The following is a 57,671-nucleotide window of genomic DNA, read 5'->3' as shown; positions in this document are numbered from 1 at the left end:
AGAATTCGCTGTGGCTCATTACCTGACTAACATGCAGGTAGCCGGCTTGCTCGAGATTGCGTCTGAACTGATCTCTATCTAAGGTGTCGCCCTTGTTTAGCATAAGCAAATACTTTGCTAAATAATCGGTAGGGGCTAAACGCTGCATTAACGTGTTAACAGGCACTATGAATATGCCTTCGCCTTGCTGTGTAAAGCGGAATAGGGTTTCTAATCGCTGAGAAACAATGTCTTGATGGGGCGAAAACGAATCGTAGGGCAGTGTTTCCCAATCTGGAAACAGAGTAATAGGTGTATGCTTTGTATTATCGCTTAAGAAGAAGGCTATTTCTTTTTCGAGCTTCATTGCCGAGGGTGTATCGGCGGTAATCAGTACAATAGGGCCTTTGTATTGGCTGAGTGCTTGGCTGATACATAGTGCGGCACTGCTGCCTTGAAGTTGGCCCCAGTGTTTGTGATCTTGTGATGAGGCTTCTTTTTTAGGCGCAGGTAATGGAAGCGATAATAAAGTGGCTGTCATGACGTCCTGTTTTTTAAGTGCAAGATGAGTTTTACGGCTTATATACTGATGTTAGGGTCTATTCAGATCCCGCTTTTTTTTCTTTTGCCCGCTTTCTTAGCTGTTGCGTTTGAATATGCAAGCTAGCGCGAACTAAAAGCTCCTGGTCTTGCTCTCGAATGGTGTTAAAAATAAAGGCGATATGGTAACGGTCTTCTACTTGCTCGCAAGTAATTACTTCGCCAAAACAAAATATTGCTGCTGCTTCGGCATCCAAGAAAAGTTTAAGTTCCGCTTTGGCGCCCACATTCAATGCTTCTTTTGACTCGATGACCACACCGCCACCACCGAGCTTTACGGTTTTGAAGCGAAACTCTGGCTCGTCTTGCTGGTGCAAAACGAACGACATCATCAAGTCAATTTTTCGAGATTGATGGTTTAAGTAGTCAGCCAGCGACTCAGCATGATCACTTAGGTTGCGAAGCGGACGAATTGCCTGTGCTTCAATAGCGGCCATTTCGCTGGCAATGCGAAATGCATACGGCATCGACTCCTCTAAGTTCTCTTCATCAGGCACTACTTCGTCTTCACCTAACGGGCGCATATTGGCGTTTATGCGATGTGCGATAGAAAAATATTCATCGAATTGGGCTTTTTTTTGTTCTAGGCTAAGTTCGCTCACATCATTCCTCTGCCACTAATTCTTGTGCAGTTAGTAACTTATAAGTAGTATACCGATCACACGTAGTATACTCACTTTACTATTTTGGGGTTAACCCGTCATCTCGTCTTTGGGCTACTTATCTGAATTTCTCATTCATTAAGCATAGCTAAACATAAGGCAGATTACCGTATTACTGAAAAGCAAGGCGCTATGTTTTATCCTCTTTCTGCATTCATTGCTTATCGTTATGCCAAGTCTAACAAAGCAAGCCAAACCAGTTTTGTTTCATTTATTAATCGATTTTCAGTGGCCGGTATTGCACTGGGATTGATGGCGCTCATTATCGTTGTGTCTGTTATGAACGGCCTAGAAGGTCAACTAAAACAGCGCATCTTAGGCATTGTCCCCCATATTGAAATTACAAAGACACCCATCATAAGCGAGAACCCTAGCAGGACATCCAACGAAAACGCAATTACAGAGACACCCACGCAAACTGCAGAAAAAACGCAGACAGTGACTTTAAAAGAAATTAGCGAGACACCCATCGAAAACGCAATTACAGAGACACCCACGCAAACTGCAGAAAAAACGCAGACAGTGACTTTAAAAGAAATTAGCGAGACACCCATCGAAGGCGTTGTTGCCACTATGGCTTACAGGGAAGCTGAAGCAGTAGTGCAGTCTCGCTCGGACTTGCGTGGTGTCCAGGTTCACGGTGTTCAACCTGAAGTAATGATTGAGCACACTTTGGTTGCAAACCATATGGAGCAGGGGCGATTTAGCGATCTAACTGAGGGGAGTTTTGCTGCCATTATTGGGCGCTCACTTGCCATTAAACTTGAAGCACGAGTAGGAGATAGATTGCGTGTCATGGTGGCTGGTGCAAGTGTGTATACACCGTTTGGAAGAATGCCAAGTCAACGGCTTGTAACCGTGGTGGGTGTATTCGATATGGGTTCACAGATGGACGACAAGGTGATGTATATGAACCTTGAAGACGTTAACCGCTTAATGCGAGATCCTAAAGGCAGCGAACAATCCCTCCGGCTATTTTTAAATGACGCTTTTAACTATCAAGCAGTTGTTAGCGCGCTCACCGATAGGGTGGGTGTCTCTGTAAATAATATGAAGACTTGGCGTGAGCGTCAGGGGCCGCTATTTGATGCCGTCAAGATGGAGAAGAACATGATGACACTCATGTTGCTGCTTATTATCGCGGTAGCGGCATTTAATATCGTTTCGGCACTGGTTATGGTGGTAACGGAAAAACAAGGCGATATCGCAGTACTCCAAACTCAAGGTATGTTACCCAGTTCAGTAATGTGGATTTTTGTGTTAAACGGTATGTTTAACGGCATTAAAGGCGCTGGCATTGGTCTAGTATTAGGCGTAGTGATTACGCTCCAATTAAATAACATTTTGGACCTTATCGGGTCGCCGTTAGCCTTAGCGGCAGACGGTAGAGGGCTGCCAATTGAAATGGACGTTGTACAAATTGCAGGCATTGCTTTGCTGTCTTTGCTACTGTGTGTTTTAGCCAGCGTTTATCCAGCGCGCAAAGCGATGAAAATTGCACCATCGCAAGCGCTCCAAAACGAATAAATCGCTGAATTTACCGTGCAAGTTAGTGCAAAATTCACTATACTCGCGGTCTTTTAAATTTTGCCCAGTGAGACGTCATGAACAAGAATTTTATCACCTCGCAATCGCTTCTACAGGATTCCTTTCGCCTAGCGGCAAAGGTGTATGAAGACGGCTTTCGCCCTGACTTTATTATTGGTATCTGGCGTGGTGGTGCTCCCATTGGTATCGCGGTTCAAGAATTCTTTGAATTTAAGAATACGTCAACCGACCATATCGCAGTACGTACATCGTCTTACTACGGAATAAACAAACAATCGAAAGAGATCCGTGTACACGGATTACACTACTTGGTAGAAAATGCGAATGCTGATGACAAGTTGTTGATTGTTGATGATGTTTTCGATTCAGGCCGCAGCGTAGATGCACTTATTAAGCAAATTAATAAACTAATGCGTTTGAACATGCCTAAAGATATTCGCATTGCATGTCCGTGGTACAAGCCGCAAAACAACACAACAGACATCGTGCCAGATTATTATGTTAACGAAAGTGATGAATGGCTAGTTTTCCCTCATGAAATTGCGGGTTTGTCGGAAGAAGAAATTCGTGAAGGCAAAGGCGAGCTGGCTGACGTTATGGACATTTTGTTCAAAAAGTAGTGAGTAATTGCTTGATATAAGCGACTAGGAGTTGCTGTCAAACGTATCTAAACCGCACGCTTGTGCGGTTTTTTTATCTTCCAACTTCGTTGGAAAAGATAGGGTAAATGTGGTGCCCACGTTTACTTCACTTTCTACGCTAATGGTTCCCCCCATCGCTTCAACGATGGAGAACGAGATATAAAGTCCTAATCCAGTGCCTTATAGCAAAGCATCGCTTTCCTTTTTATGTGCCTCAGCCTGCTGTTTAAGACGGTAAATAAGCGATAGATCTTCTAAAACATTTTCATAATCTTTATTCATTGAGAGAACACTACCGCTGATATCATAAGATTGCCGTGTCTGTTCTTGCTATCTAAAAAGCGCCCTTGCTCGCCAAAAGTAAACGGGCCGCAAATAGGTAATGCTGGAAATTTTTTTGCAGCGAATCCAGCATGAAATTAATTTCGTCTCCAACCATCAAGCGACATCCTGCGCAGTAAATCATTAATACGCCAATAGGCGTTCTGTTTTCGGGCAGCAACACAACTGCATTGTTTATCACCCGCTCTGCACGAGAGGTAACGCTTGAAATGCTACCTTCCATCAACACCAACTCTTCACCTTCTTCTACTGGTGGCAACGCACACCAAATTTATGCTGGGCTTTAAATAACCTATCTATTTCGGACGCCATACTAGATGCGTCGTTACACTCCAACGAAAATGTTTGTATATAGATTCGGCTTTTACCACTCAACCATACTCTTTAATAATAGATTGAAATTAGAAAAAGCTTATTAAACATTAGTTGATGAGTTACAGTAACTGTGTTGAAGAGAACTTAATTATCGAGGTAAAACTTGTCGTGAAAGGTATAAACCCACGTTGGCTGGTAGATCACTAAAAGCGTTATCGCCATACCGTTTAACAGAGCTTCAGGAAAGACCAAAAGTGGTATAAGCAAAACGTAGTTGTCAAAAATGATGTCCCAAGTATATGTACCTTCAATGTAATAAAATGCGCCGAGCGTTAGCGTCTTTAATGCAATAGAAAGAGCGGCAGGGAAAAAGGCACAAACAAAAATGTACACGAAAAGTTGTCGAGGGATACGGTGAAAAGAAAGCATATAAAATAGATAGGTTATGCCAATAGGTACAACGGTGCCGAGTAGCCCGTTAACGCCAAAGTTTTCCCAACTTCCGTAGCCGACTGCGTTTGCGCCTAATAGCGCGATAAACGATGCAATAATAGCGTTTCTAAAGCCGAGCATTAATGTCAAAACTGAAAGGCCTAGAAAATGAACATCTAGGCCCTCGAAGATGCCTGCTTTAAACAACCAGAGAACGAAAAGCGAAGCAGCAGTACCAAAAATAAGGTGTTGCTGCTGCTTGTTACTCGCAAAATGAGTAAAGTCTACATGCCTGACCGCACCGAGTAATAATACACCGTAAATCAGCAATGCTAGCAGTTGTAGTGAACTCAAATTTACTCCTTAGTTAATGGCGGGGAGCAGTATTTAGTACTGTTTACCCTTTATACTCAGCCCAAATAGGCGCATGATCAGACGGCTTTTCGATGCCTCTCAGCTCATAATCAATACCGGCGTCATGTAGTTTTGCATGAAGCGGTTTTGTTGCCAAAATCAAATCTATGCGAAGGCCACGATTATCGTTGAATCCTTTTGAGCGGTAATCGAACCATGAAAACTTGTCGTTTGTCTCTGGGTTGAGTGTTCGAAAACTATCTTCAAAGCCCCAGTCAATTACCGTGTTCAACCACTCACGCTCTTCCGGCAAGAAGCTGCATTTTCCAGTTTTCAGCCAACGTATGCGGTTGTCTTCACCAATGCCAATGTCCAAGTCTGTATGAGAGATGTTGACATCGCCCATAACAATTACGTTGTCATCTGGTGTGTGGTTATCATCTAAATAAGTCATTAAGTCTCTGTAGAACTTACGCTTAGCTGGGTACTTGGTTTCATGCTTTTCGTTTTCGCCTTGAGGGAAGTAACCATTTAGAACGGTAACGGGCTCGCCAGCATCATCGGTGGTTTTTAAAATAATCATGCGACGTTGGGCGTCTTCGTCATCTGTTGGGAAACCCATCGACACAGAAAGCGGCTCTTTCTTCGCCAAAAAAGCAACGCCGTAATGGCTCTTTTGTCCGTGGAAATAAACGTGATAGCCCATGGCCTCAACGGCTTCTACCGGAAACTGTTCGTTGTGAACTTTAATTTCCTGTAAGCCAATAATATCGGGTTGGTGTGCGTCGATAACCGCCTGAAGTTGATGTAGACGAGCGCGAATACCGTTTATATTAAATGAGATTACTTTCATGCTTTTTAGTGTTTGCTTCGAATTTGGCTAGAGTTTACCAGAAAGTGCACGACCGCTTAACGACGTTTTGCCACTATATTAATGCATTCAGTCGATTGGCTAGATTAAGTTTATTTATAGCTAATGGTGAAATCGCTGTGTATTAAAATCTCGTCATTAGCATAAATTTAGTTATCCCTTAATCACACGTTTGCCTCATGGTAGGGAGTGGCATTTGGTGCCGTGCGCTTGCCCAGTGAAATCAAAAACTCAAACCAAGCATTTGCGTCTTGCACCGCGTTCTTAACAAAGCTTTCATTATCTAGGCCGAGCTCGGGTAAGAGTGTTTCTACTTCTTGTTTGAAAGACACCCAGGCTTTGGCACATCCTGCCATCGCTTGATAATACTCGGTAGGAATATCTAACGTCATGGCTTCTAACCGCCTAACAATAATGTTGGCGCCCATTGATGAGCCCAACCATACATAGATAGCTGCGATGGCATGGCTGGTGGTTGAATTGGAGCAAGGAGTAAACTGTGCGATAGCCTGGGCGTTTAAGACTGGCTCATCTTTGTTTTTTATTCTTGTAGTAGGTTCGAGCTTGGCATGGGGGTCATTGTAACGTTGTTGAGCAGACAGTGTTGCGGACGACAACGCGTGGGTGTCATTGTTAAGCGCTAGTAGAACAACTTCGCTATTGAGCATTGAGGCGATGCGGCTAAGGGAAGGGGTCTGGAGTGCAGCCTGTTTTACGGTTTCTGCTGTTGTTTGGTGAAACACCCTCATGATGTTAAGGATGGCAAGATAGGCCTCATGGTTAAACTCACTATCTTTGTGGTACATCGAGAAGGGAAAGGTATTTTCCAAGATAGCGTGGTTGGCATGGGTGTCTTGCTTAAGAGCAGTAAATAGATTGCGCATGAGGTAAAGGTCTTTGCGTTTAAGCTTTCACAGCGTTGGATGATTTGCTCTAACTTTATCATGGGTGTCTTCGTAACGGGCGAAAAATGTCAATGTTAATAATGTAATGGCTGATCGAGTTACAACCGGGAGTGATTCCCGTAATTTCAGGGGTAAACTTGGGTGTCTTCTTAATAATGTTTTTGATGATGAAGAAGAGCTATGGATGGGTGTCTTTGTAAGTGTGTTAGCCGAGGGGGCTTTTTTAACGCTTATTGCATTGCGCCTATTACTGGGGCAGGTATACTTGCCGCAAAATTTGAGATAGGTGAAATAACGTGTTTCCAGAAACAGTTGCAGACAAATTGAGTGATGCGGTTATCGAGCAAGCGATGAAGCTAAGTGCAGAAGACCGACAAGAGCTTGTAGTGAGCTATATTGCAAAAGCAAATGAAATTTGGATGGTGCAAGGTAGTGAAGGTTTTGTGATGTTTGAAGGTGGTGAAAGCGTTCAGCTACCAGTATTCCCGCATCACGATTTAGCTCAAAAGTTTGTAGATATAAACGAAATTGAGGGCCAATGCGTGAATATTACACTCGATGAGTTTACACAAACTTGGTTGCCAGGCCTTGATAAGAATGGCGTTGAGCTAGTAATGTTCCCCACCACGAGTGATGTTGAAAACCTAGTTATGACTGCAGATGATTTGGCCTCAGAGCTTAGCGGAAATTAAGCAAGGTATAGAGATCATGAGTTCTCTCGAAACTTTGCTTCCTCTGGCTTCATCTTTGGCTAACGCGAAAGGATGGGACGATTTTACTCGTACACTGATGCTTGCGGGTAAATCGCTTGTCCCGCTTCCAGCGGAAAAACGTTCGGCTGAAACAGAAGTAGAAGGGTGTGAAAGCCCGGTATGGCTCGCCACTTCTGACGAACAAGGCAGTTTGATGGCTTACTCGCCTAGCAAAGTGATCCGCGGCGTGCTTGCAGTATTGTTAGAAAAAGCAAACGAGTTAACCCCGCAGCAGCGCAGTGAATTCGACTTTGAGAGATATTTGTCTCGCTGTCAGCTGGAACGCTACTTAAGTCAGTCCCGTGGAAACGGGATTAAATCTGTAATAGCTAAATTAAAGGGCATCTAGCCGCTAAACTAGTGGCTGCCGTTATTTACTTTTTGCTTCAATCCACTGGCTCATGTACTTGCTCGCTGTCAGTGTTTGATGCCACAACAAGCTTTGCATAAATAAACCGTTTCTATGCGTGTTAAGCGACTGTTTTAAACCAATGACTTTTTCAATTAACGGCACTTCTGGCTGTTGGCTTTCAAATGAGCTAAGCACTGACGCCGTTAAGTTACTAGCGCTATCCCACGTAGACTTTTCATTGTGAAGTGCCACAGCTTGTTCTACGTAGTCTTGAATAACCGCTGCGTCAGTTGTATTCGCGCTACAAAGCGCACCAGGCCATTGCGCTAGCTGCTTTGGCTCATCGATTTCCTGTACATTGCTATTAGCAGTGATTGAATCGGTTGAGGTGATACCTTCTGCGCCTATCCACGTGGTGATACTAGGAGTAGCGCAGCGCATCGCATCAATTAGTTTGCCTTTAATGCCTGCGCCAAATCGTAAAGGAGCAATCAGCACCTTTGCGCTCAACATTATAGATTCCACATTTTCGGCCCAACCTTTTACCAAAAAGCCTTGTTTTTCGTTGTGCAGTTGGGTGGCCTTTTTAGGCGGGTAAGCGCCGTATATGTGCAATTCTGCTTTAGGTAGCGCTTTTCTTATCTCAGGCCATATGCTTTGCTTTAGTTGCAGGACCGCGTCCCAATTAGGCGCATGGCGAAAGTTTCCAATATGAACAAAGTGCGCTCTTTCCTCAAAAGTAAGCGTGACGAGGGGCGTTTTTCCTACAACAAGAGGGTGGTATTGGAGCTGCGCTCTAGGTACACCGTAATGTTCCGTCAAAAGCGCCATTTCTCGTTTTGAAATTACTAATGTAAGGTCGCTTCTTAGTATTGCTGCAACTTCTCTTTGCGCCAATTCGCTATTTAACTGAGCAAGGCGAGCATCATTGTCCTGTTTTACCGCTTCGTGCCTAGCCTGACGCAGGCTGTGTAAATCTTCAGTGTTTAAAACTCGAAGTGCATCTGGGCACGCTTCTTTTACTCGCCAGGAAAATTGCTCTTCTGTCATGTAGCGGTCGAATATAACAACGTCAGGCTTTATATGCGCTATTTGGCTATTAAAAGAACTACAATTCAATGCCACAGAATGCACATCAACGCCTAATGCTGTAAGGTCTTCTTTATGGTCGCTATCGGTGGCAGCGGTCAGAAATGTCACATTGAAATCGGCAGATAAGCAACGCTTAATAATAGCTAACATATTTTGGCCCGCGGCCGAAGAATTTGGCTCAGGCCACACATAACCGATAACAGCGACATTTAACATGGATGGATTACAACTTTTGCTTTAAGAATTTTGCCATCAAGGGCATAGTGAATAGTATGCAAATACTACCATAAATTTGAATTGGTCATTACAAAAGCAAGTGTTCCTTAGAAAATCTAATTCTTATAGGTAATTACCCTAAGTTTTTCTGTGTATTAGAATTATTTGTATGTAAAAAGGGGCAAAAAGCTATAATACAGGCCTTCCAGGGATGCGCTGAATACACGAGTGTAGTGCGTATCAGCGGCGTTGCGTGGATTGTTGATGTTCAGCGTAAAGCAAGATTTTCAAATTGAAAATGAGCCCCGCGGTATCAAGGCTTATGAAGGATTCAGGTTAACTTAATGATTAGTAAAGAAATCATACTTTTTTACTAGTTGATACTTATTGACCAACTACATTTTTGTGCCTATACCTTAATGGACACAAGGCGAATGGAGGTGCCTTCAACGCTATATTGACAAAGGCGGCATGAAAGAGAGTGCACGAATGAATTTAGATGAATTAGTTTCGAAAGCGGAAAACCTCTTTGTTTTACCTGATTCGGTAACTCGACTTAAAGCTTGTATGGATGATGAAGCTTCAAGCATTGACGACATCGGCGATATTATTGCTTTCGATCCGTCATTGGCAACGCAATTGCTAAGAGTAGCAAACTCAGCGCTCTATCGTTTTCCTAATAAAATAGACACCGTCACAAGAGCCATCCAGGTAGTGGGGACCCGCTCCACTTACGACTTGGCACTGGCTTATGGCGTAAGCCAAGCATTCAGTGATGTAGACGGTCAACGTATCGATCTCGACAAGTTTTGGGAGCAAAGTGTATCGTGCGGTCTCTTGGCAAAATACTTTGCCGATATGCGCAATATTCGTGAGCCTGAGCGACTCTTTGTTTCGGGGCTGCTTCACAACATAGGCGAGCTGGTAACCGTTTCGGTTTTGCCTGAGTCGGCAACCCGTTGTCAGGCATTTAACACCAGAGTAAGTCCTGCTGAACTTCAATTTGGAGTGCTAGGGTTCACGTATGCGGAATTATCGGCAAGATTAATTGAAAAGTGGGATATTCCAAGCTCTATTTATACGCCAATTGCCAGTATCCACAAAGAAGAGGAGGAGTCTGCTTCTACAGATGAGAAGATTCTACAACTCTCCTATGTGTTGGCACTCGATAACGTTAACCCTGAGATCTACCCGAGTTATCACAACTTAAAGCCAGAATTGCATGAGGCATTGTCGCTTAATCGCGAAGATTTAGAAGACGCGCTAGATATAACCAACCTGCAGTGTATTTCGGTAATTTCCCTGTTTAACCCTAACGCGTTTATGCTGTATTAACGTAACGTTTTTAACGTGCTTTTCGAAATGCCGTAGCGATCAGTCGAAAATCGCTACGGTTTGCCTACTGATGGCAATCACTTCATTATCCTTATCCCAAATCGTCGCTTCAGTATGGCCATAACCATCTGCAGCTTGTCTTGTGTGAGCTTTATAAGCAAACCAGTCTGTCGGGCTTACCGGCTTGTGAGGATGGATAAATTCCAAGTTCCAACTTACTGTACTGGCTGGTGCCGGAAGCTTCATCATTTGTAAAAGTGTAGGTGGCCATGCGTCGATCATAGTAATGATATGTGCATCAGTGATGGCTTCGGGGGGCTGCTTGAAGCGCATAAAGCCGTGATAATGGCTGGTTTTTCTGCGCGTAAATGGAATGCCGCCATCTTCAATTGCCAAATCAAAATAGCGTAAGAATTTAGGCGTAACTTTAGGTATTTGCGGGATGAACTTTGCTTTATTCGGCTGAGGCATGTCGTGTGTATCTGTATTCTCAACTTGAATACCTGACTGACGCGCAACACCAAAACAGGCTTGCGAAAAAACACAGCTTTTGCCGTCTTGAATAGCATGAGCGGTGAACTGAGAGACATTTTTCCCTGTTCTAAGTAGCGTTACTTCGATAGAAAAAGGCGCTTCAAGAGATAGGGGACCGACAAAGTTGGTGGTAAAAGAGCGCAGCACACGGTTATCAGTGACTTGCTGCTTTACTGCGGTGTAAAGCATACCGGCAGAAATTCCTCCAAACGCAGTTCGTCCCTGTCCCCACGTCTTAGGGATAACTAGTCCATCAACTTTCCATGTGTTTTCCGAAGTTTGAGATAATTGAGGAATATTGAGCAATTCATCTACTGTCATATTTGCTTGTCTGGTCTGATGAGTTAAGTGTTTGTCATCGTACCTTAAGCGCTATAGAACGAAAAGCCTCAGTTAGAAATTTTCGTTATGTTAACAAATAAGTAACAATTAGTTGTTTATTTTTTTGCCTAATGCATAGACTGAGCTATTGTCACTCAAAAGGACTGTTATGGCCCATACTCACGTTGAAGGTATTCCCGCTGCAGAAGCAGGAGCATCTAGAAGTTACCGGAATTACGTTCTATTCATATTAACCTTGGTGTATGCCTTTAACTTTATAGACAGGCAAATCATTGGGATTCTATCTCCTTTTATCAAAGCCGATTTGGGGTTAGATGACGCCCAACTTGGGTGGCTTAAAGGCATCTACTTTGCGCTACTTTATACCGTGATGGGGATCCCAATTGCATGGCTTGCCGACAGGTACAGCCGCGTTAATATCATTGCGATCTCTCTAACGCTTTGGAGTGGATTTACCGCTGCATCTGGGTTAGCTGCCAATTACATGCAGCTTGCCATAGCACGTATTGGTGTCGGCATCGGTGAAGCGGGTGGTAGTCCACCGTCCCACAGTATTATTTCTGACTTATTCCCTAAAGAAAAACGCGCGGGCGCGCTCGCAATATACTCTTTAGGTATTCCTTTTGGCGTTATGCTTGCGTTTTTTGCATCAGCGTTCTTTTTACAGGGCGGTTCTGCCGACTGGCGAACGGTAATGTACAGCGTGGGTATTCCAGGGGTGTTACTGGCTATTTTGCTTAAGCTCACGGTCAAGGAACCTGCCAGAACGGTCTCTTTACCAAGCGCAGATGATGCGAACAAGCCGAGTGTAAAGTCGTCTCTCAAGATGCTACTGAAAATTCCGACGTGGTGGGGAATGGCACTGGGTATTTCCTTTGGATCATTCGGTAACTATGCCATATCGACATGGGTAATTGATTACTACGTTCGCGCCTTTGCGGGTTTAGATATTACACAGTTGCTAATCGTTTTTGGCATTATCAATGGCACCGCCTATGCGCTCGGTGTATGGCTAGGAGGCTATATTGCTGATAGATGGGGTAAGCACAATAAAAAAGCTTATGCGTTATTGCCCGCTATCGCACTTATTATTGGTGTGCCGGCATTTTATGCATCGTTACAAGTGCAAGATTTGTGGTTATCAGTAGGGCTCATGGCGCTGTTGTTATTCACCAGTGGTTCATACCTAGGCCCAAGTTTTGCGATGGCACAGACACTAGCTCCAATAAACGTAAGAGCTATGTCGACAGCGTTGTTCTTCTTTGTATTGAACATCATTGCGCTGGGCGGTGGCCCAACGCTGACTGGTATTATTAGCCAAGCATTGGTGCCATCTTTAGGCGAGACGGAGGCATTGAGACAGGCTCTCATCTACCTAGTAGTTCCTTACGCGCTTTCTATTGCCGTGTTCTTATGGACGAGCACGAAGATTGTAAAAGATTGGGAAATGGCAGAAGCCAGAGGCTTATAGTATTATCGAACTTTCATGCTAAGGGGCTGATTTAAAGCCCCTTTGTTGTTTAAGTATAAAGGAGTGTATTGGTGACGTCGTCAGAGTTGAGTTTTCATTTTGCCCATGCAAATGGATTTCCGGCAGGTAGTTATAATGCGATGTTTTCAGCGTTACCTGATCACTTTCACCGTCTTCATGTTGAGCGCTTCGGACACGATCCTCAGCTTCCTGTGAATGGTAACTGGCGCAATCAAGTTCAAGAACTTATCAAGCATATAAAAAAAGAGAACAAGGATCCGCGAGGCGTGTATGGTATTGGGCATTCATTTGGTGCTGTAATTACCTACATGGCGGCTTGCGAAGCGCCAGAGCTGTTCAGAGGCATCATTTTATTCGATCCGCCACTTGTTGTCGGCCCGTTAAGTTACTTTTTTAAATTCGCGAAACACACGCCGTTAATTAACAAGCTTACGCCAGCGAAACTCGCGCAAACACGCAATACCAGTTGGCCAAGCAATACTGATATGGTGGCGTACTTTCACAGCAAAGCATTGTTTAGGGATATGGATAAACGATGCGTGCGCGATTATGTAAAATCTGTAACCGCCTTGAAGGGGGACAATATTTCGCTCACATTTCGTGCAGAAGTAGAAGCAGATTTGTTTCGCAATGTTCCGCACAATTTGGGTAAATATAAAGGAAAGCTTAAGTGTCCGGCCGTATTGGCGACAGGAAGCAAAAGTAACGTGTGTAAGCCAGAAATGTACTCGAGGCTTCTGAAGCATAATGCTATTGAGCATAGCGTGCTCGATGGTGGCCATATGTTTCCACTAGAACACCCTGAGCAGGTAGCGAGCTTTATTGAGCGTACATTAACGCAGTGGAGTAATGAGGCGAATTAAATATTACAGAGATTGATTTAAGCGCTTTAACGCCAAAATCAATCTCGCCATAACATTAGGATAAATGAGTTAGTCGTGCTTTCTAGGCTTGCTTAGTCCACCCACGGGCTGACCTAACATTTCTCGCGTCACCAGTACCACGCCTTTTTCAGATACGCGGAACCCACGTGCCTTGTCTTGCTCGTGATCGTAACCAATTGTAGTTCCTTCAGGAATGACACAACCTCGATCGATAATCACCTTTTTCAGCTTGCAATGGCGTTTGATTTCCACATCAGGAAGAATTACGGCGTCTTCAATAAGGCCATAGGAATGTACGCGTACATTGGAAAAGCAAATAGATGAACGAAGTGTAGAGCCTGAAATTATACAACCCCCAGAAACTACGGAGTTAATCGCTTCACCACGTCTGTCGTGGTCTTCCCAAACAAATTTTGCTGGTGGCAGTTGCTCTTGGTATGTCCATATGGGCCATTTTCTATCGTAGAGGTTCAATTGAGGTACAGGAGCAACCATTTCCATATTGGCTTCCCAAAATGAATCGATAGTACCTACATCGCGCCAATAGGCGTTGTCTCCGCCACTTTTCTCAAAAGGATAGGCGTATACTGGGTGGTCGGCGATGATTGATGGAATGATGTCTTTACCAAAGTCTCGCTGAGAGCCCATATTTTCAGCATCAACACGTAATTGCTCGAATAGAAACTCTGTATCAAACACGTAATTGCCCATAGATGCTAAGCAGCGCGTTGGGTCATTAGGAAGTGGGGTCGGGTTAGCTGGCTTCTCTTCAAATCCGTTAATACGGTAGTTTTCATCAACCGACATAACGCCAAACGCACCTGCGGCTTCTTCCAAGGGCACTGACATACATGAAACCGTCATTTTGGCACCAGACTCTTTGTGCTTGGCCAACATATCACCGTAGTCCATACGGTAGATGTGATCGCCTGAAAGGATCATGACATATTTTGGAAGCTCATCACGAATGATATCTATATTTTGGAAGACCGCGTCTGCGGTTCCTTCATACCAACTGTCGGAGAAACGTTGAGAAGCGGGTAGGATTTCTACAGATTCGCCAAGTTCTTTTTTGAAATGACCCCAACCGCGAACCAAGTGACGAATAAGAGAATGCGACTTGTATTGGGTAACCACGCCTATTCGACGGATACCTGAATTAACACAATTTGATAGCGGGAAATCGATAATTCTAAATTTACCGCCGAAATAAAGTGCCGGTTTGGCTCGCCAATTAGTGAGCTCGTGTAGTCTAGAACCTTTACCACCCGCGAGGATGAGCGCATATGTATCGCGAGTAAGGTTACTGATGTAACGAGAACTTTGATCTGCCATTTCCTATAAACTCCTGTAATAAAGCGACAACTGTGTATCGATAGAAATATAAAAAGAAAACGAAGTGTTGCGATTGACTGCGCTATGCATGATAGGCCTGATTGAACAGGCTTTCTTGATAACCTAAATCCATATTACACAAGATAATTTAGAATGACAGCGCGATTTTCATGCTTTGTGATGAAATGGTAAATGTTTTTAAAAAATTGTAGGTTGGGGGGCTCTCGCCCTTACAGAGACACCCATCTTAATTCCCTTAATCTCATCCAATGGCATTCAACTGTTGCTCTTACAAAGACACCCACCCCTATCTCTTATTCTTAAACTGGAATAGGCTTCTTGAATTAAAATTTTAGCATGATACCCATCGCTACTATGAGTTAGTTACTTAGTAAATTTGACGATAAAAAAGTTAGCGAGACACGCAACTCAATTTCATCATGGCATCCAGAAGAGACCCTCGATCAAAGCAAATCACTGTGTAGACACCCATTTTTAAACTGTAGAAAGTTAGTCTACACTTTGCTCGATAAACGAAGTGGTTACTTCATGCATCATAAGGTTTTATTGCTGAGTGTCCTTTCTCGGTAACGCGAAAGAGAAGGCTCATAATAGTTATTTTGAGTATAAATTTGCTTTCAACTGCGTTAAACATGAGGGGATGGGTGTCTATCTAACAGTAAAATGAGCAAGAAAGATCTTTAAGTGACAAATGTTAATTAAATGTTATATTTGAAGGGGCAATTCTTTTATGGAGTCTCAGATGGGAGCGTTAAAAAAACTCTTAATGGTCGTAGGTGTTGTTATCGTATTATTTGTCGCAACAAGCTTTTTTATTCCTAAAGATTACAGCGTTGAAAGAACAATTAATATTGATGCTCAGCCATCAGAAATATATCCCTATGTCGTTGATTTGAAAGAGTGGAAGAAATGGGGCGTATGGTTCAAGCGTGATCCTGATATGAAACTTGATTATTCAGGGCCTGATAGGGCTATTGGGATGCGTTCCGAGTGGTTAAGTGAAACCGAGGGAAATGGAGAAATGGAGATTACGCAACTAGAGCATAACAGACGTGTGATGTACCGATTATATTTTCCCGATTTTGACATGGGTTCATCGGGCGTCGTAGAAATTGAGCCCACAGAAAATGGTTCTCTTGTAACCTGGAGAGATGAAGGCTCGGTAGACAATAACCCTATAAACAAATATTTTGCTTTGATGATGGACAGCATGATTGGTCCGGATTTCGAAATGGGCCTAGAAAATCTTAAAATACTCGCTGAAAACGCTGGGTAGGGCATATAACTTTCTGATCTGACTGGATAAGTGCACCGTATATGTTCAATCGAATTGCGGTGCATGCTTACCTTCCATGAAACAAAAAAAATTACTTATTACAGGCCTTTCGCTTAATAAACTAGCCGACCTACTGATCTCTGCTAAAACAACCTTGACCGCACTTCTTATTAGCATTGGCGCACCAGTTTGGATGATAGGCTGGCTGGTTCCAATTAGAGAGTCGGGCGCGCTTCTGCCTCAAGTACTTATTAGCATTTATCTTCGAAAACATACTCAGCGGCACTTGGTTTGGCGTGTCGGTATGCTCACACAAACGCTTTCAGTTTTCTGTATGCTGATCGCGGCCATTTCATTTTCGGGGGGCTTGGCGGGTACCTTGATACTTATTTCGCTTGTCTTCCTGAGCCTGGGTCGCTCTGCCTGTTCTCTTACCGTGAAAGATATGGAGGCTGATGTAGCTACGAAAGGTGAGCGGGGTAACCTAATCGGAATTGCATCTACCGTTTCAGGCATGGTCACCCTTGTTATCGCTATACCTTTGACAATTTACGACGGCTCTCTTTCTTCGAACGTGCTGCTGATAGTCTTGTTCGGGAGTCTTTTATCATTTGTTTTGACCCTTATATGTGTATGGCCTGTTAAAACGACGGTAGATGTGGGTGATAAAGAGGAGAAAGCGTTTAGTATTGACTTCGACGCCACGGTTTACAAATTCATTTTGGTAAGAGGGCTTTTCGTTCACTCAGCCTTGGTTGCGCCTTATTTTATGATAGAAAAAAATGGAGATGTAAAAGAGCTGCTTCCTATTTATATAGGAGCCGAAGCAACTGCTGCTCTTTTATCATCAATAATTTGGGGAAAGATTGCAGACAAAAGCGCAAAGTTAACACTCCAAATTTCAGGGGTACTCGCAATAATTTCATGCATTGGTTTGCTTACATTGCAAACGACGCCGATTGTAACCTCTGCACTGTTGTTTTTCTTGTTATCGGTATCCCATGCTGGCGTAAGAACCGGACGGAAAACATATAGTTTAGATGTTAAAGAAGGCCATGAAAGAACAGAGCTGGTTGGCTTCTCAAACACGGCTATAGGTATGATTTTATTAGCATTCGGTGCACTTTACGCTGCATTAACCCCTGTTTTAACCTTTTCAGTGGTTTATATTATGGCTGGTATGCTGTTACTGGCAATTATCACTACTGTTATCTTACCTGACGAGAAGTAGAATGGTTTAGTCAAAGCATATCGCTGCCGAAGATATTTTGGCCATTCGTTTTCTTTTAGTATTTGCTTGGAACTTCCGCATAGATGAACCGTCTCCTGCCGCGACTGAAAACACGTTTTCGAAATCACTGATAATGTGATGCCAATGATGTTGGCATACACCAAGAGGTTTTACATGTTGAATGGGTCTCGTTTGAGCGGCTATCGAATCGGTGTTGCGCAACAGTTGGATTGACTGGTTAAGAAGATCGCAATAGTCATTCAATGTGAAATCTAAGCCGCGAGTGTTTCTACATCGTTGGTGGCTCTTTAATGGCATTAACCCTTTTATTGTCTTGTTTTGTGAAATACTCGTGTTCAATCTTTTATTAATGCTTGTGTGATATGAGTCTTGTAAGCCCGTTGCGACCTTTGCGCGTATAGGGTTTAAGTCAACATATGCCATACATGAAAGTAGAGCTTTTTCTGTTAGCAATGCTTGTGAACGGAAGCGACCTTCCCAAAATCTGCCAGTACAATCGTCCTCTTCGTTTGCTTTTCTCGCAATATACTCGTTTAAATTTCTCATGAACCAGCTTATGTCGTAGAGCCTTTTTCTATACACATCAGCAGTACTTTTAACTGTCTCATACTCACTTTCGCTCAAGATCTCGCCCTTCATAAACTTTTGAGTAAGTACGGTTCCTTTGTGCATTTTATGCCATTGATGTAACACAGTTTGTAATGACCATGAGAGCGCTGCCTCTTTATTCACGCATAAAACGATATGGACATGGTTACTCATAACAGCGTAAGCACAAATATCTATCGCGAATACCCGGCTCAAAAATAACAGCCGTTGTTCTACCCACGATTTTCGATGCTCGTAACTAACTCTATTGTTTCGGTCGTACCCGCAGAGGTAGCTACGGCGCACGCAGCGAGATATACAATGATAGTAGGGTGTATCTTTTAAACTAATGAGGGATTTTCTGCTTTGAGCCATGTTAGATAAATGCAAGGTAATTAGTCATTGTGTGACCTTAGCATTGTGAATATTCAGTTGTGACCTGACCGATGGACTTGTTTTGTTCTAGAAGAGACACCCAACGTAAGACTTTTCGCTGAAAAGTAATGAATATTTGAAGAGACATCCATTGCAAAGCGAACTAGCTGAGCGTGAAAGAATGTATTTTTGAGTTTGTGCCTATAAACTTATAAAGACACCCATTACATAAACGGTGATTTAAAGTGAGACTTCACAATTAGGGTGGGTGTCTTTCTTAGAGGGGGCGCATTGCCGCATCCCCCATCAGTTTTTTATTTTGCTAGAAGCGCATTAGCTGCTTTCGACACGGGAGAGCGGCCTAAAAGTTCTGAAATGTAAGAAGACGCTTTTAACAATTTCGCCATGTCTATACCTGTTGATATACCCATACCGTTCAACATATATAGGACGTCTTCAGTTGCAACATTCCCACTTGCGCCTTTGGCATACGGGCAGCCTCCAAGTCCTGCAACAGCTGAATCAATGGAAGAGATGCCATATCCAAGGGCAGTGTATAAATTCACTAGCGCTTGTCCATAAGTATCATGGAAATGGGCGGCAACTTTGCTGACATCAACCTCATTTAAGACGTCATCTAATAGCAGTTTTGTAGACATTGGTGTACCTACGCCGATAGTATCGCCAAGGGATACTTCGTAACACCCCATGTCAATAAGTTCCTTACTCACCTGTGTAACGGCACTAGGTGAAATTTTACCTTCATAAGGACACCCCATTACGCACGAAACGTAGCCCCTCACTTTGATTTTGTTTTCGCTTGCCAGGTCAAACACAGCCTCGAAACGCTTTAAGCTCTCGCTTATAGAGCAGTTAATGTTCTTTTGTGAAAAGGATTCAGAGGCAGCACCGAATACTGCAACCTCTTTCGCACCCGCTTCAATGGCTGCTTCCAAGCCCTTAAGGTTGGGTGTCAATGCAGAATAATGAATCTTGTCTTCGGGGCTAAGCGCCTTAAAAACCGCATCCGAGTTTGCCATTTGGGGCACCCATTTGGGTGATACAAAGCTTCCTGCTTCGATACGGTTAAGGCCAGTTTTAGAAAGAAGTTGAATAAGTTCAATCTTTTGTTCGGCGCTTAAGGCCAGCTTTTCATTCTGAAGGCCATCTCGAGGACCTACTTCAACAATACTCACTTCTTTAGGAAACATCACATCAAACCTCGGCAGCTTCTTTAGTGGAGAACGCCAACAGTGTTGCGCCACCGTCAACTAGTTCACCGGGATTGAAAAAGAACTCTTCCACTGCACCATCGTGCGGGGCAATGATGCTGTGCTCCATTTTCATCGCTTCCATAACTAGTATAGGCTCGCCTTTTTTGACCAACACACCCTTTTCGACCAAATGCGCCACTATGGTTCCGTTCATCGGGGCACTGAAATTAGCGTCGCCATTATCATCGTTATCATCACCAAGAGATGCTGAGATTAGGCTGAACTTAGCATGGGTGTCTTTGTTGAAGAGTGTAAACACGCCATCATTATCTGAATACGTAAATGTTGATTTGTACCCATTAATTGTTGCATGCAAAGCACTATCTACCAGCTTGCCTTTCACGTTATAGGAATTGTCTCCAACAGATAGCTCCCAAGCATCTTCAGTCCCGTGACGCTGGTGTTTGACCCCAACATGCACTTCTTCTTGGTTGCAAAGCAATGCAAGAGTTTCTGTGTGATTTGCGTTAGCGCGCCACGCACCGGCGGTTGACCAAACAGATGGGGTTTTATCGCTTCTAGAAACTTTTCTATTTAAAAGTGAAAGCAATGCCATCACAGGAATATTTACTTGGGTGTCATCGCTAGCTGCATCCTCACTTGTCGCGCTAAACAACGAATCATGGTGTTTCTCCACAAACGTAGTTGTAAGCTCAGCGGCAACGAACGCAGGGTGTGTTGCGACACGCTTTAAGAAGTCGATGTTTGTGCTTACACCGTCAATATAGTAGTCACCCAATGCACTAATTAAGCGTTTGAGCGCTATCTCACGGTTCTCTCCCCAAACCACAAGCTTGGCAATCATTGGGTCGTAAAAAACGCTTACCTCATCACCTTCAACGACACCTGTGTCAACGCGAACTACGTCATTTTCTTTTGGTGTGCGTAACAGGCGCAGCGTGCCGGTAGAAGGTAGAAACTCGTTGTTTGGATCTTCAGCATAAATGCGCGCTTCGAATGCGTGTCCTGTTAAGGTGAGTTCATTTTGTTGTTTAGGAAGGGGCTTTCCTTCGGCAATAGTTAATTGCCAGTGAACCAAATCCTCACGGGTGATCATTTCTGTCACAGGATGCTCTACTTGCAAGCGTGTATTCATTTCCATGAAGTAAAATGAATCGTCTTCATCAAGTAAAAACTCAACCGTTCCCGCACCTACGTAGTTAATGGCTTTCGCCGCGAGTATCGCCGCTTCACCCATTTTTTCTCTCACTGACTGAGACATATTGGGGGCAGGGGCTTCTTCAATAATCTTTTGGTGTCGGCGTTGAACCGAACAATCACGTTCAAAAAGGTATACGCCGTTACCATGGGTGTCACAGAAAACTTGAATTTCAACATGACGAGGGCGCGTCAGGTACTTTTCAACCAGCATATGGTCGTCACCAAAGCTCGCCATAGATTCACGTTTGGCTGCATTTAATGCTTGAGAAAACTCTTTTTCACTCCACACTTGGCGCATGCCCTTACCGCCACCGCCAGCAGCGGCTTTTAATAGAACTGGGTATCCCATTTCATCGGCAGCGCCTTTTAATACCGCTTCACTTTGATCGTCGCCGTGATAGCCTGGAACCAAAGGAACACCAGCTTTTTCCATAATGTGTTTGGCGGCAGACTTAGAACCCATCGCTTCAATTGCAGATGCTGGTGGGCCTACAAAGATAATATTGTTTTTGGCGCATAGATTCGCAAACTCAGCATTTTCTGAGAGAAAGCCGTAGCCTGGGTGGATAGCGTCTACACCAAGCTCCTTTGCTTTTTCAATGATCAACTCGCCTCGTAAATAACTTTTCTTCGACGGAGATGGCCCTAGATAAACAGCTTCATCAGCCATTTGTACATGAAGGGCATTTTTGTCGGCGTCAGAGTAAACGGCGACTGTCTTTATACCTTGAGCGTTGGCTGTCTTTATAACGCGGCAAGCAATTTCACCACGGTTTGCAATTAGTAATTTATTTATCATTCTTAACCTCCACCCATGAAGCACTGCGCTTTTCTAAAAAGGCTGACAGACCTTCTTGACCTTCTTCAGATGTCCTAACTTGTGCGATAAGTTTGCTCGTCTTTGTGAGAAGCGCATCGTTAATCTCTTGCGTAGACACCCATTGCACTAAGTCTTTTGCTTTCGCCACTGCTTGGGGGCCGTTTTTCAGTATGTTTGATAAAATATTGTCGATAGTGCTATCGAGTTCGTCTTCTGTTACTGATTCGCTCAAAAGTCCGAGTCGTCTTGCTCTGCGCGCAGAAAATACTTCAGCGGTCTGGAAGTAGCGTCGGCATACTCGTGCGCCCATAGCTTCAACCACGTAAGGGCTGATGGTTGCTGGAATAAGGCCAATTTTAACTTCACTTAAGCAAAATTTACTGAGCTTGCTTCCAATAGCAATATCGCAACATGCAATTAAACCAACAGCACCGCCAAAAGCTGCACCTTGTACTCTTGCTATCGTGGGCTTCGGCATTTTATAAAGCGTCTGCAGCATGGTTGCTAATGCAAGTGCGTCGCTTTCATTTTGCGCTTCGGTATAACTGGCCATTTTTTTCATCCAGTTAAGATCTGCCCCGGCACTGAAACTTTTACCTTCCGCTCGTAAAATAAGCGCGCGAATGTTTGCGTCTTCACCCGCTTTTTTAAAAACGCGAGTAAGCTCGTTTATCATTTCGTCGTTAAAGGCATTATGTTTTTCAGCTCTGTTTAAAGTAACAGTGGCAATGTTTCTTTCATCTACGCTGTAAATCACTGATTGTTCCATTACCTGCACTCCTACATTCTAAATATGCCAAATTGGGTGTCTTCGATAGGCTTATTAAGTGTCGCTGAAAGCGATAGACCAAGCACTAATCGAGTGTCCGCAGGGTCGATAACACCATCATCCCAAAGCCTTGCAGACGCATAGTATGGATGCCCTTGTTTTTCGTAAGTGTCGATGACAGGTTGTTTAAATGCCTTTTCCTCTTCTTGGGACCATGACTCGCCTGAGCGCTCTTTTTGGTCGCGCTTAACCTGGGCGAGAACGCCTGCAGCTTGTTCACCACCCATTACAGAGATTCGAGCGTTTGGCCACATGAAAAGGAAGCGTGGGTCATAGGCTCTGCCGCACATGCCATAGTTGCCTGCACCGAAACTGCCGCCGATAAGGACAGTAAGCTTTGGTACATTCGCACATGCTACAGCGGTTACCATTTTTGCACCGTGTTTTGCGATACCGCCGTGCTCGTATTGCTTACCGACCATAAAGCCTGTGATGTTTTGCAAAAATACGAGAGGGATTTTTCGCATGGCGCATAGTTCGACAAAATGCGCACCTTTGAGCGCGCTTTCACCGAAAAGTATGCCGTTGTTAGCCACAATGCCTACAGGGAAACCGAAAATGCGTGCAAAACCACAAACTAAGGTTGTGCCGTAAAGCGGTTTGAATTCATCAAAATCTGAATCATCCACAATACGCGCAATGATTTCTCTTACATCGTATGTCTGACGACTATCAGCAGGCACAATGCCGTATATTTCTTTGATGTCGTAGCGTGGAGGTTTTACCTCGGCCACGTCCAGGCATTCTGGCTTCTTTCTGTTTAGTCTAGAGACAGCATTACGCGCTAATGAAAGTGCGTGGTGGTCGTTGTTAGCGAGATGGTCGGCAACACCCGAAATTCGAGTATGAACGTCACCACCGCCAAGCTCTTCTGCGGTAACTACTTCACCTGTTGCAGCTTTAACAAGCGGTGGGCCGCCTAGAAAAATAGTCGCTTGTTCTTTAACGATAATGCTTTCATCAGCCATGGCGGGAACATAAGCACCACCGGCTGTACAGGAACCCATTACTACCGCAATTTGAGGAATATTCTTAGCAGACATATTCGCTTGATTAAAAAAGATGCGTCCAAAGTGCTCTCTGTCTGGGAATACATCATCTTGACGGGGCAAGTTAGCGCCACCTGAATCTACTAAGTAAATACAAGGTAGGTTATTTTGCTCTGCGATAGTCTGAGCGCGAAGGTGCTTTTTCACGGTAAGGGGGTAGTACGTCCCGCCTTTTACAGTGGCATCGTTAGCTACAATCATACACTCGATACCTGCAACAATACCGATACCGGCAACGACTCCGGCACAAGGTACATAGTCTTCGTAGACTTCCCATGCTGCCAGTTGGCCTATTTCCAGAAAGGGCGTGTCTGGGTCAATCAGTGCGTTGATTCGGTCGCGAGGTAGAAGTTTCCCTCGAGACACGTGGCGCTCCGCCGCTTTTTCACCGCCACCTTGGCAAATTTGTTCGATTTTTTCGAGGAGATCATTTACCTGAGCCTGCATGTGTTCAGCATTTGCGATAAATGTTTCAGATTTCGTATTTATACTTGAGCGAAGAACGGGCATAACCCCTCCTTGTGTTGGGCCTAGGCGACGGCTGTCGCGTTAGCCACTAGTTAGCAAGATGATTAGCAAGACACCCATGCTAAGCGCTTTCGCTGCGGTGGGTGTCTTTGCAATTCATTAGCCTATTAATAAAGTTCAGCTTTTCTAAATCTAATTAAAATGGAGTAGGGTGGGTGTCTTTCTAACTTCTGGGACACAGGGAATGCCTATGCTTTCCTTGTTTCAAACGAAGTTTGTTTCCACCCAGAACTCCGTGTTATTTCGATTCGTTAAATAGCTCGCGGCCTATAAGCATTCGGCGAATTTCAGACGTTCCTGCGCCAATTTCATAAAGCTTGGCATCACGTAATAAGCGACCTGTCGGATATTCGTTGATGTAGCCATTACCACCAAGTAGTTGAATGGCATCTAATGCCATTTTGGTTGCTAGTTCCGCTGAATAAAGGATAGCGCCTGCAGCATCTTTTCGCGTTGTTTCACCGCGATCGCATGACTGTGCAACGGTGTAGACATACGCGCGTGCGGCATTCATTTGCGTGTACATGTCAGCTACTTTGCCTTGTACTAGCTGGAATTGACCAATTGATTGACCAAACTGCTGACGGTCGTGAATGTAAGGTACTACGATATCCATGCACGACTGCATAATGCCTAGCGGGCCACCTGATAAAACAAGGCGCTCGTAATCTAGGCCACTCATAAGTACGCGAACACCTTCGCCTTCTTTGCCAAGAATGTTCTCAGCTGGTACTTCGCAATCTTCGAAAACTAATTCACAGGTATTAGAAGAGCGCATACCTAGTTTGTCGAGTTTCTGTGCGCGGCTAAAGCCAGGGAAATCGCGCTCTACGATAAACGCTGTGATCCCTCTTGGCCCTGCGTTAGGGTCGGTCTTAGCGTAGATAACAAATGTATGTGCATCAGGACCGTTCGTGATCCACATCTTGTTGCCGTTTAGAATGTATTTGTTGCCGCGTTTTTCAGCTTTTAACTTCATACTAACAACGTCTGAACCTGCATTGGGTTCACTCATTGCCAGTGCACCAATATGCTCACCGCTTACTAACTTAGGTAGGTACTTTTCACGCTGGGCATCATTACCGTTTTTAAAGATCTGGTTAACACAAAGGTTCGAATGCGCGCCATAGCTCAAACCGATACCACCTGACGCGCGGCTAACTTCTTCCATTGCGATAGTATGCGCAAGGTAGCCCATATCAGAGCCACCATATTGCTCTGAAACAGTAACGCCCAATAGGCCCATATCACCAAGTTTTGTCCACAATTGGTTTGGGAATTGGTTGTCTGCGTCTGCTTGTTCAGCAAGAGGAGCAATCTCATTTTGTGCAAATTGATAGACCTGATCACGTAACATCTCGATGTCTTCGCCAAGTCCAAAATTTAAAGTAGGGTAGGAGGTGTTCATGCGATATTTCCTCGTTTGAGTTCTGCGAGTTCTTCACGGCAACGTGCTTCAACATCATCCAGTTCAGTCATTAACATCTGGATGTCTTCTAGCTGCTGTTTAAGCACCGCTCTTTTCTGTTCAGTCATTTCGAGCATGGCTTCTAACTGAATAGCCGAATTGGGGTTGGTGTCGTACATGTCGAACAGTGTTTTGACTTCAGCAAGGGAAAATCCTAGTCGTTTTCCTCGCAAGATCAGCTTTAAGCGCACTCTATCTTTGTTCAGATAAACGCGATTTTGTCCCGTTCTTGACGGTGACATTAGGCCTTGTTCTTCGTAAAAACGAATTGAACGAGGAGTAATGTCAAACTCTCGAGCGAGTTCGCCTATTGCATATGTTGTTTCGTCGTCGTACTTGCTCATTACACGTACCTTGTATTTCAGCGCTGTTTAACACCCTTGTTTTAACGTGGGTGTCTTTGTAATTAAATTCTCTGTAGTAGGTTGGGTGTCATTGCAATAGCACTATCGTTTTAAGGTAGATGGTTTTATATACCGCTATATTAAAACGTAGTGTTTGGTTGACACATACTTAGTACAGGTTTACGTTAACGTTAATTACATTTTACGTTAAGGTAAAGTAACATTTTGCTAACGTCAATTTTTCATGGTGAAGGCAAGACGTTGTAGCTGTTAGGGGTGTTTACTTTTGTATACATCTACGTAGCTTTCTTCACTTAACTCTATAATTTATATGAATTTTAAGGGCACGGTTATGAGTAACGAATCAGTAGTTATTGTCGCGGCTAAGCGCACACCAATGGGTGGTTTCAACGGTAATTTGTCTTCGCTTGCTGCGACCAAACTTGGAGAAGTTGCGATTAAAGCAGCCTGTGAAGAGATGGATGTCTCTGTAATTGATGAAGTCATCATGGGGTGTGTATTACCTGCTGGTCTTGGTCAATCTCCAGCGCGACAAGCGTCACTGGGGGCGGGGCTTCCGCTAAGTGCAGGTGTGACAACTATCAACAAAGTATGCGGGTCGGGCTTAAAAGCGGTAATGATGGCCCACGACTTAATTAAAGCAGGCAGTGCGACAGCAGTCGTGGCAGGCGGAATGGAAAGCATGAGTAATGCGCCATATATGTTGCCTAAAGCTAGAACTGGATATCGTATGGGTCATGGTCAAGTGCTTGACCATATGATGTTAGACGGTCTGGAAAATGCCTATGACGGCAAAGCAATGGGCTGCTTCGCACAGGATACTGCTGATGAAGAAAATATTTCTCGCGGTGAAATGGATGAGTTTGCTCTAAGCTCGCTTTCCAAGGCACATGAAGCAATAAACAGCGGAACTTTCGTCGATGAAATAGTACCCGTGACAGTCTCTTCTCGTAAGGGCGATACCGTTGTTGATACCGATGAAGGCCCAGGTTCCGCTCGCCTAGAAAAAATTCCAACACTAAGACCGGCTTTCAAAAAAGACGGTACAGTCACGGCTGCTAACTCAAGCTCAATCTCTGATGGTGCAGCGGCACTGGTTGTAATGAGCGAAAGCAAAGCAAATGAACTTGGTCTAGCACCGCTTGCGCGCGTGGTTGCTCACGCTACAAATTCTATTGAACCTGAAAACTTCACCGTTGCGCCTGTTGGCGCTATGGAAAAAGTGCTGGATAAAGCAGGTTGGACGAAAGAAGAAGTCGATCTTTTCGAAATTAACGAAGCATTTGCCATGGTAACCATGTTGGCTGTCAAGAAGCTTGGACTAGATGAAAGTAAAGTAAACGTAAAAGGCGGCGCTTGTGCGTTGGGTCACCCAATTGGAGCCTCTGGTGCACGCATTTTGGTAACACTACTTCACGCGCTTAAGCAACGCGGTGGTCGCAAAGGTATCGCATCTTTATGTATTGGTGGTGGTGAGGGTGTAGCGCTTGCCGTTGAAATGCTCTAAGCCACTATAGATAGCTAATATGTAAAATATTTAATCACGGAGCCTAATCACATTGATTTCGCTCTGTGGTTCAATATAAAGAAAGATACAAAAGCATGAAGACAGTGACTTACGTTATCAATTCTATAACCCTTGCGGTTGCGCTATCCACTTTAACGCTTGTTGCGAAAGTCCAAGCTGACTCATCGTTTTCAGTAAACTCGACTTACGCAGACACCCACGGTAACAATGGCACTCACTACGAGGAATCACGTTCTTTATCGAGTAATGAAGACACCCACGATGACTTAACTCTGTCTGCGCTTCACGAAATTCAATCAACCGTTGATGGTTCTGACGACGCTGTTTCGGAAGACACCCACACTAACGAAGAAAAAAAGACTTCGGATAACACCCATGCCAACAGTGCCCATGCCAACAGTGAATCGTCAGCTATCTACCCCAAGAAAATAAGCCAGGTACCTTATTCAGCGTTGGGTGTCTTGCCAACAAGCGAAGCTGATGAACAATTCAGCTACGGCGATGACCTACTACAAACTATTTATACTTGGCATGGACGTTCGTCTACGAACGAAATGTACGCTGATAAAGCGTTAATATTTATTCACGGTGGGTGTTGGCTTAATGCCTACGGTTACGAACACGCGAAAGGGATGTACCATGCTTTAGCAGAGCTTGGGATGGGTGTCTACGTAACAGAGTATCGGCGCGTAGGTGATGAAGGTGGTGGCTGGCCCGGTAGTTTAGACGACGTGACACAAGCAATAAGTACAGCCTTAAAACGAATAGAGAACGAAGGGCGCTACACCAACATTTACATTGCGGGGCATTCTGCTGGTGGGCACTTAGCTTTGCTTGCTGCGCAACGCCTATCTTCGTCATCCTTGAACTTATCGCGCGCAAACATAAAACGGATTATCGGGTTAGCGGCAATTACGGACATCCAGTCCTATGCCATGGGCCATAACAGCTGCCAGTCGGCTACAGCGAAATTCATGAATGGAACGCCTGAAGATGTTCCAACCGCATATCAAAGGGCGACACCACGCCCAACCCATGGCAGTTTGCCAATTACACTACTCCAAGGCGATGCTGATAGTATTGTGCCAGCACGCCACGCTGTATTATCTGGAACCAACCAAAAAATAATTAAAAATGGTGGCCATTTCGATTGGCTTCACCCTGAATCAACATCCTTTGATGCTTTACTTGAGGTTATTAGTGAACATGATGAATAAGGTTTTTTCAGCTGAACAACTTGATATTAAAGATCCACTCCGTGACAAGGCGCAGGCATTTTCGCTTCCCGCTAATACGGTCTATTTAGACGGCAATTCGCTAGGGCCTCTGCCTAAGGCAGCGAAACAGCGAGCTGACGACGTTGTCAATGAACAGTGGGGAAAGGGGCTCATTTCAAGCTGGAACAAGCATCAGTGGATCCATCTACCTCAAATAGTGGGTGATAAGATTGGCGGCCTGATTGGCGCTAAAAGTGGCCAAGTTGTTTGTTGTGACTCCATTTCTATTAATCTGTTTAAAGTATTAAGTGCGGCGTTGAAAATGCACCCAAGTCGCAAGGTAATAGCGACTACCCGCGATAATTTTCCTACCGACATATACATGGTGCAAGGCCTGCTTGACTTACTCGGCAGCGATTACAGTATTCGCTATGTTGACGAAGCATGTATTGGATCACAGCTAACTGATGATATTGCCGTACTGATGCTGACACAGGTAAATTTCAGAAGTGGCAACAAACTCGATATGCAAATCATTACCGAGCAAGCCCACCAAAAGGGCATTTTAACTTTGTGGGATTTAGCGCACAGTGCTGGAGCATTTCCTGTCAGCCTAGACGAATGTAATGTGGACTTTGCAGTCGGCTGTACCTACAAATATCTAAATGGCGGCCCTGGCGCGCCAGCGTTTATCTATGTCGCTAAACGACATCAAGCACAGTATCAACAACCTTTGTCTGGTTGGATGGGGCACAGCTCGCCTTTCTCATTTTCTCCTGATTACGCTGGCGACAATTCCGTGAAGCAAAACTTGTGCGGTACGCCAGGAATTATTGGAATGAGCATTTTAGATGCGGCATTAGACGTATTTGAAGATGTATCACTTAAAGCTATTGATGAAAAATCCAAAAAGCTACAGGCATTTTTCATCGCTGAAGCCAAGCGCGCAGGCCTTCTGGACAAGTTTTCCATTGTAAGCCCCAGCATTGATAACCGAGGTAGTCAGCTTGCTTTCGCGCACGACCACGCTTACGCCATTTGCCAAGCGTGGATCGCTGAGGGGGTGATTGCAGATTTCCGTGCACCAAATATTCTGCGAATAGGTTTTGCTCCATTGTATTTAAGTTTCATCGGTATTGAAAAAGCGGTGGCAAGCTTGACCAAAATTATGAATGAAAAGCGTTATGAAAACGATGAGTTTCAGCAAAGACAGAGCGTTACCTAGCTGAAAAGCGAGATTATCAGCTAAATAATTGCATTTTTTGAATTTACGCTTAATACTTCGCGGTTGTCATCGATATCTTCACATGTTTTGGGTGTGCAGTTGAAAAAAATAAGAAAATATCTGCTTTGTACCATGTTGTTTGTAGGAGCGAGTTGTTTTAGCGCGCTCCTACAAGCAGAAGCTGGTCAAAAGGCGGCATCTGAACAATCTAATAATGTAACGTACTGTATAGATCCTAACTGGGCGCCTTACGAAGCAATCAGAAACGGTATCCATGTGGGGATTTCTGCCCAATATATGCAGCTTATTGCTGAAATATCTGAGTTAACGTTTACCCTAGTGCCCACTGAGAGCTGGCAACAGAGCCTAGAGTACGTTCAGCAGGGAAAGTGCCAAGTTATCCCCATGCTAAATACTTCCGACTATCGAAAGCAGTTCCTCGACTTTAGTGTGCCGTATTTTGAAGCGCCCAATGTGCTGGTGGCTAAGTCTGGAATGCCAATGATACAAGGCTATGCTGGAGTGGGAAATCGAGTAGTAGGGATTGTTCAGGGTTATCGCCAAGTTGAATATATTTCACGTCACTATCCGGGGTTACGTTTAAAGCTTATTCCGTCTGAAGAAGAAGGGCTAAAGCAGCTGGCGAATGATGAGTTTGATGTAATGGTGGGCTCATTAATGAGCGTGAATATGCACATCAATAATTTGAAGCTGAAAGACCTCAATATTGTTGGTTACGCCGAGCCCTTCGACTCATTAGCTTTTGGTGTGAACAAAACCTATGGCCACCTGGTGGACAAGCTTAACTTTGCCATTGAGCGTATTCCAGAAACACGAAAGGTAGAAATTTATAAGCAGTGGAACAATGTCCAAGTTCGCTATAGTCGTAACTATGTCATTATGGTTTTGAGCACCGCAATTGTCATTTTAGTTTTCTTGCTTTTTACTTTTAGAAATAGAAACATTAGCGGCTACAAGCGTATTATTAACCAGAAAAACGAGGAAATAGGTGCGTTACAAGCAACCTTGTTAGAAAAGAACAAGACCCTTGCTTTCTTGTCTGCTCACGACACGGTAACGGGGCTATATAACCGCAATCATATGATCCAGCGTGCGGAAGAAGAAATCTCACGTTTCCATCGATTTCACACTACGGCTTCGTTAATTGTTATCGAACTAACCCCTGTAAGCGATGACAGAGATTCAATTGAGCCCTCGGCTAAAGAAGAGGCGCTAAAAGCCGTGGCAACGAATTGTCTAAATACCGTTCGAGAAGTCGATGTTGTTTCGCGTTTTAGCGGTGAACAGTTCATTATCTTGTGCCCTCAAACCGAGTTAAACGCAGCTAAAAACCTTGCAGACAGATTGTTAGACTGCATTTCTACCCATCACTCGCTTGTCGAGAGCTTTAAAACGGCCATGGGTTTATCTGAGCTCAGGGAGTCTGAGGAATTCACAGAGTGGTTTGAACGCACCATGAAGGCACTGTACCAGTCAAAGCGCCAAGGGTATGGCAACGTAACTGTGGCACAGTAACTTCAGTGAACTAGTTAGGTCAAATTAAAGGGTCGTAGTGCCATTGGTGCGAATCGTAACGAATTTGCGCCCTGTCGTATTCTCGCTCAGAACGCCAGTTACGGTTATTAAGCTTCGCCGATACTCCGGGATAAAGACGTTTGTTTGCGATAAGTTTTATATCTGACTGGTAGTTTTCTTTTGCTGCTTTGACGTCGTTGGCTTTGTTTTCAAGCCACTCCAGCAATGCGCTCTCATTGTTAAAAAGCTCTAACGCTTCAGCTACTTTACGTTGAAGCTCTTTAGGTACTTTCTTACCTTGAATAAGGTTAATTTTTTCTTTGTGTTTAAGATTGTTTTCGCGAATTTGCTTCAACAATTCATCTAAAGAGTCTTTGCGCTCTAACAGTAGGTTAAAGCCCGGGCTAAAATCAACTTTCAACGTACTGCCAGATACAGCGCCTAAAGTGCCAGCTTCAACGCGATCTTGGCTGATAATGTCACAAGCAAATAGATTTCCCATGGGCTTATCAATTTGTCCAACTATGACTGCGCCGCCGCAACGCAGGCGGCTATACGCCAACTGACGACCAACGGTAATATTACCGCTACATTGAATATCAATGCCTTGACCGTGTTGAACGTGGATACTGCCGGCTGCGACTAGTTGGCATTGGAATTCACCTTGGGTATCGTTAACTTTACCCATCGCGCCTTCGGTAATGATGATGTCGCCGCCAGACTCGATATACGCCGACTCCACAAAGCCGTTAATGGTTACATCACCAGCGGCCTTGATTTGCATTTTCTCTGTAACATCGCCGTTTACCAATACTGCACCTTCGTAATTCACGTGCCCAGAGCCAACGTTCACGCCGCTACAAATGAAGGTGTCGTCGATGTTCATTATCTGGTCTCGGTATTTTGGCATACCAGAAATTGCAGACATTAATAAATTGGCGTCGCTGTCGGACACCACGGTGCCGCTGCCCATTTTAAAGTTAACCCATTCGCCCGCAACGGCTGGAATTTTATTCCCTTTGATATCGAAGCCAGAACGGCCCTGAGTTGGCTCGGTTCTTCTCAGCACTGGCGTGTTCACTTTAACGCAAATTACTTCGCCTAAATTACGCATGTCCACGCGCTCGCCATCACCCGTCTGGGGTTTTAACACCCTTTCAAGTGCGTTTGGTACCAGGGGAATAAATTTTGAGTTTTTGCCATTTCTAGCTGGTAGGCCCTTCGCGACAATTTGCTCTAGTACTGTGCCTGGAGGAGACTGCCTTGCTTGGGTAAGCATAGATTCAATGGTTTTGGTGCTTAAGCCACGAATGATTCTGTTTTTTACTGCTAGAGATTTAACGGTACTTAATGAGGGAAGTTTACCGCCATAGGGTGTGGTCAGCACAAGGTTCGCCTGCATCCCATCCTCGGGAATGCGAAATTCAATTTCAGCATTTTTGCGCTCGCCAATGCGTTCCTGAATGACAGTGCTATCACCCGTCTTAAAATAATGATTAGCTGTATCACAGGCCGACTTTAACGCTTTTTCAGAAACATACAGCCGCTTAGTTTCACCGCTCTCTAGTTGCTTTCTTATTTCCCTACTATCAACTTCTGACGTGAAATCAGACGGATTTAACTGTAAGTTAATGTAGGTTCTTGATTTATCGAAGCTTATTGTTACGCCATTCATAACTTCTTTATTCCCTTGCGCACGTGTATTCTTTTTATCGGCGGCATCTATCGATTACTTGACGTTGACTTGTTCTCGGCCTATCTATTTTTTTCCATCTACTAATTTAAGGCGTTCTAAAACGCCCGTCAAAGGTTTTCGGCATATTGGTAAAGTGCGCGTAATATGGCCTGCTTCTCAGGATTGTCGCTGTGTTCATGCGCCAATGATTCCAACCGCATCATATAGTTTTCTAATGTGATTGAGCCGTGAAAAGCTGAATCAGTCAAGCGAGCTTGGCGATGATGCTGCCACCTGGTCATTTCATCTGCGGTCAGTGTATTAGGATAATTTCTAGCGCGGTATCGAAATAGCTGCTTTCTGAGCCCTTCGTGCTGTGTTTTTTCACTCAGAGTGGCTAAATCATCGGGCTGTGCTTCAATTACACGCTCACACCACCTTCTGTCTTCGTCATTAAGAAACCCACCACTATATAGCGCGTGATCTATATCCAGTTCACCACTTTGAATGTCGTCATTATAGACATCTACGATTTTAGTGGCGAGTTCGGGCATACTGGCAAGTACTTTGTAATTGTCTAAGCAGCGCTCGCGATCCAGTCCTAGTCGTGCGGCATTGTCTTCTGTCATTGCTTTAGCTGTGGTAATAAACGGCGAGCGGTTGACGTGAATGAGCTTAAGCCCTGGTCTTTCTAACGCATCGTCAAATGTATCTGCCGGGGCATAAAGCGCCTGTCTAATCTCTTCTGGTGTGTCATTCACTAAACTGTCAATGTCATGCGATAAATCAATAGCGATAAATGCATTGTTGTTGGTTGGGTGCTTTGCCACAGGCATAACCCAAGTGCAACAGCCTTGAGAGGCTGGGAGTTTAGACGAGATATGAAGCAATACCGATGGTTTAGTGAGATCAATTTGCTGCATAACCGTGTGTTTACTGCGTAACGACAGCGTATAATCGAAAAGGCGAGGCTGCTTTTCTTTTATCAGTTTAGCAAGGGCTATTGTGGCGTAGACGTCACTCAAAGCATCGTGAGCGTTTTCGTGGCCAATATTATTAGCTGCAGTTAACGCCTCAAGTTTAAAGCTTGGTGCACCATCTTCTCGGCGTGGCCAATTAATACCATCGGGTCTCAGCGCATAGCACGCTCGCGCTAAATCGATTATATCCCAACGGCTATTTCCATTTCGCCATTCACGTGAATATGGGTCGTAAAAGTTTCTATAAAACAGGTAGCGGGAAACTTCATCGTCGAATCGGATACTATTAAAGCCCACACTACAGGTATTTGGCGTCGACATTTCCTGATAAATTCGCGCGGCGAAGTCAGCTTCGTTAGAACCGTCGCGAATGGTTTGCTGCGGTGTTATGCCGGTCACCAAACACGCTTCTGGATGTGGTAAATAATCATTCGCAATGGCGCTCATGATATTTATGGGTTTACCAATCACATTTAAATCCATATCAGTTCTTACTGCAGCGAATTGGCAGGGGAGATCTTTTTGTGGGCTGGTGCCAAAGGTTTCAAAATCGTGCCACAAAAATGTAGGTGCGTGCATAACCACTATTGCGATGTTAGAGAAATATTGATGGCAGTGTACACCGCGAGAAATTGAATACCAAATGCTGGCGTTAATATGAACAGTGATTTATTTGTTAGCCATCGGCATGACTTAAAAAAACGCGTTAATCATTGTCTTTTTTTGAGTATTTTGCGTTTTGATGTATCGCGCGAAACTTGCGCATTAACAAAATGATGACTAGCTTTAAGTTATCAAAATTTATACGGATATTGCCTGTTTGTCGTTCCTTAAATCCAGTTCATCCATCAGTGAAGCTAAGAGTACTTTAGGCTTAGCGTTAGTACTTGCAACAGTGCTTGTTGTACTTGTTGTTGGTTTGTTCGAGAGTAATATCAAAGCGACGGCTGAATCTCAAACTTTCACGGCATTAGAAGAGAGTGCCGCCAGTGCTGAAAATGCTGCAAACTCTCAGGTGAGAAAGTATATCAATGCGCTTAACTTCCTACATCAGACTCCACCTATAAGCGGCATCGTCCGCGCGACTGAAAATGAAAATCTAGACCCCAAAGACGGTACGACGTTGGAACAGTGGAAGCAGCGACTAGAAACGATTTTCGTTGCTTTTATCGAAAATAACGAAGAAGTCGATCAATTAAGGATCATTCAAGCCAATGAGGATGGAAATGAGTTTATTCGGGTGGAAAGAAACGGGGGAAGTGTTTTAGTAGTTAAGGACAACGATTTACAACCTAAAGCAGCGAGAAGTTACTTCATAGAGAGTGTTAAGCGCAATAAGGGCGAGTTTTATATTTCAGATATCAATTTGAATCGTGAATATGGGAAGCTCGAGTTTCCTTATAAAAGCGTTATTCGCCTTTCTCTTCCAATCTTCAGCAGCTCTGGTGAGCGTTATGGTTTTATAATCATGAATGTAAACGCCCAGTTTCTACTGTCGCAAATGGAACAAACGCTCGTCGGCAATCAATTGCTATTTGTTACCGACAGTGAAGGCTTTTTTGTCAGTCATCCAGACAGTGATAAGTCCTTCTCCAGAGATTTAAATCCTATGGTGAATTGGGCGAGCGAATTCGAAAGCCCTTCGAAAATAGGTAGGGCTAAAATTAAACAGACCGCACAGGCAAACTCATCTTTGTATACGGTCACTCGTGCTTTTACGATAAATGGAAATCAGCAAACCGCCCCGTTTTTTCTTCATACGGCATTGTCCCAGTCAGAAGTGGCAGCCCTTATCAATGAGAAGAGGATTAGCGTTTACAGTGTAATTGGGGTAGTTACGCTAATTTTTGTAAGCGTTTTACTATTCGTACACCGAAGTAACAGTAAAAACATTGAGCTTGCTAAGGTGCGGGGTGAGTCCGTTGCTATTATCGCTATATCTAAAGATGCGATTTTTAGCGTAGATTCTGCTGGCGTGGTGAAAAGTTGGAATATGGCAGCGGAGTCACTTTTTGGGATCCCAAGCCAGCTTATTTTAAATCATCACTATTCGTCATTTGAGCAGCTTTCTCTATTAGGGCTTGAATCGGTTCTCACCAAAGGCGGAAAGCAAAGTACCTTTACAACCCCCTACATCGATGACGAAAAAGAAGAGCACACGCTACTCATAACCGCATCTACCATTTGGGGTGAACAATCACAGTTTTCGGGTGTTGCTGTTGTAATTCGAGATGTGACCGACGAACGAAAGGCAAAAGACGCGATAGAAAGGGTAAACCTGAAGCTTGAAGAAAAAGTGGTAAGCAGAACGAAAGAACTTGTTGAAGCTACGCAAGAGGCGCGAAAAGCGAGCAGTGTTAAAAGCTCTTTTATTTCCAATATTAGCCATGAAATGAGAACACCGTTAAACGGGGTAGTTGGCTCCTTGTCGCTACTTAAGCGTCAGCCCCTTAATGAGAAAGCTGAACAGCTTGTTTCCATGATGGAAATTAGCTGCAACAATCTCAGTGTGCTGATTAACGACGTTCTCGACTTGTCTAAAATTGAAGCGGGCAAGCTTGATATTAATAATCAATATTTTGATCCGCTTGCACTTATCGAGTCTATCGCCAAGGTCTTTGCCGTTAAGGCAGCTTCTAAAGGGCTACAGCTTCTTGTTGACACAACAGGTCTTCCCCCGGTGGAAATAAACTCAGATCCACACAGAATCAACCAAATTCTTAGTAATTTATTGAACAATGCTATTAAATTCACTGAAGAAGGGCATATAAAGCTACAAGCATCGTTAAGTGATGTAGATGCTGGGACACAACAGCTTCATTTCAGCGTATGTGACACGGGCGTAGGGATAGCACAAGAAAATCAGCCCAAATTGTTTACCGCGTTTACGCAGGCTGATGCATCTGTTGCTACCCAATACGGAGGTACCGGACTTGGCTTGTCTATCTGCAGGCAATTGAGCCAGCTTATGGGAGGAGACATTACGTTCAATTCTGAAGTTGACATAGGCAGCACCTTCTCATTTTTTGTTACTCTTCCTGAAACAACTTACGACAGCGCGTTCGAGCATAAAATGGCGGTGGAAAACGAAAGTATGCTGCTTAACGGGATCACAATTGGTGTTTCTGCAAGTTATCCACCTTTAGAGGAAAACATCTGTTGTTTAGCCTTACACGTCGGTGCAGAGCCGCAAGTATTAGGTAAGCATTCTGAGTTAGGAACAGTACCTTGGACGCAATTTAATGCCATTATTGTGGACGAGGCCAGCTCACTCATTCGTGAGCTAGATGATATATGGCAGGCACAAGCTGCCACTAAAGACGCTGGTTCGTTACCTGTGGTTTATATTCTTCAAAAACTAGAAGGGACACCTTTCCACTTCAATCACCTTGTGCCGCTTTACTTGCCAAAGCCATTATTCAGGTCGAGTTTTGCAATTGTCCAACAAGGGTTAGACGCTGCGCTGTCGGGGTATACATTAAACCAGTCAGATATCTCATTAGGTAAAGGGAAAGCTGAGGACATCTCAGACGATGAAGGGGCAGCAGACGATACTGAGCAGCAATTATCTATTGAGAATGCCAACTTACTGATAGTTGATGACAATATGATCAATCGCGAGGTGGCGAAGGGAGTGCTGGAAAGTTTACCTGTTAAATTGTTTACCTGCAGCGATGGTGAGGAAGTTGTGGCGTTCTTGACGAAATGTGAAAGCAAAGGCCGCAGAATTCACAGCATATTGATGGATTGTCAGATGCCTAATATGAATGGTTATGACGCTACCCGAGCCATACGAGAAGGTAAGGCAGGAGCGATGCACAAAGATGTACCTATAATTGCTATGACAGCCAATGCCATGCTCGGCGAAAAAGAGAAATGTTTAGAGGCAGGTATGGACGACTTTGCGACAAAGCCTGTCATGGCCGATGTACTTATTCCTAAAGTGAAACAATGGTTAGTACATCAAATAACGGCATTAGCAAGTGCAGAGCTTAACGATACTGATACGAGGTCAGGTACCGGAATCACTGCCAGCGAACCTCCACTGGTTGACAGTTTGTTGAGTTCCATCTCAAAAGAAATGGACTGCGACACGCTATCGCATTCAAGAACAGAGGCTCAGTCAAGTAAAGAGTCTGAAGTAGAAATAGCCCCCACGTTACAGAATGCGAAAATAGCTAATGATATCGCCGCTCGCGAGGGCTCGGAGAAGGAGGCTGAAATTGATAACGTCAATCAAACTCAAGCTGATGAAAACAATTCAGAGGGGCTTGATGGATGTTGGGAAAAAGACGATGCCATTGCTCGGATAATGGGCGATAAAGCGCTATTTTCTCGTGTCTGCGACCTGTACTCCAGAAGCGCGCCTGACAAGCTTAAATTACTTCAGCAGGCTGTTGATAGTCGAGACTTCGAAAAGGTTCAGGTGCTTTCATTGAAGCTCCAAGGTATGTCTGCAGATATTGGTGCCGTACAGTTACAACGAGACTTTGAGAGCTTATGGGAATTGTCAAAGGCGAAAAAGTGGGAAGACGCTGAAGCGCTACTCCCTTCCATCACCGATGATCTTAATACTTTCTTAGAGATCCTTGAGGTAGCCTAGCCTACCTAAGCTAATTGTGTCATCTTACGTCTAAGGTCGCGTAAAAATCGCATCAACAGATGCGCGTTGAATTGATTCTAGAAATCTGTCGTCAAACCATCTCACAGATTATGCGCGCACGTAAAACGTAGCTATTAGGAGTAAAGCTTTTGAACCTATTTCGTATTTTTCGCCAGCCCAATAAAGTTCGACATGCACTTTATGCAATAGGCGCGCTTGCTGCGTCGTTTGCCATTACGAGTGTTCCCGCAATAGCGGATGATTCCAAACAATTAGGAAAAACACCCGTAGCTATCGCTATTCATGGCGGTGCAGGAACCATTTTAAAATCATCGATGACGCCAGAAAAAGAAGCGGACTACAAAAGAGTATTAACCCAAGCGGTGCAGCATGGCTACGCCTTGTTGCAGAAAGGCGAAAAAGGTGAAGTGGCGGTAGTAGAAACCATCAAAATTCTTGAAAGCTCGCCTTTGTTTAATGCTGGCATCGGTGCGGTATATACCTTCGACGGTGAGCACGAGCTTGATGCGTCGATAATGCACGGCGGCAGTAAAAATGCAGGTGCTGTTGCGGGGGTGAAAACAATAAGAAGCCCAATAGAGGCTGCGTTATTGGTAATGAATGAATCTCCACACGTTATGCTTTCTGGGAGAGGCGCTGAAGATTACGCAAAAGAAAACGGCCTTGAACAGGTAGACAACACCGTTTTTGATACCGAGTTTCGCAAACAGGCTTTAGATAAAGCGAAAGCACGTATGCAGCAGGTCTCGAGTGGTTACGGTTCGCAGCAAGGCAATGAGCGCTTTGGCACTGTTGGAGCCGTAGTATTGGACCAAGAGGGCAACATTGTCGCGGGAACATCCACTGGCGGAATGACGGCTAAACGGTATGGACGTATTGGAGACTCGCCTGTTATTGGAGCGGGTACCTATGCCGACAATGAAAGCTGCGCGGTATCGGCCACAGGACATGGTGAATATTTTATTCGATACAACGTGGCAGCAGATATTTGTGCGCGAATGAAGTACCAGGGTTTAACGTTAAATGACGCTGCGAACACTGTAGTTAACGACGTACTAGTAAACGCCGGTGGCGATGGCGGTGTGATTGCTATTGACGCTAAAGGTAACGTCGCTATGCCGTTCAATTCTGCGGGTATGTACCGCGCTAGCATCGACATAAATGGTGAAGTGAAAGTGGCAATTTACAAAGACTGATCACTGAAAAACTATTTGTTATTTTAATGTTAAATGTGCTGGCTTGTATGCAACGAAACGTCTAATCTTAAAGTGTGGGGGAAAATTGCTTTCACATGTGGTTAAAAATAATTGAAGTGCCGTAACGCCAATTAAGTCGCAGTATCGGTCACATTAGGCGCCACGGTTGGAGAATTGAAAATGGAATCGTTGCAAGTCAGTGATTATATGAATACTCACCCAGTGAAGCTTAATGTCGATATGCCCGTTGCGCAGGCTGTCGAAGTGTTATTAGCCAGTGGGCAGAGTGGTGGTCCGGTACTCGATAGCAAAGGTAGAGTGGTGGGCTTTTTGTCTGAGCAAGACTGTATCGCTCAAATGATTGCGTCAAGCTACTATCGCGAACAAATTTGTAGAGTAGGGGAAATCATGAAAACCCCTGTGATTTCTATCAAACCTTATATGTCGGTAATAGAGTTAGCGCAGTTGCTGTTAAAGGAAAAGCCGAGAGTTTACCCCATTGTTGATGATGACGGGGTACTGTTAGGCTCAATTAATCGAACGGCAGTGCTACGGGCTATTGATGTTCAATTGAATGATGGATACCAGCGAGCGGGTTAGACGTTGTTTGGGATAACGCACTTTTATTTAGCTTGGTAGGATTTAGTGCTGCAGGTAGCGTAATGAATGAAGATGCGGCGCTGGGTTAGAACGGCCAGAAGCTAGTGCGACGCCATGCATTTATCATATACCAGAAAGGAGGCGTTAACTTGCTTAACGCCTCCTTCTTATTTACTTTTCGTATTATTCGTTACATGTGTGAGTGGTGTTCACGCTTGGCGCTCGCTAATTTTCTGATCGCATCTTTAAGTGAAGCACCAGCAACTAGCTTAAAGTTTTGGGTCTCGCTAGGCATGACGTTTCTTCCATCTTGTACTACCCAAAGCCCTTCGGTGAACCTTCCTCCCAAGTTAGCGTTGGTTACATCAAGCCCATCTGTTTCCGACACGCCGTCAATTTGCGTGGCTTTATCTGCCGTAATTTGAACAAGCCCCATCAGTTCCAAGACTTCAGGGTTCTCAGTGTGTACGTGATAGATAGCATAGCTGTTATTACCCTGACTAGATGCGATTAGGTAAGTTTGTGAATCTACATCAAACAGAGCCAGCCCTTCAATATCAGCTTCTACCGGGGCTTCTATCTCAGCGATGAACTGAGGCTGATTGCTGTTTGAAGTAATATCCAAGGCCCAAATCCCAGCACCTTCCTCACCTAAGTATGCCGTGCTCGTTTTAGTATCCACAACACATCCTTCTGGCTGTGAGGGCAGTGAAAAGGACTGTGTTAAATGTCCATCAACAGCTTTGTCTGGGGAGATAGACACGCTATATCGTTCGAAGCGGCCACTGGTGTCGTTAGCAAATACATGAGCTATTCCGCCTGACACAAACAGACACATGCCGTATATATCATTGAGTGTAGTGCTTATGTGGCCAAGTTGAGTCATATGACCGCGTTTATCTATTTCAAATACAGACAAACTGTTATTCGACCGGTTTGATGCCACTGCGATATCGATAAGTGGCGTATCGCTTTGCTGAGCTTTGGTTTCTGCCACAGATACCTTGTATCCCACATCAACGTTATTCACTCTGCCAACAGGAAGGCTTTGCACTAGCTTGCCGGCTAAGTCATAGCTATTTAATGCGCCTTTTTTGTCGGTGCCGATTATGCGGCTTTGTGAAGCGCTGTGCGAGTTGACCCAAATGGCTGGGTCGTCAGCAGCGTCGCCATGATTTTCCACTGGGTCAGTTTCAACATCGGGTTTAACCTTGATAGTGAGGTTTGCATGTTGGGATGCGCTGTTATTTGTATATGCCTTCTCCATGTGATTTTCTTTTGGCGAGGTAGCTTTAAAATCGGTGCCGCATTGTCGATGAAGTAAAGCTGCGCTTAGTTTTGAGGGAAGTTCGGCAGAAAACACGTCGCCTGATTCATCATCATCAACAACAAGAGAAATGTGTGTGCCTTCTTCACTTAACGACAGGTGAACGAATTCAGGCTGAATAGAAGTAGACCTGTTGTTTGCTTTTAACTGGCGAGCTGCTGAGTTACTTTCGTTCGCCGTATTTATTAGCGAGACAAATTGCGTAAGACATGGTGCTTTGAGCCATACCCCGCTGGCATCCGGGCTTACCCAAGCAGCGACATCTTTGGCATCTTTTTTTGTCGAAGACAGGGTGGCTACACCTTCAATGACAACATCTTTACCGTGAAAAATAAGGGTTTTTGCTAGCTCACTTTCAATGTTGGTATTTAATTGCCACACACCGGCAAATTCGTCAGCAAGGTATAGCGTTTCGGTGGTGGCATTTATCGCGCAACTTTTAATGCCTGGACCTATCGCAAAGTCTCTAAGCGATAAAAAGCGCCCGTTGTAAAATTCATACTGATTCAGTGTGCCGGTCGCATCGATATTAACAATTTGCAGTTCGCCAGCGCTTGATGTTGTAGCACAAATGGCTTCAGAACCTTTGGTCAATTGAGTTTGCGGTTGATCAATCTCAAGAGACGCGGCGTTAATGCGATACACCTCTATGTACTGGGTGTTGTTATTGAACACTACTAAAGACACCCATTGTTTTGAATTAGACTCCACAACTTCAGCATTTGCTAAGGTGTAATGTCCCGCAATGAAGTGTTTTTTTCCTTCAGAGTTACTTAGTGAAATACCCTTATGTTCGTTAACATTAATGTTGATAGCGTGGGTGTCATCGTAAACTTTATGTTTGTTGTTGGCGCGGGCGTCCTTGCTAGTGTTGTTAGTATGGGTGTCTTTGTAAGCGTCTTTGTAAGCGCTTTTGGTGTTAGAATGGTCGACGTGCGTTTGGTAGTGCAGAGTTAGGCCTAAACCATTTTTTAGCTTTGTTAGCGGTAATGCGATGCCTTGGCTTTCTGCTTTTACTAGCTGGCTTTCGCTGTGCGCTAACTTGATATTTGCACTGGTATCTGCGCTGGTATTAGAATCGTGAGAGGCTGCGCAACCGAACAACGTCAAAAGTGCGCTTGAAAGTGCCGCTGTGGTAAATGTGGTTTTAAAAACTGTTTTGGTGTGACGCTGATTGGTCATTGTTGTTATTGTCCTGAAACTTACTGAGATCAAACCATGCATGGCGCATCGACTAAAACATGGCTTACAGATTATTAAGAGCAAGTTCGAAGGCCAAATTACCTACGGCCTTCAAACCCGATAATTAACTTTCGATATACCTGCCTAGTTAAGCTGCCAAGTAAAGCCAAGTTCGAACGTGCGGCCGTATTCTTCATACTGCGCGTTTTGGTTGCGCGTATCGAAATAGTTGTAGAAAGGTTCGTCACCTAAGTTGATGCCGTTGAAATACACCTGCATGCTGTCGTTGATGTAGTAGCGCGCCATGAAATCAACCTGTACGTGGTCGTCTTCAAATCTGAGCATGTCACCATCAATCTCTTCGAAATTGTCGCTTTTGTAGGTGGTGGCTAGACGTACACTGAAGTCATTCGCTTCGTACCCAATGGTGATGTTGCCAATACGGTCTGATTGATTTGGTAACTGGGTTTCAAATTTTTCGCCATCTAAGAAGGTAGTCGCTTCAGAATCAGTAAAAGTAGCATTGGCGGAAACAATAAAACCGTTATTGAAAGCTTTCACCCAAGAAAGTTCTAAGCCGGTTAAATCGGCAGAGTCGCCGTTAATTGGCTGTATGACCTCTTCAAAACCTTCCCAACCGGTTGTACCTGCAACATCAGCGTACACAACGAAGTTATCGATATTCTTGTAGAACAGCCCTGCTGAAACTACACCAATGTCACCTGGATAGTATTCAATCGACAAATCAACGTTTTGTGCTTCGTAAGGCTGAAGGTCAGGGTTGCCAACTTCCGCCTCTCGTTCGGTCACAAATACGCCATCATTTTCTTCCGTTTTACTCTCGATGATTTGAAATGCCGCTACATCTTCAAATTTTGGTCTTGAAATAGTCTGGGTGTAGGCAGCGCGAAGCTGAAGTTTATCTGAAACAGTGTATCTGGCATTTACACTGGGTAACCAATGATCGTAGTCGCGCTCCGCTTCCCATGGCGTATTTACCACTTCTTCCACGTCGGTTTCTTCGTTTTCTACAAGCTCTACTCGCATACCCGATGTAGAAAAGTCAGTACGTTCATAGCGTACACCTGCTACCAAATGAAGTTTATTTATATCTATGCTGCCCATGATATAAGCGGCAAAAATATCCTCTTCATTCACATAGGTCGCGCCACGAGACTCTACTTCAGAATTTAGGCTGTCTAATTCCAAGCTCTCGCGGTTTTCGTTAAAGTAGCTACGCATTTCACTTCGATTAAGCCCAGGCCCAAAGTCATCAAGAGAGTAGTCTGGACTGGCAGCTCCGAATTGCGAAGCGTCTAGGTCGTCGAATTCTCCATCAAAAATAGCGATGCTGCTGTCGCGGTCTTTTTCTCGGCTTCGGTATTTCGAGCCAATTTTTAACTCACCGATATAGCCACCAAGGTTGATGGGGCGGGCGGCGTCGAATTTAATACTGGTTTCGGTATCTTTCGTGTAGTTATCTTCAAAGCTGATCTCATCGACTTCATAGGTTGATAAGTTCATGGCATCAGCGTTTTGTGACACGGTTGGACGCATAGTATTTAAGTCTGCGTCGATACTGTCATTTTCGGTTTTGAATACGTAATACAGTGCATCTGGCTCGTCTTCATCAGACTTTGCATAACCGAGCTGCCAGTTTGCTTTCCAGGTATCTAATTGGTGTTCACCACCTAACGCCACAGTAAAAATACTCTGACTTTCAAAGCGGTCTTTACTTTCTCTTTCTATTTCTGAGTCTTCGCCATCGAACGTGAATATATTTCCTTGACGGTATTCGTCGTCAGAAAACTCACTGTAAAGTGTGCGAAGAAAGTATTGGTTGTTGAAGTCAGGACGAAAATCGATATTTAACGCACTACCCAAACGTTCGCGAGTGATCGTGTAGTGACGTTGCTCAAGCTCATCGTCACCGTTACTTTCAACATTGTCTGAACCAAAATCTCGGTCAAAGTAGGAAATAGCGCCAGCCACCCCCCATTCAGGGGAAAGCTTCTTGGTAAACGTACCAGAAAGCTTTGGACTGGTTTGATCGCGTAAATCATTTTGACTGGCTTGCACGGTAACGCTCGCGGTATCTCGAGCCTTATCAAACGCACTCACACTTTTCACCGCGACTGAACCACCAATGGCGTCTCCGTCCATATCGGGCGTTACCGATTTAGACACCTCTAACGTTTGGATGAGTTCTGAGGGAATAACGTCAAGGGCTACTGAACGTACGCCTGATTCAGGCGAGGGAATATTCAAGCCGTTAATAGTTACGTTATTCAAGTTGGGGTCGATACCGCGTATGCCGACGAAACGACCTTCACCCTGATCTCGCTCAATCGACAAGCCAGGTAAACGCTGTAACGACTCAGCAGCATTTTGGTCTGGAAATTGTCCAATGGCATCTGCGGATACAATAGACGAAATACGATCTGACGTTCGCTGCTGGTTTATGGCACCTGCCTGACCGCTTCGTTGACCACGTACCAAGATCTCATCGATGGTATCGCCGCTGCCAAACTCCACGGCTGCGCGCGCAATGCCGTTGTCTGTCACTTTTATCGCTTGCGTAACCGTTTCCTCACCAAGATAAGAAATTTCTAGCGTGTAAGTACCCTCTGGAATAGAGGGAAACCGAAATTTACCGTCTGTGCCTGCTTCAGTAACTAGTCCTAATTCTTTAAGCTTAATTTGAGCACCGGTATAGCTGCGCGTCTGTGCGGCGTCTTTTACTGAACCGATAATTACGCCATCAGCAGCTGAAGCAGGTATAGCGACGCTAAGGCCCATTGCCGCTATGCAGGCAAGTGTTAGAGAAGAGTACGCGGTTTTAATTTTCATTTATTTTCCAATTAATTAAGCAGTAAAAAGGCGTTTTGAATAAGTGCTAAGTAAGTGAATGAGTACCCTAAGAATCCTGCATGACAGTTATATGACGATTTGATGGAACAAGCGGTACACAATCGGTAATTGTCGCCTATTTGCAATTGGCTGAGCTAAATTGACCCTTGCTTAAATTACTGATTTTGTTTGGTTTGTGTGTCTTTTTTTATGCTCCTAAAGTTCGCTGCCATCAAGATGTCACATTGCTGAGCCAAACTGACCCTCGACAGTTTCATCAGATTTGGGCAAGACTCTCGTTTTGTTATAAACGCTGGCGGTGGCCGGACTAACGCGTGATGTATCCAATTCAAGAGATTTCCAAAGAGAGCACTATGTTTACCTTTACAAATTCAACACAATTTAGGCATCACAAGCTTTGGCTAGCATTTACATTTTGCGTAGTGGCGTTAGCGGTTTGTTTAGCTTTTATTTTTGGCAATGCAAAAGAAAGCACCGTGATATCAGGCCTCGATATTGTGGGGGAGGGAAGCATTGCTTTTTTAACTTTGGCGTGGATGCTAGCTGCGCTTGCCAGCCGTCCTCCAGGTAAAGTAACGAGCCTTCTCACGGTAGGACTCGGCTTCTTTCTATTTTCAGTCAGTTTAGATTTCTTGGATGAGTTTTTTCATTATCCCGAAGAGGCTTATTGGCTAAGCATGATTGAGTCTTATCCTGCGGCTGTGGGTATGGTAGTAATGACCGCGGCACTGTATCAGTGGCACCTAGAGCAGCGCGCGTTAAACTTGCAATTACGACGCAGAGAATGGGACTTTCGCGATCACGATGCTATCGATCCCATCACTCAGCTTTACCGCGCAGAATATTGGAAAACACAAATTAATAAATTACAGCAGTCTGGCAAGTCAGCTGTCATCGCCATTATCGATATCAATAACTTCTCTTTGTTCAACCAAAAACATGGGTATACGGAAGGCGATAGGTATCTGCACGATATTGCGCAATTGGTGATCATGAATTTGCGTCAGCAAGATTTAGCGTGCCGCTATGCCGGTGATAGGTTTGCTATTTTGATACCTGACGTCTCGCCCATGCAGGCCGACGTTATCCTCAACGATATCAAAGTGAGCATTCAGCACCTTGCGTTTAGACACAGCCAAAATGCAAACGCTATTTACACTACCGCTCGCAGTACTCAAGTGACTTTGTTACCTAACCAACGCCTTGCGACAGTGCTTAACACCATGCTCTTAGAACTTGAGCGTGCCCATGGTAGCGCAGCGTAATTAGGCCGGTTTGGTCAGTGTATTTGGCGATAGTAATTGGTAGGGGTAACCGGTGAAGATGAATGAAGATGCCTGCAGCGAGTAACTTATGGATTTAATGTTACCAAGACTAAACGCACTACGAGACTCTGAGGACGAAGCTGCAATTGCAGGTGCTGAGTACCGTCATTCAACTCGTCTTTCTGGGGTGGGTGTCTCTCTAAAAGATGATGCTAAAGCGCTTGGCATGGGTGTCTCTGTAAAAGATGACGCTAATGAGCTAGACATGGGTGTCATCGATAGTGCTGGTAGTGCTGATGTAGTGATGTCTAGCCAAGATAAAGTAATAGTTGGGTATTGGTTAGTGAGGGCAGCACTTAATGTGGCGCTCTCTCGTGGCGCGAATAAAAATAAGCTCTTGCGCGGTACAGGAATTTTTGAAGACGCGTTGCAACACTATTCACTACTAAGCACAAAGCAATACTCATCGCTGTTAGTGAACGTTCAAAGTCAAGCGAGAGGCGGCGACGTCAGTTTTTTGCTGGGAGGCGCTTTCGCCTCGCAGTGGCTATCTAGTCCACTTAGTGTGCTTAAATCATGTGAAAATGTAGAGCAGCTACTTTTACAGCTGACTCAACGCCAAACATACCGGTGGTGTAGCCTACCGCTCTGTCAGTTTCAGCGTTTTGAAAACGCAGACCAAATAATGTTAGTGCCTCAGTTTACAGGGGTAAGCAGCAAACAGCTTCAGTTCTCCATTGAAGTGGCATTCGCAAGCGTTGTTGCACTTATGAAAAGTATAGCGAATAAGAGAATTCGTTTATCTTTCTCTTTTACCGATAGTCAACCAAGAAATATTGCTGATTACGAAACCCACCTTGGGCTTAAGTTGTCGTTTAATCGTGCTTTTAACAGTATTTGCATTGAGAAAGACGTATTACGCCAACCTTTGGAGCTAACAGCTCAGTCGGATTGTTCTGCTGAATCACATGTTTCTCTGGAAGGTGTCGTTAGTAATAGCGCAACGCAAACAAAAGAAGGGGCTTCTATTGAATTGCAAAACCGCTTGTCATTGCCTGATTTTGTGAGGCGTTATATTTATGCATCCTCCAACACACAGGCAGCAAATATCGGATTTCCTGAATTAGCGGAAACCTTAAACGTCAGTGTGGCTACGCTAAAGCGGAAACTAAAAGAATACGGCACTAGCTATCGCGCGCTCTGCGAGGAAGTACAGCGCAATCATGCACTTTTACTTCTTTCGGTGCACAAAGTGAGTAACGAGACGGCGGCCAATGCAATGGGCATTAACGATTTACCTAACTTTCGACGAACGGTAAAACGGCTTACAGGTAAAACCCCTAGCGAGCTTAGAATTTAACGTGAATGACTGATAGCGCCTGTCCATATTTCTACGTAACAGAGCTATGCCACACACTTATGCAACACAGCTATGTAAAATAGCTATGAAAACTAGCTAGGCGGCAGTCGCGTTCTACGGCTAAATGGTTGTAGCTTCACTCCTTTAATAACTCGAAATCTAATCGTAGCGTCTGGCACAGTGCAGATGAGTTAAATATTGGAAAGTAAATTTCTTTTCAATGCTTTAAAAACCTTTTATCCTTTGTTGCTTTAGCTTTTCACCGTCAAAAACCGTCACGTTATGGTTTCGTTGAAGCTTTTTTTACGCACTCGCAACCGGCAGGTGGCTTTTCCGCGTAGCCTTTAAACTTTTGCTGTCACGCAATAAAACCCAAAAGAGAGTTTTCTGTGCACGAAAATAATGACATTGCACCAAATTCTATCGCACCCAACCCGTTAGGTTTAACGCCCATTTTGCTTTTTGTAATTCTTGTTGTAGTGACAGGAATTACCACAAACGATATTACTGCGATGCCTATTTTGGTGGCGTTTTTTATCAGCGCTGGCTATGGGCTATGTTTAAATCCGAAAGGGAAAAAGGTCAGCTTCTCTGAAAAAGTACAAACGTTTTGTAAAGGCGGCGGTGATAAAAATATTATTCTTCTAGTGCTTATATTCTTGTTAGCTGGTGCATTTTATGCGGTGACTATTGATATTGGCGCTCGGGATGCCACGGTCAATATGGCACTACAATTTGTGCCTTCCGCACTTATATTGCCAGGCCTCTTTTTGATTTGCTGTTTCATATCATTTTCAATGGGCACGTCCATGGGCACCATTACCGCTCTCTCGCCAATAGGTGCGGGGCTTGCCACAAGTTTGGGGCTACCGGTAGAAATGGCGCTAGGTATTGTGGTGGGGGGCGCAATGTTTGGTGATAACCTCTCGTTTGTTTCAGATACCACCATTGCGGCAACCCGTACGCAAGGCGTACAGCTTAAAGATAAATTTAGGGCGAATTTAATGGTTGCTGTGCCGGCGTGCATTGTCACCATGGCGTTACTGCTTATGGTGGATGTCGATACTTCTGGAATAGTTGAAGGCGGCAGCTACGATTTTTGGCGCATAGTGCCTTACTTGTGCATTATCGCTTTTGCGCTAACAGGGTTTAACGTCATTAGCGTGCTTGCAGTGGGTATTGCCAGTGCCTGCGTAGTGGGATTGCTTCAAGGCAGCTTCACGCCACTTTCTATGATGCAAAGCATTCAAAAAGGGATGGGCTGGATGCAAGACTTGGCTATGATCGCCATAACCATAGGCGGTATTGTTGCGCTTATGCACGCTAACGGCGGTATAACATGGTTAATAGAGCGCTTAACCCGAAAGGTCACGTCAAAGAAAGGCGCTGAGTTCAGTATTGCTGGCTTGGTTAGCTTTTTGGACATTACAACGGCGAACAACACTATTGCGATTGTTACCGCAGGTCCAATTGCTAAAGACCTGAATGAAAAATACGGCGTCGACCCTCGTCGTACGGCATCACTTTTGGATATCTTTTCGTGCAGTTTCCAAGGTTTAGTCCCTTACGGGGCGCAGCTTTTAAGTGCCGCGGCCGTAGTGGGTATTTCACCATTAGCTATTACACCGTACTGCTGGTATCCCATGCTGATTTTTGTGTTTGGTGTGGCGGCCATTTGGTTCGGTTTTCCCCGTTTTAAAGTGCCCCAGGACGATGAATTAACCCAAAGCGCTTAAATTCTCGTAACGCTTAACACACTGGCTTTTTAGGGCGGTATCTTCTAGGATCACCGCCCGAATTTTATTGATGATTAGAAACACGCTTTAGGATGTCACTTTGTCTTCACCACTTGCAATAAAACCTCTTTACAACAAACTAGATGATTGTTTGAGCGCAGATAAATTTCGTTTAAAGCGACGCATTACGCAGCTTGCACAAAAAGTGAATGATAAATCTGGTGTTGAAGGAAAAGGCGCGGAGAAAAAAGCTGCTAATCCCAAAGCTTCAAAACGTGACAGCGCGGTTAGCGAAGAAAGCTTAAAAGCGCAGTTTGAAAAGCTCGAAAGCGACATCAATGCATCAATAGAAAAACGCAAATGGCGTAAAGACAACCTTCCTAAAGTTGAATACCCACCGCTGCCGGTTAGCGATAAAAAAGAAGATATCAAAGAGGCGATTGCGAATAACCAAGTCGTGATTGTTGCGGGTGAGACCGGGTCGGGTAAAACTACGCAGCTACCTAAGATATGCTTAGAGTTAGGTCGCGGTGTAAATGGCATGATAGCCCACACCCAGCCAAGACGATTAGCGGCGCGAAGTGTAGCTACCCGTATAGCCGAAGAGCTAAACACGCCGCTTGGCGAAAAGGTGGGTTTTAAAATTCGCTTTAGCGATCAGGTAAGCGAGCGAAGCTACGTTAAGCTTATGACCGACGGCATGCTGCTGGCTGAAATGCAGCAAGACCGCTTTTTAAATCAATACGATACTATCATCATCGATGAAGCTCACGAACGCAGCCTTAATATCGACTTTTTGCTAGGCTATCTGCGTCAGCTGTTAGACAAGCGCCCTGATTTAAAACTCATCATCACCTCTGCCACCATTGACCCAGAGCGTTTCTCTCAGCATTTTAATAATGCGCCTATTATCGAAGTGAGCGGACGTACCTATCCGGTAGAAATTCGTTACCACGCGCCGGAAGATAATAATGACGATATTGATCAGAGCGACGCCATCGTAAACGCAGTCGACGAGCTGATGCGTGAAGCACCGGGAGACATCTTAGTGTTCTTAAGCGGGGAGCGCGAGATACGCGACACCCAAGATGCCTTGAGCAAACAGCATTATCGCAACACTGAAATTGTTCCGCTGTATGCGAGGTTGTCGGCGGCAGAGCAAAACCGCATATTTCAGTCGCACAGCGGCAGACGCATTGTACTTGCCACCAACGTGGCAGAGACCTCGCTTACGGTGCCTGGCATTAAATACGTAATTGACCCAGGTTTTGCCCGTATTTCACGTTACAGTGCCAGAAGTAAAGTTCAGCGTTTACCTATCGAGCCAATATCTCAGGCGTCAGCGAATCAGCGGGCAGGGCGATGCGGCCGTGTGTCTGATGGTATTTGTATTCGTCTTTACAGTGAAGAAGACTATTTAGGCCGCCCAGAATTTACGGACCCTGAGATCCTGCGAACCAACTTAGCGTCGGTTATTTTGCAAATGCTTGCTTTAGGGTTAGGCGATATCGCTGCTTTTCCATTTGTTCAGCCGCCTGATAACCGCAATATCAACGACGGTTTCCGCTTACTTGAAGAAATTCAAGCTATCGCGAAAGGCAAAGATAACCGAAAAACCAAGCAAAGCGGCAAAATGCAGCTTACTCCGCTAGGTCGTCAAGTAGCACGTTTACCTATCGACCCTCGCTATGCTCGTATGGTGATTGAAGCCGAGCGTACTAATGCGCTCAGCGAAGTAATGGTGATTGCAGCGGGACTTTCAATTCAGGATCCGCGAGAGCGCCCACAGGAAAAACGCCAGCAAGCAGACGAGAAGCACAGCGAATACCACGATAAAGATTCTGACTTTATCAGTCTTTACAACTTGTGGTTGGCGTTTAGAGAGCAGCAAAACGCACTCAGTCAAAACCAATTGCGCAAATGGTGTAAGCAAAATTTCATCAACTATTTACGTATGCGTGAGTGGCAGGACATTGTTAGCCAACTTAAAAAGTCTATCGCTGAGCTGGGCTTTGGCATTTCAAAGCAAGAAGCCGACTATCAGGCTATTCACCAAGCTATTGCCAGCGGCTTGCTGTCGCACATGGGCTTTAAAGATAAAGAACGGGAGTATATGGGCTCGCGTAACTCGCGCTTTCTTATTTTCCCTGGTTCAGGGCTATCAAAGTCTCAGCCCAAATGGGTAATGGCAGCTGAGCTTGTAGAAACCTCTAAGCTATTTGCTCGTATGGTGGCAAAAATTGACCCAGCATGGGTAGAGCCTTTGGCCGAGCATGTTGTGCAAAGAAGCTATTCAGAGCCACACTGGTCTAAAAAGCGCGGTGCGGTGATTGCCTTTGAAAAAGTATCCTTGTTCGGGCTACCCATAGTAATGAAGCGTGCGAAGGTTTATAGCCTCATCGACCCGCCAATTTGCCACGAGCTATTTATCCGCGAAGCGTTAGTCGAGGGCAATACTAAACTCAATTACAGTTTCTTACAGGAAAATCAGGCACTGCTTGAGCAGGCAGACGAATTTGAACAAAAGACCCGTCGTCGCGATTTGATAGTCGATGATGAAGAGCTTGTAAGCTTTTACGCGAAGCGTATTCCGGTTGAGGCCAATAATGATGCGGCGTTTAAGAAGTGGTTTAAGCAACACGGAAGCAACGACAGTTTAACGTTTAAAGAAGAAGACGTGTATCGTCAGCAGCCTGGGCAGTCGGTAGCAAACGCGTTTCCCGATGTATGGCGCCAAGGCAATATTACGCTGCCGCTTCGCTATAACTTCGAACCTAACGCTGAAGATGATGGCGTAACTGTGGTGATTCCGCTGCCTGTGCTTAACCAAGTCGACAATATAGGTTTTGATTGGCTGGTGCCGGGGCTAAGGCACGACCTCATTGTGGGTTTAATTAAAACCTTGCCTAAGCGCTTGCGTCGTAACTTTGTGCCTGCGCCAAACTTTGCTGAAGCATGCCTTGCTGATATCAGTGAAACGGATAAAAACAACCGTCCAGTGCCTTTGCTTGAAGCTGTAACCGATAAGCTACGCAAAATGACGGGCGTTATTATTGAAAGCGAAGAGTGGAATTTAGATCAGCTTGATAAGCATTTGAAAATGCACTTTGCGGTAGTTAACGACAACGGTGACGATATTGCTAAAGGTGACGACCTTCACGCGCTTAAACAGCAGTGTGCAGGGCAGGTGAAACAAACCTTTGAGAAAGCCGCAACACCGGAGTTAGAGCGAAATAACATCGAACAATGGGATTTCGAAAGTTTGCCGGAAACCTTCGTGCAGAAGGTTGGCGGGTTTGAAGTTCAGGCGTTCCCGGCTCTGGTGCAAAAGGGTGATAAGGTAGATATTGCGTTAATTGAAGAAGCGGATAAGGCCCAAGTGCTGCACAAGCAAGGCGTGAATGTCTTGATTAAAAACGCGATGCCGTCGCCGCTTAATTATTTGCAAAGCAAATTACCTAACAAAGCCAAACTGGGTTTGTATTTCAATCCATTTGGCCAAGTGAAAGCGCTAATTGATGATTGTATTTTTGCGGGTATCGATGCCATTGTCAGTGATTACTGCAAAACCAATAACACCGACATTCGCAGCAAGGCCGATTTTGAAGCCTGTTTAGAGATTGCTCGTGCAAACATTAATGACAGGGTGTTAGAAATTGCCAAACAAGTGGAGCAGGGGCTTACCCTTGCGCATCAATGTCAGAAGCAAATGAAAGGGAATGTGCCGCTGACCATGATAAACGCCTTAGGCGACTGCAAAGCACACTTGGCATCGTTAGTTTTCCCTGGTTTTGTTTCTGAAATTGGCGAGAGTAGGTTAGATGATTGGAATCGCTATATTAAGGGCCTAGCCCGCCGTTTGGAAAAGCTTCCCATCGATCCTAACAAAGACAGAATGCATCAGGTAACGGTAGAAAAGTCGATTAAGGAATGGGAGAAAGCGTGCAGCAAGTACCCCAAAGGTAAAGTGCCGCCAGCTCTTAAAGACGTGCGCTGGATGATAGAAGAATTGCGGGTTTCCTTGTTTGCCCAGCAACTTGGTACCGCATATCCCATTTCGGCTAAGCGTATTACTTTGCACCTCGCTGATTTTTAGCACAATACGTTGAGTAACAGTTAAATCGCCGCAAGCAATTGGTTCGCAAAACGTCGAAAAGGAAGATTTTCCATCAAATTCAAAGGCAATTGAAGGGGCTGAATTAGTCATATTTTTTACAATGTGAAAATAGCTGAGATTAGACCAAAGTACACTTTTAAGATTTGTTGAATAAATATTGTACAGTTCGATTGACAAGTTATCAGCATCGCCCTATAACATCAGATGTAGTTGTCAGCGTAATGCTAAAAATCAGGAGAAGTAGACATGTTGGGATACGACGATAAGCGAAATTTTTTCAGGATGATGGTAAATTCGCCTTGTCAGTTACAGATAACTGATGATGAGTCGAGCCGCACCATGCAGGCAATGTGTAGAGATATCAGTGCAACGGGGATGTCGTTGGAAGTTGATGAGCCGTCAATTGAAGTAGGTACACAAGTGAGTGTTGCAATAGAGTCATCTAGTTCGCAAATCCCATCTTTGGCAGCATTAGCGACTGTTGTGCGCTGTGAACCTGAATCCGAGTCAAGCTGCATTATAGGCGTCGAAATTTCTCAGATGAAATAGTCTAATCTAACGTTTTAGGGCGGGGTAAAAGCTTCGCCTTTTCGTGTCTAACTAAAAAACACAAGGCGTCAGGGTCTACAGCAATGACGTACCCGCGGTGTTGCTTCTTTCTTTACACTCCAATGTTGACCAGCCCGTTGTGGTTTGAAAACAGTCTTTCAGCTTTCATATACTAAACCGAATAGGCCGTTCAGTTTTTTCTATTTTAACTCTCAGTCTTAATTGCTAATAATTCTCATTAATGCGAAAGCAAACTGATTTAATACTTTGAGAGAGCGATGACTATGAAAAAGACGATGACCTTTGCAGTGATGCACTTTTCAGTGGCCTTTACGGTTGCCTACTTACTGACAGGAAGTGTGGTAGTAGGCGGTGCCGTAGCGTTGGTTGAGCCAGCCATTAATACCGTGGCGTTTTATTTTCACGAGATGGTGTGGAAGAAAGTTGAAGAAAAAGAGGGTGTTGTTAAGGAACAATCAGATGACAGTTCACAACAGTTATCAAGTCGCTTTTCTAACAATGAGATAACCTTTGCATCTTAAGGGAGTGGATTTACCTTCGTAAGCTTTTCGCACAACGTAATGTTAGCTCAATAGATTTCGTTAAGCGCCCTATACATCAACAAGGGCGCTTTTTTAATCGCTAGTCGTCGGTGACTTCACACACTAGACCTTTCAAGTAATAGCCTTCTGGATAGCTGCCAATGATAGGATGATCTGAGGCTTGATTAAGCCTTGCGATAATTTTGATAGTACGACCTGCATCAAGTGCAGCGTCTGCCACAACTTTCTGGAATAAATCTGCCGGCATAAGGCCAGAGCAGCTAAATGTAAGCAGCAGCCCACCAGATTTAACAGCATGTATGCCGTACATATTAATGTCTTTATAGCCGCGGGCAGCACGGTTTAATGTTGCCTTGCTGTCGACAAACTTTGGCGGGTCGAGTATCACCATATCAAACTGTTTGCCCTGCTCGTGATACTCCCTGAGTGCCTTAAACACGTCTTGGTTTACGTAATTGGCTTTGTTTTCGTCTAAACCATTGATGGCTACATGGTGCTTAGCCAAATCAAGAGCAGGCTGAGATACATCAACGTTAGTCACTGATTTAGCACCGCCAGCAAGTGCGTAGCAAGAAAACGTACCTGTGTAGCTAAAACAGTTGAGTACGTCGGCATCTTTCGCGTAGTGTGCAGCCGCCGCGCGACTGTCTCGCTGATCAAGGTAAAAACCGGTTTTATGGCCGTTCTCGATATCAACCACTATGTTGATGCCGTTTTCTTTTACTGTAACTTGCATAGGTGGTTCACCATGCAGTACACCAGTTACAGGCTCTAAGCCTTCTTTCTTGCGCACATCCACGTCGCTTCGCTCGTATATGTGTACATTAGGCATTAGCTTAGTAATTGCCCACACTATCTTATCTCTGTGTTTTTCGCCGCCCGCGCTCAAAAGCTGAAGTACTGCAACATTGTCGTATAGGTCTATCGTGATCCCTGGAAGGCCATCACTTTCAGACGCTATCCAGCGAAACGCGTTGGTTTTGTTTGGGTCAAACAAGCGTTTGCGAAGGGCTAGTGCAGTTTCTAAACGGCGTAGGAAAAATCCGTTATCAATGCTTTCGTCTTTTTTAAATGTCCACATACGAACGCGAATTTTTGAATTTGGAGAGTAAGCGCCTCGCCCTAACCAGTCGCCTTCAGAGTCAAATACGTCTACCGTATCGCCAACTCGCGCGCGGCCCTTTAGTTCAGCCACAGCGCTTTCGAATACCCAAGGGTGTTTGCGGCGAAGTGATTTGTCTCTGGATGGCTGTAATATGACCTGTGCTGACATGAAGGCTCTCGTACTAATTTAATAAATGTGAAACAGAGTTAAGCGATTTTACTCGCTTATGAGAATGGTCGCGATTATACGCAATTTCATAAGTTCTGTGTTAATAATACCAATCTGCATAGATAATTACCCACTCAGCGAGAGTTAAAATGCTCTATCCTGACTGGTATAAATACAAAACAAACCCAAACTGTTTGATATAAAAGTACGTAGCCAAATTACGATTAAAATTTAAGACTAGGATTGGATGTAAATTATGCGATATGTCGATTTTGAAAAAGGATGCGGCCCAAGCGAACTTGTTGTAAAGGAATGTGAAGGGCTGTCGCTAGCACCAGGGAAAGTAAAAGTTGACGTAAAAGCGTTTGGGGTGAATCGTGCGGATACCTTGCAACGCCAGGGGAATTACCCACCTCCACCAGGCGAGAGCGATATTCTTGGATTAGAGGTAGCTGGCGTGGTGTCAGAGGTTGCCAGTGACGTTACTGCATTTAAAGAAGGTGACGAAGTATTTGGTTTGGTTGCAGGTGGCGGCTATGCCACTGAAGTGATCGTTAATCCAGCCCATTTAATGCCCATTCCCAAAGGCATGCCGTTTTTTGAAGCCGCGGGTTTGGCCGAAGTGTTTCTTACGGCATTTCAGTGTTTGCGCACAATCGCGCATGTAAAGCCGGCTGAACGGGCGTTAATTCATGGCGGTGCAAGCGGTGTAGGGCTGGCTGCCACGCAACTTTGTCGATATTGGGGCGTACACAGTGCGGTAACGGCTTCAAGTCAAGATAAGCTTTCGTTGTGTGAAAGCAATGGCGCAGAGCATCTTATCAATTATAAGCAGCAACAGTTTGATGATGTGCTTAA

General features: G+C 44.6%; 44 protein-coding genes and 1 pseudogene (2 of these 45 cut by a window edge). 23 read left to right on the top strand and 22 right to left on the bottom strand.

Going from position 1 to position 57,671, the window contains the following annotated elements:
* Positions 1-520 carry the beginning of a transcription-repair coupling factor gene (mfd, locus tag ACFI6J_RS03000; protein WP_281715245.1) on the bottom strand. Its footprint begins 2,978 nt before the window's first position, so the window shows 520 of its 3,498 coding nt (coding positions 1-520); the start codon lies at positions 518-520; its stop codon lies off the left edge, out of view.
* 58 nt (positions 521-578) lie between these two features.
* Positions 579-1,181 (bottom strand): PilZ domain-containing protein, encoded by a 603-nt coding sequence (locus ACFI6J_RS02995; protein ID WP_321825347.1) that lies wholly within the window; start codon positions 1,179-1,181, stop codon positions 579-581.
* A 192-nt stretch (positions 1,182-1,373) separates the two neighbouring features.
* Between ACFI6J_RS02995 and ACFI6J_RS02990 the strand changes: the two genes are divergently transcribed.
* Together ACFI6J_RS02990 and ACFI6J_RS02985 are read left to right on the top strand one after the other, a co-directional pair.
* Positions 1,374-2,768: an FtsX-like permease family protein gene (locus ACFI6J_RS02990; protein ID WP_156086272.1), complete on the top strand. Its 1,395-nt coding sequence runs from the start codon at positions 1,374-1,376 to the stop codon at positions 2,766-2,768.
* Between the two features lie 77 nt (positions 2,769-2,845).
* Positions 2,846-3,409 (top strand): phosphoribosyltransferase, encoded by a 564-nt coding sequence (locus ACFI6J_RS02985; protein WP_014949139.1) that lies wholly within the window; start codon positions 2,846-2,848, stop codon positions 3,407-3,409.
* A gap of 24 nt (positions 3,410-3,433) precedes the next feature.
* Here the strand turns inward: ACFI6J_RS02985 and ACFI6J_RS02980 are convergent.
* The 5 genes and pseudogenes from ACFI6J_RS02980 to ACFI6J_RS02960 all read right to left on the bottom strand — a co-directional run.
* Positions 3,434-3,610, bottom strand: a pseudogene (locus ACFI6J_RS02980) (ATP-binding protein); the annotation flags it as partial.
* A 154-nt stretch (positions 3,611-3,764) separates the two neighbouring features.
* Entirely contained in the window at positions 3,765-4,031 is a 267-nt protein-coding gene (locus ACFI6J_RS02975) for an FIST C-terminal domain-containing protein (protein WP_231506455.1), read from the bottom strand.
* Between the two features lie 200 nt (positions 4,032-4,231).
* Positions 4,232-4,873 carry an energy-coupling factor ABC transporter permease gene (locus tag ACFI6J_RS02970; RefSeq protein WP_014949142.1) on the bottom strand — a complete coding sequence of 214 codons (642 nt, stop codon included), beginning with the start codon at positions 4,871-4,873 and terminating at the stop codon, positions 4,232-4,234.
* A gap of 43 nt (positions 4,874-4,916) precedes the next feature.
* Positions 4,917-5,726, bottom strand: coding sequence for an exodeoxyribonuclease III (xthA, locus tag ACFI6J_RS02965; protein WP_156086273.1), 810 nt, complete (start codon positions 5,724-5,726; stop codon positions 4,917-4,919).
* 182 nt (positions 5,727-5,908) lie between these two features.
* Positions 5,909-6,628, bottom strand: a complete 720-nt coding sequence (locus tag ACFI6J_RS02960) for a heme oxygenase-like domain-containing protein (protein ID WP_156086274.1) — start codon at positions 6,626-6,628, stop codon at positions 5,909-5,911.
* A 317-nt stretch (positions 6,629-6,945) separates the two neighbouring features.
* Here ACFI6J_RS02960 and ACFI6J_RS02955 point away from each other — a divergent pair, with 317 nt between their 5' ends.
* Both ACFI6J_RS02955 and ACFI6J_RS02950 read left to right on the top strand, forming a co-directional pair.
* Positions 6,946-7,341 carry a DUF2750 domain-containing protein gene (locus ACFI6J_RS02955; RefSeq protein ID WP_101564202.1) on the top strand — a complete coding sequence of 132 codons (396 nt, stop codon included), beginning with the start codon at positions 6,946-6,948 and terminating at the stop codon, positions 7,339-7,341.
* 16 nt (positions 7,342-7,357) lie between these two features.
* On the top strand, positions 7,358-7,750 hold the full coding sequence (locus tag ACFI6J_RS02950) for a SufE family protein (protein ID WP_061094802.1): 393 nt from the start codon (positions 7,358-7,360) through the stop codon (positions 7,748-7,750).
* Between the two features lie 21 nt (positions 7,751-7,771).
* Here the strand turns inward: ACFI6J_RS02950 and ACFI6J_RS02945 are convergent, their stop codons facing one another.
* The gene (locus ACFI6J_RS02945; protein WP_156086275.1) at positions 7,772-9,061 is read right to left on the bottom strand and encodes a glycosyltransferase; all 1,290 of its coding nucleotides are present in this window, start codon (positions 9,059-9,061) and stop codon (positions 7,772-7,774) included.
* A gap of 489 nt (positions 9,062-9,550) precedes the next feature.
* On the opposite strand from ACFI6J_RS02945, the gene ACFI6J_RS02940 reads away from it, so the two are divergent.
* A complete protein-coding gene (locus ACFI6J_RS02940; RefSeq protein WP_014976262.1) occupies positions 9,551-10,396 on the top strand; it encodes an HDOD domain-containing protein in 846 nt (281 codons plus the stop codon).
* 39 nt (positions 10,397-10,435) lie between these two features.
* Here the strand turns inward: ACFI6J_RS02940 and ACFI6J_RS02935 are convergent, their stop codons facing one another.
* Positions 10,436-11,251: an acyl-CoA thioesterase gene (locus tag ACFI6J_RS02935; protein ID WP_039229981.1), complete on the bottom strand. Its 816-nt coding sequence runs from the start codon at positions 11,249-11,251 to the stop codon at positions 10,436-10,438.
* Positions 11,252-11,420: 169 nt separating this feature from the next.
* Between ACFI6J_RS02935 and ACFI6J_RS02930 the strand changes: the two genes are divergently transcribed.
* Positions 11,421-12,743 (top strand): spinster family MFS transporter, encoded by a 1,323-nt coding sequence (locus tag ACFI6J_RS02930; RefSeq protein ID WP_014949150.1) that lies wholly within the window; start codon positions 11,421-11,423, stop codon positions 12,741-12,743.
* Between the two features lie 71 nt (positions 12,744-12,814).
* Positions 12,815-13,627 (top strand): alpha/beta fold hydrolase, encoded by an 813-nt coding sequence (locus ACFI6J_RS02925; protein WP_014976265.1) that lies wholly within the window; start codon positions 12,815-12,817, stop codon positions 13,625-13,627.
* 69 nt (positions 13,628-13,696) lie between these two features.
* Here the strand turns inward: ACFI6J_RS02925 and glgC are convergent, their stop codons facing one another.
* Entirely contained in the window at positions 13,697-14,983 is a 1,287-nt protein-coding gene (gene glgC, locus ACFI6J_RS02920) for a glucose-1-phosphate adenylyltransferase (protein WP_014976266.1), read from the bottom strand.
* A gap of 763 nt (positions 14,984-15,746) precedes the next feature.
* Between glgC and ACFI6J_RS02915 the strand changes: the two genes are divergently transcribed.
* The gene (locus ACFI6J_RS02915; RefSeq protein ID WP_014976267.1) at positions 15,747-16,280 is read left to right on the top strand and encodes an SRPBCC family protein; all 534 of its coding nucleotides are present in this window, start codon (positions 15,747-15,749) and stop codon (positions 16,278-16,280) included.
* Positions 16,281-16,356: 76 nt separating this feature from the next.
* The gene (locus ACFI6J_RS02910) at positions 16,357-17,511 is read left to right on the top strand and encodes an MFS transporter (protein ID WP_061485637.1); all 1,155 of its coding nucleotides are present in this window, start codon (positions 16,357-16,359) and stop codon (positions 17,509-17,511) included.
* Positions 17,512-17,517: 6 nt separating this feature from the next.
* On the opposite strand, the gene ACFI6J_RS02905 is transcribed toward ACFI6J_RS02910, so the two are convergent.
* The 7 genes from ACFI6J_RS02905 to ACFI6J_RS02875 all read right to left on the bottom strand — a co-directional run bounded on the left by ACFI6J_RS02905 (position 17,518) and on the right by ACFI6J_RS02875 (position 25,968).
* Positions 17,518-18,495 (bottom strand): transposase, encoded by a 978-nt coding sequence (locus ACFI6J_RS02905; RefSeq protein WP_049586514.1) that lies wholly within the window; start codon positions 18,493-18,495, stop codon positions 17,518-17,520.
* Positions 18,496-18,809: 314 nt separating this feature from the next.
* Positions 18,810-19,706, bottom strand: a complete 897-nt coding sequence (locus tag ACFI6J_RS02900; RefSeq protein WP_278344244.1) for a hydroxymethylglutaryl-CoA lyase — start codon at positions 19,704-19,706, stop codon at positions 18,810-18,812.
* A gap of 4 nt (positions 19,707-19,710) precedes the next feature.
* Positions 19,711-21,729, bottom strand: a complete 2,019-nt coding sequence (locus ACFI6J_RS02895; RefSeq protein ID WP_278344228.1) for an acetyl-CoA carboxylase biotin carboxylase subunit — start codon at positions 21,727-21,729, stop codon at positions 19,711-19,713.
* On the bottom strand, positions 21,719-22,519 hold the full coding sequence (locus tag ACFI6J_RS02890) for an enoyl-CoA hydratase/isomerase family protein (RefSeq protein ID WP_283619547.1): 801 nt from the start codon (positions 22,517-22,519) through the stop codon (positions 21,719-21,721). Before ACFI6J_RS02890 ends, ACFI6J_RS02895 begins: the two co-directional genes overlap by 11 nt.
* Positions 22,520-22,530: 11 nt before the next feature.
* A complete protein-coding gene (locus ACFI6J_RS02885; RefSeq protein ID WP_061485641.1) occupies positions 22,531-24,138 on the bottom strand; it encodes a carboxyl transferase domain-containing protein in 1,608 nt (535 codons plus the stop codon).
* Positions 24,139-24,394: 256 nt separating this feature from the next.
* Entirely contained in the window at positions 24,395-25,564 is a 1,170-nt protein-coding gene (locus ACFI6J_RS02880; RefSeq protein WP_049586522.1) for an isovaleryl-CoA dehydrogenase, read from the bottom strand.
* A complete protein-coding gene (locus tag ACFI6J_RS02875) occupies positions 25,561-25,968 on the bottom strand; it encodes a MerR family transcriptional regulator (protein ID WP_014949161.1) in 408 nt (135 codons plus the stop codon). The genes ACFI6J_RS02880 and ACFI6J_RS02875 overlap by 4 nt, the downstream gene beginning before the upstream one ends.
* Before the next feature lie 352 nt (positions 25,969-26,320).
* On the opposite strand from ACFI6J_RS02875, the gene ACFI6J_RS02870 reads away from it, so the two are divergent.
* The 4 genes from ACFI6J_RS02870 (at position 26,321) to ACFI6J_RS02855 (ending at position 31,495) form a co-directional block, all read left to right on the top strand.
* Positions 26,321-27,496: a thiolase family protein gene (locus ACFI6J_RS02870; protein ID WP_462585688.1), complete on the top strand. Its 1,176-nt coding sequence runs from the start codon at positions 26,321-26,323 to the stop codon at positions 27,494-27,496.
* A 95-nt stretch (positions 27,497-27,591) separates the two neighbouring features.
* The gene (locus ACFI6J_RS02865; protein WP_278344230.1) at positions 27,592-28,734 is read left to right on the top strand and encodes an alpha/beta hydrolase family protein; all 1,143 of its coding nucleotides are present in this window, start codon (positions 27,592-27,594) and stop codon (positions 28,732-28,734) included.
* Positions 28,724-29,959, top strand: a complete 1,236-nt coding sequence (gene kynU / locus ACFI6J_RS02860; protein ID WP_278344231.1) for a kynureninase — start codon at positions 28,724-28,726, stop codon at positions 29,957-29,959. Before ACFI6J_RS02865 ends, kynU begins: the two co-directional genes overlap by 11 nt.
* A 132-nt stretch (positions 29,960-30,091) precedes the next feature.
* Complete coding sequence (locus ACFI6J_RS02855) at positions 30,092-31,495, top strand: diguanylate cyclase (RefSeq protein ID WP_341456442.1); 1,404 nt, start codon at positions 30,092-30,094, stop codon at positions 31,493-31,495.
* Between the two features lie 19 nt (positions 31,496-31,514).
* Here the strand turns inward: ACFI6J_RS02855 and ACFI6J_RS02850 are convergent, their stop codons facing one another.
* Positions 31,515-33,170 carry a DUF342 domain-containing protein gene (locus tag ACFI6J_RS02850; protein ID WP_278344233.1) on the bottom strand — a complete coding sequence of 552 codons (1,656 nt, stop codon included), beginning with the start codon at positions 33,168-33,170 and terminating at the stop codon, positions 31,515-31,517.
* 128 nt (positions 33,171-33,298) lie between these two features.
* Positions 33,299-34,729: an exodeoxyribonuclease I gene (sbcB, locus tag ACFI6J_RS02845; RefSeq protein ID WP_278344234.1), complete on the bottom strand. Its 1,431-nt coding sequence runs from the start codon at positions 34,727-34,729 to the stop codon at positions 33,299-33,301.
* A gap of 241 nt (positions 34,730-34,970) precedes the next feature.
* Between sbcB and ACFI6J_RS02840 the strand changes: the two genes are divergently transcribed.
* From ACFI6J_RS02840 to ACFI6J_RS02830, 3 genes are all read left to right on the top strand, one after another.
* Positions 34,971-38,753, top strand: coding sequence for an ATP-binding protein (locus tag ACFI6J_RS02840; RefSeq protein ID WP_462585685.1), 3,783 nt, complete (start codon positions 34,971-34,973; stop codon positions 38,751-38,753).
* Between the two features lie 149 nt (positions 38,754-38,902).
* Positions 38,903-39,970 (top strand): isoaspartyl peptidase/L-asparaginase family protein, encoded by a 1,068-nt coding sequence (locus ACFI6J_RS02835; protein ID WP_371341964.1) that lies wholly within the window; start codon positions 38,903-38,905, stop codon positions 39,968-39,970.
* Positions 39,971-40,150: 180 nt separating this feature from the next.
* Positions 40,151-40,570 (top strand): CBS domain-containing protein, encoded by a 420-nt coding sequence (locus ACFI6J_RS02830; protein WP_014949170.1) that lies wholly within the window; start codon positions 40,151-40,153, stop codon positions 40,568-40,570.
* A gap of 190 nt (positions 40,571-40,760) precedes the next feature.
* Here ACFI6J_RS02830 and ACFI6J_RS02825 read toward each other — a convergent pair whose 3' ends face one another.
* Both ACFI6J_RS02825 and ACFI6J_RS02820 read right to left on the bottom strand, forming a co-directional pair.
* Positions 40,761-43,079 carry a phytase gene (locus ACFI6J_RS02825; protein WP_371341965.1) on the bottom strand — a complete coding sequence of 773 codons (2,319 nt, stop codon included), beginning with the start codon at positions 43,077-43,079 and terminating at the stop codon, positions 40,761-40,763.
* 144 nt (positions 43,080-43,223) lie between these two features.
* Complete coding sequence (locus tag ACFI6J_RS02820; RefSeq protein ID WP_371341966.1) at positions 43,224-45,929, bottom strand: TonB-dependent receptor; 2,706 nt, start codon at positions 45,927-45,929, stop codon at positions 43,224-43,226.
* Positions 45,930-46,303: 374 nt separating this feature from the next.
* On the opposite strand from ACFI6J_RS02820, the gene ACFI6J_RS02815 reads away from it, so the two are divergent.
* The 6 genes from ACFI6J_RS02815 to ACFI6J_RS02790 all read left to right on the top strand — a co-directional run bounded on the left by ACFI6J_RS02815 (position 46,304) and on the right by ACFI6J_RS02790 (position 55,519).
* Positions 46,304-47,215: a diguanylate cyclase domain-containing protein gene (locus ACFI6J_RS02815; RefSeq protein WP_171338155.1), complete on the top strand. Its 912-nt coding sequence runs from the start codon at positions 46,304-46,306 to the stop codon at positions 47,213-47,215.
* Positions 47,216-47,303: 88 nt separating this feature from the next.
* Positions 47,304-48,575, top strand: a complete 1,272-nt coding sequence (locus ACFI6J_RS02810; RefSeq protein ID WP_371341967.1) for a helix-turn-helix domain-containing protein — start codon at positions 47,304-47,306, stop codon at positions 48,573-48,575.
* Between the two features lie 389 nt (positions 48,576-48,964).
* Positions 48,965-50,311, top strand: a complete 1,347-nt coding sequence (locus ACFI6J_RS02805; protein ID WP_371341968.1) for a Na+/H+ antiporter NhaC family protein — start codon at positions 48,965-48,967, stop codon at positions 50,309-50,311.
* Positions 50,312-50,411: 100 nt separating this feature from the next.
* The gene (gene hrpA, locus ACFI6J_RS02800; RefSeq protein WP_462585680.1) at positions 50,412-54,407 is read left to right on the top strand and encodes an ATP-dependent RNA helicase HrpA; all 3,996 of its coding nucleotides are present in this window, start codon (positions 50,412-50,414) and stop codon (positions 54,405-54,407) included.
* Positions 54,408-54,674: 267 nt separating this feature from the next.
* On the top strand, positions 54,675-54,977 hold the full coding sequence (locus ACFI6J_RS02795; protein ID WP_014949177.1) for a PilZ domain-containing protein: 303 nt from the start codon (positions 54,675-54,677) through the stop codon (positions 54,975-54,977).
* 284 nt (positions 54,978-55,261) lie between these two features.
* Complete coding sequence (locus ACFI6J_RS02790; protein WP_014976293.1) at positions 55,262-55,519, top strand: DUF2061 domain-containing protein; 258 nt, start codon at positions 55,262-55,264, stop codon at positions 55,517-55,519.
* Between the two features lie 100 nt (positions 55,520-55,619).
* Here the strand turns inward: ACFI6J_RS02790 and ACFI6J_RS02785 are convergent, their stop codons facing one another.
* Positions 55,620-56,813, bottom strand: coding sequence for a class I SAM-dependent rRNA methyltransferase (locus tag ACFI6J_RS02785; protein WP_014949179.1), 1,194 nt, complete (start codon positions 56,811-56,813; stop codon positions 55,620-55,622).
* 256 nt (positions 56,814-57,069) lie between these two features.
* Between ACFI6J_RS02785 and ACFI6J_RS02780 the strand changes: the two genes are divergently transcribed.
* Positions 57,070-57,671, top strand: partial view of an NAD(P)H-quinone oxidoreductase gene (locus ACFI6J_RS02780; protein ID WP_075176404.1) — the 5' portion only. 376 nt of this gene lie beyond the right edge of the window; only the first 602 of its 978 coding nucleotides appear in the window; it begins with the start codon at positions 57,070-57,072; its stop codon lies beyond the right edge, outside the window.

Source organism: Alteromonas sp. G4i13 (assembly GCF_054960505.1).
Note: the sequence above shows the minus strand (reverse complement) of the source record. Positions and strands in the feature narration are given on the sequence as shown.

Excerpts from the sequence above, each read along its gene's own strand:
- ACFI6J_RS02990 (WP_156086272.1), top strand. The coding sequence starts at position 1,374 with ATGTTTTATCCTCTTTCTGCATTCATTGCTTATCGTTATGCCAAGTCT.
- ACFI6J_RS02985 (WP_014949139.1), top strand. The coding sequence starts at position 2,846 with ATGAACAAGAATTTTATCACCTCGCAATCGCTTCTACAGGATTCCTTT.
- xthA (WP_156086273.1), bottom strand. The coding sequence starts at position 5,726 with ATGAAAGTAATCTCATTTAATATAAACGGTATTCGCGCTCGTCTACAT.
- ACFI6J_RS02960 (WP_156086274.1), bottom strand. The coding sequence starts at position 6,628 with ATGCGCAATCTATTTACTGCTCTTAAGCAAGACACCCATGCCAACCAC.
- ACFI6J_RS02950 (WP_061094802.1), top strand. The coding sequence starts at position 7,358 with ATGAGTTCTCTCGAAACTTTGCTTCCTCTGGCTTCATCTTTGGCTAAC.
- ACFI6J_RS02945 (WP_156086275.1), bottom strand. The coding sequence starts at position 9,061 with ATGTTAAATGTCGCTGTTATCGGTTATGTGTGGCCTGAGCCAAATTCT.
- ACFI6J_RS02940 (WP_014976262.1), top strand. The coding sequence starts at position 9,551 with ATGAATTTAGATGAATTAGTTTCGAAAGCGGAAAACCTCTTTGTTTTA.
- ACFI6J_RS02935 (WP_039229981.1), bottom strand. The coding sequence starts at position 11,251 with ATGACAGTAGATGAATTGCTCAATATTCCTCAATTATCTCAAACTTCG.
- ACFI6J_RS02930 (WP_014949150.1), top strand. The coding sequence starts at position 11,421 with ATGGCCCATACTCACGTTGAAGGTATTCCCGCTGCAGAAGCAGGAGCA.
- glgC (WP_014976266.1), bottom strand. The coding sequence starts at position 14,983 with ATGGCAGATCAAAGTTCTCGTTACATCAGTAACCTTACTCGCGATACA.
- ACFI6J_RS02915 (WP_014976267.1), top strand. The coding sequence starts at position 15,747 with ATGGGAGCGTTAAAAAAACTCTTAATGGTCGTAGGTGTTGTTATCGTA.
- ACFI6J_RS02910 (WP_061485637.1), top strand. The coding sequence starts at position 16,357 with ATGAAACAAAAAAAATTACTTATTACAGGCCTTTCGCTTAATAAACTA.
- ACFI6J_RS02905 (WP_049586514.1), bottom strand. The coding sequence starts at position 18,495 with ATGGCTCAAAGCAGAAAATCCCTCATTAGTTTAAAAGATACACCCTAC.
- ACFI6J_RS02900 (WP_278344244.1), bottom strand. The coding sequence starts at position 19,706 with ATGTTTCCTAAAGAAGTGAGTATTGTTGAAGTAGGTCCTCGAGATGGC.
- ACFI6J_RS02895 (WP_278344228.1), bottom strand. The coding sequence starts at position 21,729 with ATGATAAATAAATTACTAATTGCAAACCGTGGTGAAATTGCTTGCCGC.
- ACFI6J_RS02890 (WP_283619547.1), bottom strand. The coding sequence starts at position 22,519 with ATGGAACAATCAGTGATTTACAGCGTAGATGAAAGAAACATTGCCACT.
- ACFI6J_RS02885 (WP_061485641.1), bottom strand. The coding sequence starts at position 24,138 with ATGCCCGTTCTTCGCTCAAGTATAAATACGAAATCTGAAACATTTATC.
- ACFI6J_RS02880 (WP_049586522.1), bottom strand. The coding sequence starts at position 25,564 with ATGAACACCTCCTACCCTACTTTAAATTTTGGACTTGGCGAAGACATC.
- ACFI6J_RS02875 (WP_014949161.1), bottom strand. The coding sequence starts at position 25,968 with ATGAGCAAGTACGACGACGAAACAACATATGCAATAGGCGAACTCGCT.
- ACFI6J_RS02870 (WP_462585688.1), top strand. The coding sequence starts at position 26,321 with ATGAGTAACGAATCAGTAGTTATTGTCGCGGCTAAGCGCACACCAATG.
- ACFI6J_RS02865 (WP_278344230.1), top strand. The coding sequence starts at position 27,592 with ATGAAGACAGTGACTTACGTTATCAATTCTATAACCCTTGCGGTTGCG.
- kynU (WP_278344231.1), top strand. The coding sequence starts at position 28,724 with ATGATGAATAAGGTTTTTTCAGCTGAACAACTTGATATTAAAGATCCA.
- ACFI6J_RS02855 (WP_341456442.1), top strand. The coding sequence starts at position 30,092 with ATGTTGTTTGTAGGAGCGAGTTGTTTTAGCGCGCTCCTACAAGCAGAA.
- ACFI6J_RS02850 (WP_278344233.1), bottom strand. The coding sequence starts at position 33,170 with ATGAATGGCGTAACAATAAGCTTCGATAAATCAAGAACCTACATTAAC.
- sbcB (WP_278344234.1), bottom strand. The coding sequence starts at position 34,729 with ATGCACGCACCTACATTTTTGTGGCACGATTTTGAAACCTTTGGCACC.
- ACFI6J_RS02830 (WP_014949170.1), top strand. The coding sequence starts at position 40,151 with ATGGAATCGTTGCAAGTCAGTGATTATATGAATACTCACCCAGTGAAG.
- ACFI6J_RS02825 (WP_371341965.1), bottom strand. The coding sequence starts at position 43,079 with ATGACCAATCAGCGTCACACCAAAACAGTTTTTAAAACCACATTTACC.
- ACFI6J_RS02820 (WP_371341966.1), bottom strand. The coding sequence starts at position 45,929 with ATGAAAATTAAAACCGCGTACTCTTCTCTAACACTTGCCTGCATAGCG.
- ACFI6J_RS02815 (WP_171338155.1), top strand. The coding sequence starts at position 46,304 with ATGTTTACCTTTACAAATTCAACACAATTTAGGCATCACAAGCTTTGG.
- ACFI6J_RS02810 (WP_371341967.1), top strand. The coding sequence starts at position 47,304 with ATGGATTTAATGTTACCAAGACTAAACGCACTACGAGACTCTGAGGAC.
- ACFI6J_RS02795 (WP_014949177.1), top strand. The coding sequence starts at position 54,675 with ATGTTGGGATACGACGATAAGCGAAATTTTTTCAGGATGATGGTAAAT.
- ACFI6J_RS02790 (WP_014976293.1), top strand. The coding sequence starts at position 55,262 with ATGAAAAAGACGATGACCTTTGCAGTGATGCACTTTTCAGTGGCCTTT.
- ACFI6J_RS02785 (WP_014949179.1), bottom strand. The coding sequence starts at position 56,813 with ATGTCAGCACAGGTCATATTACAGCCATCCAGAGACAAATCACTTCGC.